Annotated in this window: 44 protein-coding genes and 6 pseudogenes; 19 read left to right on the forward strand and 31 right to left on the reverse strand. The window is 60.6% G+C overall.

Going from position 1 to position 57,671, the window contains the following annotated elements:
- Positions 1–314: pseudogene (locus AC0C6X_RS26585) on the forward strand (transposase); the annotation flags it as partial.
- Between the two features lie 389 nt (positions 315–703).
- Here the strand turns inward: AC0C6X_RS26585 and AC0C6X_RS26590 are convergent.
- The 5 genes from AC0C6X_RS26590 to AC0C6X_RS26610 form a co-directional block, all read right to left on the reverse strand.
- Positions 704–3,028, reverse strand: a complete 2,325-nt coding sequence (locus AC0C6X_RS26590; protein WP_472956064.1) for a DUF262 domain-containing protein — start codon at positions 3,026–3,028, stop codon at positions 704–706.
- Positions 3,025–4,737, reverse strand: coding sequence for a DUF262 domain-containing protein (locus AC0C6X_RS26595; RefSeq protein WP_472956066.1), 1,713 nt, complete (start codon positions 4,735–4,737; stop codon positions 3,025–3,027). Before AC0C6X_RS26595 ends, AC0C6X_RS26590 begins: the two co-directional genes overlap by 4 nt.
- Before the next feature lie 894 nt (positions 4,738–5,631).
- Positions 5,632–6,945, reverse strand: coding sequence for an McrC family protein (locus AC0C6X_RS26600; RefSeq protein ID WP_472956067.1), 1,314 nt, complete (start codon positions 6,943–6,945; stop codon positions 5,632–5,634).
- Positions 6,945–9,785 (reverse strand): AAA family ATPase, encoded by a 2,841-nt coding sequence (locus AC0C6X_RS26605; protein ID WP_472956069.1) that lies wholly within the window; start codon positions 9,783–9,785, stop codon positions 6,945–6,947. The genes AC0C6X_RS26600 and AC0C6X_RS26605 overlap by 1 nt, the downstream gene beginning before the upstream one ends.
- A 370-nt stretch (positions 9,786–10,155) precedes the next feature.
- A complete protein-coding gene (locus AC0C6X_RS26610; RefSeq protein WP_472956071.1) occupies positions 10,156–13,494 on the reverse strand; it encodes a TM0106 family RecB-like putative nuclease in 3,339 nt (1,112 codons plus the stop codon).
- Positions 13,495–13,601: 107 nt separating this feature from the next.
- Here AC0C6X_RS26610 and AC0C6X_RS26615 point away from each other — a divergent pair, with 107 nt between their 5' ends.
- The 6 genes and pseudogenes from AC0C6X_RS26615 to AC0C6X_RS26640 form a co-directional block, all read left to right on the forward strand.
- Positions 13,602–14,489, forward strand: coding sequence for a helix-turn-helix transcriptional regulator (locus AC0C6X_RS26615; RefSeq protein ID WP_472956074.1), 888 nt, complete (start codon positions 13,602–13,604; stop codon positions 14,487–14,489).
- A 235-nt stretch (positions 14,490–14,724) separates the two neighbouring features.
- Complete coding sequence (locus tag AC0C6X_RS26620; RefSeq protein WP_472956075.1) at positions 14,725–15,183, forward strand: hypothetical protein; 459 nt, start codon at positions 14,725–14,727, stop codon at positions 15,181–15,183.
- Positions 15,184–15,630: 447 nt separating this feature from the next.
- Positions 15,631–15,885, forward strand: coding sequence for a type II toxin-antitoxin system VapB family antitoxin (locus tag AC0C6X_RS26625; RefSeq protein ID WP_173519409.1), 255 nt, complete (start codon positions 15,631–15,633; stop codon positions 15,883–15,885).
- Complete coding sequence (locus AC0C6X_RS26630) at positions 15,885–16,271, forward strand: type II toxin-antitoxin system VapC family toxin (protein WP_173519410.1); 387 nt, start codon at positions 15,885–15,887, stop codon at positions 16,269–16,271. The genes AC0C6X_RS26625 and AC0C6X_RS26630 overlap by 1 nt, the downstream gene beginning before the upstream one ends.
- A 3-nt stretch (positions 16,272–16,274) precedes the next feature.
- A pseudogene (locus tag AC0C6X_RS26635) lies at positions 16,275–17,162 on the forward strand (site-specific integrase); the annotation flags it as partial.
- Positions 17,132–17,227: pseudogene (locus AC0C6X_RS26640) on the forward strand (recombinase family protein); the annotation flags it as partial. The pseudogenes AC0C6X_RS26635 and AC0C6X_RS26640, both read left to right, overlap by 31 nt.
- A 117-nt stretch (positions 17,228–17,344) precedes the next feature.
- On the opposite strand, the gene serA reads toward AC0C6X_RS26640, so the two are convergent.
- Positions 17,345–18,583, reverse strand: coding sequence for a phosphoglycerate dehydrogenase (serA, locus tag AC0C6X_RS26645; protein ID WP_472956078.1), 1,239 nt, complete (start codon positions 18,581–18,583; stop codon positions 17,345–17,347).
- A 169-nt stretch (positions 18,584–18,752) separates the two neighbouring features.
- On the opposite strand from serA, the pseudogene AC0C6X_RS26650 reads away from it, so the two are divergent.
- A pseudogene (locus AC0C6X_RS26650) lies at positions 18,753–19,468 on the forward strand (site-specific integrase); the annotation flags it as partial.
- Between the two features lie 204 nt (positions 19,469–19,672).
- Positions 19,673–19,879, forward strand: coding sequence for a KTSC domain-containing protein (locus tag AC0C6X_RS26655; protein ID WP_472956079.1), 207 nt, complete (start codon positions 19,673–19,675; stop codon positions 19,877–19,879).
- Between the two features lie 235 nt (positions 19,880–20,114).
- On the opposite strand, the gene AC0C6X_RS26660 is transcribed toward AC0C6X_RS26655, so the two are convergent.
- Positions 20,115–21,026, reverse strand: a complete 912-nt coding sequence (locus tag AC0C6X_RS26660) for a nucleotidyltransferase and HEPN domain-containing protein (protein WP_472956080.1) — start codon at positions 21,024–21,026, stop codon at positions 20,115–20,117.
- Between the two features lie 698 nt (positions 21,027–21,724).
- Here AC0C6X_RS26660 and AC0C6X_RS26665 point away from each other — a divergent pair.
- From AC0C6X_RS26665 to AC0C6X_RS26685, 5 genes are all read left to right on the forward strand, one after another.
- A complete protein-coding gene (locus AC0C6X_RS26665) occupies positions 21,725–22,702 on the forward strand; it encodes a tripartite tricarboxylate transporter substrate-binding protein (RefSeq protein WP_472956082.1) in 978 nt (325 codons plus the stop codon).
- 225 nt (positions 22,703–22,927) lie between these two features.
- On the forward strand, positions 22,928–23,389 hold the full coding sequence (locus tag AC0C6X_RS26670; protein ID WP_472956084.1) for a tripartite tricarboxylate transporter TctB family protein: 462 nt from the start codon (positions 22,928–22,930) through the stop codon (positions 23,387–23,389).
- Positions 23,390–23,399: 10 nt separating this feature from the next.
- Positions 23,400–24,905 carry a tripartite tricarboxylate transporter permease gene (locus AC0C6X_RS26675; protein WP_173519415.1) on the forward strand — a complete coding sequence of 502 codons (1,506 nt, stop codon included), beginning with the start codon at positions 23,400–23,402 and terminating at the stop codon, positions 24,903–24,905.
- Positions 24,906–25,456: 551 nt separating this feature from the next.
- Complete coding sequence (locus AC0C6X_RS26680) at positions 25,457–26,284, forward strand: Crp/Fnr family transcriptional regulator (RefSeq protein WP_472956087.1); 828 nt, start codon at positions 25,457–25,459, stop codon at positions 26,282–26,284.
- Between the two features lie 52 nt (positions 26,285–26,336).
- Positions 26,337–26,552 carry a hypothetical protein gene (locus tag AC0C6X_RS26685; protein WP_472956090.1) on the forward strand — a complete coding sequence of 72 codons (216 nt, stop codon included), beginning with the start codon at positions 26,337–26,339 and terminating at the stop codon, positions 26,550–26,552.
- Positions 26,553–26,608: 56 nt separating this feature from the next.
- On the opposite strand, the gene AC0C6X_RS26690 is transcribed toward AC0C6X_RS26685, so the two are convergent.
- The 4 genes from AC0C6X_RS26690 to repA form a co-directional block, all read right to left on the reverse strand.
- On the reverse strand, positions 26,609–27,766 hold the full coding sequence (locus AC0C6X_RS26690) for an RHE_PE00001 family protein (protein WP_472956093.1): 1,158 nt from the start codon (positions 27,764–27,766) through the stop codon (positions 26,609–26,611).
- 1,397 nt (positions 27,767–29,163) lie between these two features.
- Positions 29,164–30,459, reverse strand: coding sequence for a plasmid replication protein RepC (repC, locus tag AC0C6X_RS26695; protein ID WP_472956095.1), 1,296 nt, complete (start codon positions 30,457–30,459; stop codon positions 29,164–29,166).
- A 156-nt stretch (positions 30,460–30,615) separates the two neighbouring features.
- A complete protein-coding gene (gene repB / locus AC0C6X_RS26700; protein WP_173519421.1) occupies positions 30,616–31,629 on the reverse strand; it encodes a plasmid partitioning protein RepB in 1,014 nt (337 codons plus the stop codon).
- 3 nt (positions 31,630–31,632) lie between these two features.
- Complete coding sequence (repA, locus tag AC0C6X_RS26705) at positions 31,633–32,763, reverse strand: plasmid partitioning protein RepA (RefSeq protein ID WP_247959296.1); 1,131 nt, start codon at positions 32,761–32,763, stop codon at positions 31,633–31,635.
- A 389-nt stretch (positions 32,764–33,152) separates the two neighbouring features.
- Between repA and AC0C6X_RS26710 the strand changes: the two genes are divergently transcribed.
- Together AC0C6X_RS26710 and hutC are read left to right on the forward strand one after the other, a co-directional pair.
- Positions 33,153–33,329, forward strand: a complete 177-nt coding sequence (locus tag AC0C6X_RS26710; RefSeq protein ID WP_472956097.1) for a hypothetical protein — start codon at positions 33,153–33,155, stop codon at positions 33,327–33,329.
- A gap of 141 nt (positions 33,330–33,470) precedes the next feature.
- Positions 33,471–34,250, forward strand: coding sequence for a histidine utilization repressor (hutC, locus tag AC0C6X_RS26715; RefSeq protein ID WP_173520179.1), 780 nt, complete (start codon positions 33,471–33,473; stop codon positions 34,248–34,250).
- Positions 34,251–34,305: 55 nt separating this feature from the next.
- On the opposite strand, the gene AC0C6X_RS26720 is transcribed toward hutC, so the two are convergent.
- The 5 genes from AC0C6X_RS26720 to AC0C6X_RS26740 all read right to left on the reverse strand — a co-directional run bounded on the left by AC0C6X_RS26720 (position 34,306) and on the right by AC0C6X_RS26740 (position 39,039).
- Complete coding sequence (locus AC0C6X_RS26720) at positions 34,306–35,559, reverse strand: adenylate/guanylate cyclase domain-containing protein (protein WP_472956099.1); 1,254 nt, start codon at positions 35,557–35,559, stop codon at positions 34,306–34,308.
- Between the two features lie 245 nt (positions 35,560–35,804).
- Positions 35,805–37,274, reverse strand: a complete 1,470-nt coding sequence (locus tag AC0C6X_RS26725) for a sensor histidine kinase (protein WP_472956101.1) — start codon at positions 37,272–37,274, stop codon at positions 35,805–35,807.
- The gene (locus tag AC0C6X_RS26730) at positions 37,271–37,945 is read right to left on the reverse strand and encodes a response regulator transcription factor (protein ID WP_173519425.1); all 675 of its coding nucleotides are present in this window, start codon (positions 37,943–37,945) and stop codon (positions 37,271–37,273) included. The genes AC0C6X_RS26725 and AC0C6X_RS26730 overlap by 4 nt, the downstream gene beginning before the upstream one ends.
- Positions 37,946–38,056: 111 nt before the next feature.
- Positions 38,057–38,434, reverse strand: coding sequence for a hypothetical protein (locus tag AC0C6X_RS26735; RefSeq protein ID WP_173519426.1), 378 nt, complete (start codon positions 38,432–38,434; stop codon positions 38,057–38,059).
- A gap of 293 nt (positions 38,435–38,727) precedes the next feature.
- Entirely contained in the window at positions 38,728–39,039 is a 312-nt protein-coding gene (locus AC0C6X_RS26740; RefSeq protein ID WP_247959260.1) for a hypothetical protein, read from the reverse strand.
- A 641-nt stretch (positions 39,040–39,680) separates the two neighbouring features.
- Here AC0C6X_RS26740 and AC0C6X_RS26745 point away from each other — a divergent pair.
- Positions 39,681–40,760 carry a hypothetical protein gene (locus AC0C6X_RS26745; protein ID WP_472956105.1) on the forward strand — a complete coding sequence of 360 codons (1,080 nt, stop codon included), beginning with the start codon at positions 39,681–39,683 and terminating at the stop codon, positions 40,758–40,760.
- 10 nt (positions 40,761–40,770) lie between these two features.
- On the opposite strand, the gene AC0C6X_RS26750 is transcribed toward AC0C6X_RS26745, so the two are convergent.
- From AC0C6X_RS26750 to AC0C6X_RS26810, 13 genes and pseudogenes are all read right to left on the reverse strand, one after another.
- The gene (locus AC0C6X_RS26750; RefSeq protein ID WP_247959257.1) at positions 40,771–41,853 is read right to left on the reverse strand and encodes an ABC transporter ATP-binding protein; all 1,083 of its coding nucleotides are present in this window, start codon (positions 41,851–41,853) and stop codon (positions 40,771–40,773) included.
- Positions 41,854–41,856: 3 nt separating this feature from the next.
- Entirely contained in the window at positions 41,857–42,903 is a 1,047-nt protein-coding gene (locus AC0C6X_RS26755; RefSeq protein ID WP_472956108.1) for an NAD(P)-dependent alcohol dehydrogenase, read from the reverse strand.
- Positions 42,904–42,937: 34 nt separating this feature from the next.
- Positions 42,938–43,759 carry a carbohydrate ABC transporter permease gene (locus tag AC0C6X_RS26760; protein ID WP_247959256.1) on the reverse strand — a complete coding sequence of 274 codons (822 nt, stop codon included), beginning with the start codon at positions 43,757–43,759 and terminating at the stop codon, positions 42,938–42,940.
- The gene (locus AC0C6X_RS26765) at positions 43,759–44,619 is read right to left on the reverse strand and encodes a carbohydrate ABC transporter permease (protein ID WP_472956109.1); all 861 of its coding nucleotides are present in this window, start codon (positions 44,617–44,619) and stop codon (positions 43,759–43,761) included. The genes AC0C6X_RS26760 and AC0C6X_RS26765 overlap by 1 nt, the downstream gene beginning before the upstream one ends.
- 96 nt (positions 44,620–44,715) lie before the next feature.
- A complete protein-coding gene (locus AC0C6X_RS26770; RefSeq protein ID WP_472956112.1) occupies positions 44,716–45,993 on the reverse strand; it encodes an ABC transporter substrate-binding protein in 1,278 nt (425 codons plus the stop codon).
- A gap of 227 nt (positions 45,994–46,220) precedes the next feature.
- The gene (locus AC0C6X_RS26775) at positions 46,221–47,153 is read right to left on the reverse strand and encodes a helix-turn-helix domain-containing protein (RefSeq protein ID WP_247959253.1); all 933 of its coding nucleotides are present in this window, start codon (positions 47,151–47,153) and stop codon (positions 46,221–46,223) included.
- 57 nt (positions 47,154–47,210) lie between these two features.
- Positions 47,211–48,443, reverse strand: coding sequence for a peptidase T (pepT, locus tag AC0C6X_RS26780; protein ID WP_472956115.1), 1,233 nt, complete (start codon positions 48,441–48,443; stop codon positions 47,211–47,213).
- Positions 48,444–48,578: 135 nt separating this feature from the next.
- Positions 48,579–48,764 (reverse strand): annotated as a pseudogene (locus tag AC0C6X_RS26785) (2-keto-3-deoxy-L-rhamnonate aldolase); the annotation flags it as partial.
- A 131-nt stretch (positions 48,765–48,895) separates the two neighbouring features.
- Positions 48,896–50,314: a pyridoxal phosphate-dependent decarboxylase family protein gene (locus tag AC0C6X_RS26790; protein ID WP_472956117.1), complete on the reverse strand. Its 1,419-nt coding sequence runs from the start codon at positions 50,312–50,314 to the stop codon at positions 48,896–48,898.
- Between the two features lie 156 nt (positions 50,315–50,470).
- A pseudogene (locus AC0C6X_RS26795) lies at positions 50,471–50,829 on the reverse strand (cytosine deaminase); the annotation flags it as partial.
- A 146-nt stretch (positions 50,830–50,975) separates the two neighbouring features.
- Positions 50,976–51,737, reverse strand: coding sequence for a sulfite exporter TauE/SafE family protein (locus AC0C6X_RS26800; RefSeq protein WP_173520180.1), 762 nt, complete (start codon positions 51,735–51,737; stop codon positions 50,976–50,978).
- Between the two features lie 28 nt (positions 51,738–51,765).
- A complete protein-coding gene (locus tag AC0C6X_RS26805; protein ID WP_472956118.1) occupies positions 51,766–52,641 on the reverse strand; it encodes an MBL fold metallo-hydrolase in 876 nt (291 codons plus the stop codon).
- The gene (locus AC0C6X_RS26810) at positions 52,634–54,133 is read right to left on the reverse strand and encodes an aminotransferase class V-fold PLP-dependent enzyme (protein ID WP_173519438.1); all 1,500 of its coding nucleotides are present in this window, start codon (positions 54,131–54,133) and stop codon (positions 52,634–52,636) included. Before AC0C6X_RS26810 ends, AC0C6X_RS26805 begins: the two co-directional genes overlap by 8 nt.
- A 100-nt stretch (positions 54,134–54,233) precedes the next feature.
- Here AC0C6X_RS26810 and AC0C6X_RS26815 point away from each other — a divergent pair, with 100 nt between their 5' ends.
- Positions 54,234–54,716, forward strand: a complete 483-nt coding sequence (locus AC0C6X_RS26815; protein ID WP_472956121.1) for an Lrp/AsnC family transcriptional regulator — start codon at positions 54,234–54,236, stop codon at positions 54,714–54,716.
- A gap of 30 nt (positions 54,717–54,746) precedes the next feature.
- Here the strand turns inward: AC0C6X_RS26815 and AC0C6X_RS26820 are convergent, their stop codons facing one another.
- Entirely contained in the window at positions 54,747–55,439 is a 693-nt protein-coding gene (locus tag AC0C6X_RS26820; RefSeq protein ID WP_247959250.1) for an RraA family protein, read from the reverse strand.
- 8 nt (positions 55,440–55,447) lie between these two features.
- Positions 55,448–56,638: a mannonate dehydratase gene (uxuA, locus tag AC0C6X_RS26825; protein ID WP_173520181.1), complete on the reverse strand. Its 1,191-nt coding sequence runs from the start codon at positions 56,636–56,638 to the stop codon at positions 55,448–55,450.
- A 205-nt stretch (positions 56,639–56,843) separates the two neighbouring features.
- On the opposite strand from uxuA, the gene AC0C6X_RS26830 reads away from it, so the two are divergent.
- Entirely contained in the window at positions 56,844–57,578 is a 735-nt protein-coding gene (locus AC0C6X_RS26830; protein ID WP_173519441.1) for a FadR/GntR family transcriptional regulator, read from the forward strand.
- The last annotated feature ends 93 nt before the right edge of the window (positions 57,579–57,671 follow it).

Consider the following 57,671-nt stretch of genomic DNA (forward strand, 5'->3'; position numbering starts at 1 on the left):
CAGGGCTCTCGAGCGTTCGCCATAATGCGTGGCTTGGCCATGCGCTTCAACGGCATCTTGCGCAGCAGGAGCCCGGACGCGCTGGATGAATGGATCGACGATGCCATCGACACCGAGCTCACGGCAACATGCGTTTCGCCAGCGTTTTGCGCCGGGATATTGATGCCGTCAAAAATGCAATCGAACTCCCGTGGAGCAACGGTCAAGCCGAAGGGCAGATCAACCGCCTCAAGATGCTGAAGCGTGCAATGTACGGTCGCGCCGGCCCAGCACTGATGAGGGCGAGAAAGCTGCCGCTGAATCACAGAAATTGAGGATGAACCCTTTCAAGTGCCAAATGACACCGGCGAACATGTCGCCCAGTTCGGGTGTCGACTCCTATCCCTGGTCTTGATGGGAATCGAACCGAAACCCTCCGACGAAAATATCCCAACCTATTGAATTGAACCTCTTATAACGCGGCCGTTAGGCTGAGATAATTTACTTAGCCGCCCCAGATTGGTGAACTGGTGAACTCCTATTCACCGGCAAGCATCGCACCCGCGCTGTACGGTATCCGGCAGCCAAGCTGACCAAGCCGGAACTTAGGGCCTCGCCCAACGCTTCGGCCACGAGGAGTGGTAACTGCAGTCGATCCTGTGAACTCGTTTTGGTGCCCTCGGAAGAAGTTCCATCATCGTCCTTCGAGTTCCATAGTACTGCCTTAGTCTTCGCCTTTGATTATCTCTCTTACTAGGTCGGCCGCCATCGCGATGCGGTCCTTTCTGTCGAACACGGTGCCAGCGATGGTGGATTGAGGAACATTCAGCCTTCCATCGCCGTCAGCGCGGTGGTCGTCCAAGATCGCTTGAATCCTAGACTTACGGCCGGATTTGATGTGGAAGCCCTCTTGTGTAACCCGCATGAAGGGCCGATTGTTGGATAAGTAAAGACTCCAGCGACGATCGGCTTCGTATCCGGCATAACCGTAATGCCAGACTAAAAAGTATTTGTCTTGCGGCACTCCGGCCAGTTCTAGCACCGCGCGGACATAAGGGTCGGAGTAGTAACTGCTCAGCCGGGTTTGCTCCATCATGCAGAGGTCGAAGCCCATCTCGTAGCGCGACGAAATGAAGATGCCGCTCTTCCCCGAGCGCATGGCCGGGTATTTCGTCATGTAGTATCGCCAGTCGTATTTCTTCGAAGCCATAACCTCCCGCAGATAACCTTCCGAGATCTTGCGAAGGGCCGCTTCGATGTCAGCGAGGCCTTCGTCGTGAACTGCATCTAACAGCTTCGTCAGCGCGGCCTTGGTGTTATCGACCCGCTGTCTGCTCCGCGCGACGAAGAGGTCGCGCCAGACACTCGGAAGCGATGGACTTCCAAATTGAAAACGGTCGCCAGCGATCTTCTGCGAGTAGTCACCGCACGCCAGAAGCGCTTGCGATATCTCCTCGTACGACGTTTTTCCCGCGAAAAGAGCGTCGAACGCGCGGGCGCGTCGAATGAACACCCGCTCATCTACATTCAAGTCGAACATTGCGAGGTTGCCGCGAAGAAGATCGTGATCCTCGAGCCGGTACATCGCCTCGCCAAGTTCGACCGATCGACTCGCCGACAGGAAGGACGCTTTTGCGACTTCTTCCTCGACCTGTGCTCGGTTGAAGCTCTTGAGCGCCGCCAGATCTCCGCTGACGATGTAGGCCGAGACTTCGTCCAGAAGTGCGCGGAAAATCTCGACGCGGATTTCGTTTTGGGACGCGAAGATTACGTTCCGTAGGCAACGCATCCTCACGTTTATTTCGTCCCGCGAAGGGCTGGAATCGGCGACGATGTACTCAATGACCGCATGAAGCAGGAGAGTTCTCGGCAAGCTGAAGGCGCGGTTGCGCCCTTGGCTTAGCCCGTAGCTTCTGCAGCAATCGTCGAGCAGATTGACGTCGCCGAAGATGGTAACGCTGCCCGCCCTGTGTTCGTCGTTCGCGAACAGCGATCGAAACCACTTATCGATATCCGCCATCGTCGTTGCGGAAGCGAACACCGCATGGAGGCCGTCCAGCACCGAGAACAGGCAATTTTGGGCAGCAAGCGCGACTTCCGTTTCGGGACCTCCGTAGATCGCCTTGGCAGTGGCCTCCAGATCCTCGTCCGCGGGACGAGCATCAAGGCCATGACGCCAAATCGTGATGTCGGTTATGAACCTGAAAAGGCGCAGGAACTCTTCGTCGGCATTGTCGTTCGCCCCTCGAAAAGGCCAGATTAGATCCGCCCAGTCCTGATCGATCTTCCTCGTGAATTCCGCATAGCGGCCGCTTTGCTCGCCAGTCGCAGGTAACGCTTCCTCGAACTCTTTCAGGACCTGCTCAAATTGCGCCTTGAAGTGCTCGAATTCCGTGAGCGGCTTCCCGCGCGAGTTCATTTTGATGTAGAGCTCGTCGGTAAGTCCCATCTCTTCGAGCGAGAGGATTTCGAAAGTGATGCTGGGGCTGGCCTCGGACGTCAGGCGGTTCCATGCGACACGGCAGGCTTCGTCACCGACTTCGGCGAACATTGCCTGGATGTCGTCGAGTACCACCAGCATGGACTGAATCGTGGGATCCTTGCTCCACGAACCGGCGAACCAATGCTGGTCCCGAAGCCATTCAGAGATCGGCCGGTCGTTTAGTACGGGGCTGATCGTTCCGAGCTTCGCGCAAAAGTCGCGTGACGAAAAGCGTGTGTGATAGGTAAATCGCTTGATGAAATCCCGCTCTTCATCGGAAACACGACAGCGGACTGCCAAATACCAATGCAGCAGGTACAGCGACGTCAGCCGCTGTTGCCCGTCGAGCGGAATGAAGCGACCATCCTTGGTGTCTCCGTACACGAAGTCCAAGCTGATTTCTTCATCACCCGTCAGCGCCCGCTTGAGGACATCAAGGAAGGATCGTCGTATCCGCTTGACCTCAATGTTCTGCCGCCCCTGAGCGAAGTCTCGCTGGATTATAGGGATTTCGATCGTCGCGATATCCGAAGAACGAAGCATATTGCGGAACGAGGTTTTGGTCATTGTGCACCAATCAGATACCGTCCTACGCCCCGATCCTGCGAGATCAATGCCTCCAGGTAACTTTGCCGATCGTCCCGGCTCCACAAGTGCATTTGTTCGCTTCCCGCGTCGACGTAATACTTCAGAAAAACCTGCCTTGTGCAGATGGGTATGAACGCGCCCTTGCGGTCATGATCGACAACTTTCAATCTTTTCACGGCGAATGCTCGGTTGCCGAGACTGCTGTTGATAGATCTGGAAAGAAGAGCGAGGTTGGCGATTCCGTGAATCGAGTCGTCATCACCCTCCGGGCTGAGCAGAGCGGTCACCCTTCGCGAAAGCCTCGTGAACCTGCTTTCGGTTAGTTGAGTGGACAGAGCTTTCTCCACTTCCGAGATTGCGTCTTTTCTTTCGGAATCCAGAACCAGTTCGTCAAGGCGCACCTTCTCCAGCGCCGCCTTGCCATCCACTAGCCAATGACGCCATTCCTCGGCGGTAGTCAGCAATTCGGCATTCTGAGCGTGAATGTGTTCCAGAGACCACTTCTCGCTCTTATGGGCGTGGAAAGGATATCGCTCGGTCGAATGCTTGAGCCGCCTTACGGTCTCGACGTTGAACAGGAGCAGCACGTTCTCGCATTTCCGGGAACCGGTTTCATAGTTCAGCTCCATCATGCCTGCCGGGGTCAGCCCGATCGAACGGGTTATCAACTGATCGACGGCGCGGCCGAAGGCCGACTTCGTCTTCTCCAATTCCGAAAGATCCAGCAGCTGGCGCAGGGAAGTCCCGGTCGTTATCAGATAGCCCAGCTTGTGATAGAGATCGCGGTCCTCGTACCATTCTCGAAGGACTTGGTAGCACTGGACGATCGCCGCCCACACGCTCGACGAACTCGCCTTGGCTCGCCCGTCCAATGCGTTCTTGAAATGCAGGAACGTAAAGAAGCGGTCTTTTTCATCTGGCCGGCGTTTCGCCATGAGATCGAACAGGAGTTCGATACGAGTCGGATAGTCCGCACCATCGCTATTGCTAAGAAAAGCCCAGAACTCCGGCTGCTGAAGGTCCTGTTCGATAGCGTCCCATTGCGACCCGATTTCTACACGCCGCTGAAAATTGTGGGCGTCAAGATCCTTCGAAAGCAGCAGCGCCTTAACCAGTTCTGCATTGGTAAGGGGAATACGTCCGACGTTCAGGCGTATGAAGAGAGTGGTAGCATCGATGTTATCGGGTTCGTACCAGATGACGTAAACCAAGTTTTCGAGATAATCTAGGACCTTGAACGCTATGAGTTTAGAAGGCGTACCCAGGCGAGCCGCCGTCTCCGCGAACCAACTCCTGACGCACTCGAAGGCTTCGTGCATATGGTAGAAATCGATGTTGTCGTTCATGCGCTCCGCATCGAGACGCCGCAGATACTCCTGACTGGCAGGCCGCGTTTCGTACATGAGGGAAAACCGGTGACCGCACTCCACCCCGACTTCGGTGTTGAGATAGCGGTAGATCAGATAAAGCGTCGTGAGGCGTTGCTGGCCGTCGATCAGCTCGTAGGCTCTTTCGCCAGCACGTCGTTTCACCACTACGGGCTGCAGGCAGTAGTTGTCGGTCGGCGCGCGGCTGCCGTCAGCGTAAATGTCGCTCAGCAGAGCTTCAACTTCGTGCTCCCCCCAGCGGTAACCTCGTTGATAGGCAGGAACGAAAAATTCGCCTGCGATCCCGTCTTTTCCTCCCACCTTCTGAAGCCGTGGGCTTCTTACGATGGCCTGAGTAACTTCGTATGAGTCGGCTGGCACTGAAAACCTCGGGCGGCATGAGCTCGATTCGAGCGACCGCGTAACCATACCGGTCCGAAGACTTTTTTCAATCTTAGGTTAAACAAGTTCGCACGACCGAAAAGCGTCAGCGATGCGCGCATTTGCCAGGATTGAAAGTTCAAGTGGTTCCAGCCACCAACCGCTTCGACCCGAGCGTTGTGCAAAGGCAAGAATGAGGTGATTGTCGAATATGCTCTTCGAGATTCAACAAAGCCGATGGGCGTCGCGGAATACAGGCTCTCTGCAGTCCTCCCCTAGCCATTGCAGACAGAGCTGCCCACAGAGGCGGGTGCACGCGAATTCCCATTTGATGTCGCTCGTGAAGCTGCGCATAGAGGTTGAGCGTGAGATCCGCCTGCCGATGGCCGGCTAGGTCGGGGGCGAAACCGGCGGCTCTTGGGACTTTGCTGACAGAGTCCAGCGACTCGGGCTAGCCCCAAACAGTCGAGCGGTTCCGAAATGCCCTTCACGCGATGAACCGCGCAGCGCACAGAATGGACGTGGCGACCGCGGAAGCACTGCGGCGACCTGCTAACCCAACAAAGTCGGTGTTGGGCCGGCCCCGAGGCGAACGGTCTTACGGAAACCGTAGACGTCCTAAAGCCCCACGTCCCGTCGCTTAAGGTTCGAAGGACCGCCCTTACCCTCACCTGCGCGGCGCGCCGCAACTCCACGCCGTGTTCCCGTTGATACATTATCTAGCCGGGTGCTGGAGTTCAAACGTCTCGATGAAGATTTCTTCTCGGAGGACTGACGCCGTGGGAGGGGATATCAATTCGGATGGTAGATTGACGGCAGTTGCCTGCCAATCGGCTACCCCATAGCGTCAACCACGGCCTCGTCGCCGATGAGCAGCCGTCGGAGCCTAGTAAGTACATTTTCGCCGTTCGCCACATCGATGCTTGCGGTCTCGAGGATGGTTTCACGGCCAGTTATCCGGTGTCGAGCATGAACGAACTCTTCGCAGCCGAGCCCCGGATGATGCGGATATAGAAGCGTAAGGCGTGGCGCGCGGTAGAGGTGTGCGTACGCCATCATCTGGTAGACGTCGGCTTGTGAGACCCCTTGTTTCGGATCATCGATCCGGGGTGAGATCCGCTTCCATTTCGTGTCAATTACATGGGTGACAATGTCTGCGCGACGGATGAGGATGTCTGGCTTTGTCTGGAAGAGGCCTCGCTCAGTCGTTTCCGCGGACAGACAGAAAAGACGTCCGCCTTGCAAGGACACGGAAAGATCCGTCCCGGCCAAAGCCCGGGAAATCAGGCGGCCGACATATTCCTCGAACAATGTGTTCATCTCAAAAAGTAGTGCGGTGCCCTGACCTGCGCCGCCCGTCGTCGTCTGGTAGCGGCCCTGCAGGAAAAGCCGTGCCATGCCTAACAACTCCTGCCACCGGCGATTGGTACGGTCGATCACCACGTCATTCCATCTCAATGCAGTGGGCGGAGTTTCCGCGATGTCGGCATAGACGAAAGCCAGTTCGCGCAGCCGTTGCTGATTTGCAGAGCTCCTGGACGTTCGAGACAGATGCGCAACGGCGGCCTTCATGATCCGATTTAATGCCGTGTCCTCCGAGAGCTCATGAAAACGGCATGCAAGACGGGAAGGATTGACTGCGTGACGAGTGAACTGGCGTGCAACATCAAGCCCGCCGCGCAAGGCGCGCAGATCGTCTTCCTGCTCATTATAGCGGCGAGGTATTCCTTTCCGGACCGCCTCGGTCAGCTTGTCGCAGAAGATGCGGATCAGGATTTCGAGCAACGTTTCTCGCTGCCACGCCAAGTCCGTTACCGATCCGAGATCGACCTTCAAATTGAGCGCCACGGCCAGCATGTGGATCAGACGTTTCCGGATCGCCGCATTCTGATGATTGACGCTCTCGCCGGGCGCGACGTCGATTTTTGGCAGGATCTCCAGACTGCAGCCCCTCGCGGCCAAGATCCCAACGACGCCCCGCGCGCGCAAGCTGTGGCGACCGTGTTCGAGTACGCCGCTGCCTCCTCTGCCAGAAAAAGGTGAGCGTTGCGCCAAAGCTGCGAGCCGATCCGCGAAGTGCTCGTGGATCTGTCCGTCGCCATCACCGTAGACGAGTTTGTCCCATTCGCGGACCGTGTAGGATTGCATCAGGGTGAGAACTCCGAAAAATCGAACTCCGCCTTCACACTCCAGCGCAGCTTTTCGCCGCCGAGTTCATCGTCAGCAAACCCGGCCGGTGGCGACAGCTTCTTTGCTTCAAGAAAGTGTGCTTTCGCCGTCCCGGGTCCATCGCCAAGCACCGCCGCGACCTTCGACCAGTCCTCATAAAAGTACTCTGCCAGCAGCGGGATGACCTTGTGGCGCATCACTTCGTCCAAATCTGCCCGATTACGGCATCCGGTAAAATAGGCATGGCCGATCTGATGTTCGCGATCGAACAGATACTCGATCCGCTCGTTAATCGTGGTAAGCAGCTTGCTCAGATTGACACCGTCGAGGTTTTCCACGTCCAACTTTCTAGCACCCATCGCCTTCCGAAGTTCTGTGACGTCTGGCATCAATTCACGAAAGGCAAACCGGCGGCGAAGCGCGGTGTCGAGCAGCGCAATTGAGCGGTCGGCCGTGTTCATAGTGCCGATAACATGAAGGTTCGACGGGACGCCAAAGCTTGCCCCAGAGTAAGGAAGCCGAACCCTTACTTCATTTTCGCATCCTAGACGCTTGTCGACCTCGAGCAGAGTGATCAACTCGCCGAAGACCTTGGAGATATTTGCCCGGTTGATCTCATCGATGATTAGGACATGTGGCCTCGCACCTTCAACCGGGCGCTGCGCATTCGGATCAACAACAACGGTTTCCAGCGCATCCCAATCAACTAGGTTGGGATCCAGTTGGTATGCTGACTGCCGCCTGAAATTCTTGGGATAGAAAGCGGCCCGTTCTGCTCCGTTGTCATCGCGCCAAATCCATTCGACGCTTCGCCTGTGAGGGTGGAAGCTCGCAGTCGGGTCGAACTCATACTCACCCGTCACCCTCCCGAAGGCACGGTAGCTGTCTCTACCATCCGAAATAACGACATAATCGCCGATCTGAAGACCCGACCTGAACGCGAAGGTCATCTCGATATTGGGATCCTTGCCGGAGGCCTTGGGATCCTTCTTCGCATTCCACTCTTTTCTGATCTCTTCGAAGTCATCGAACCGATCGTCGGACCAATCAATGTCATCTCCCCAACCGATATGGATCAGCGACTGGTCAAGGCCCTCACGTATCCGGTCTTCCTGGCTCCCGCGCTGCCCTAGGGCGATTTTATAAATGGGCCGCGAACGATCGAGCCTCTTAGCGGCGGCATTTCCGGTGTCGAGCCGGGCTCTTTCGCTGATCACCTTGAAGACGCCGCCGTGCGCCTTGAGGCTGAAACCGCCCGAAGCCACGGTGTCGCCCTGATCGTCGTCGGCCAGCTCAGTCTCGGTCGTTGGGCGGAGACCCTCAACGAAATCTTCGTACGAGAACGACTGGTGGAAGGTCACGAACTCAATTCGACCCTCACCGGCGAGACGTCGGTATTCTGACATCAGCGCGTCACGGTCATCTCGTAGCGGGACCGCCGCATCATTTCCGATACAAAGCCGCACGGCTTCCCAAGCTGTTGCATAGGTTTTGCCGGTTCCTGGCGGGCCATAGAGGATCAGATTGGTGGCTGAGGGCATTTTGACCGATGGTTCTGATGTCATGCCTTGATGCCCTTCTTCCGTGACAAGCTGATACGTGAAAACTGTGGAGCTGCTAGGATTTGGCTCGGTATGGGTGGGCGTCGGGACGTTGGCGAGCTGCTGTAGCTTCCCGCCGCCTAAAGCGCTGCAGATGGCGGGAAATGCGTTCTGGAGGTCCATGTCTTTTGCCAAGTTCCCTGCTCGGACCGAAACTTCTCGCGCACCGCTCTCACGGGCTGGTTCGATGTAGTAGTTCAAGGCGCAGAGTCGAATCCGGTCCGCGTCACGGATCAAGTGATCATACTGCTCAGGTGGCGCGACGGGCGTGTCGTCGCTGTCGACAATTATGAAGCCAGAATTGTGGAGCTGGGCGGCAGCGTCTTTTGGCTGCCCCCATCCACCGTTCAACTCGGACTTGCCGCGCACAAAGCCGATGAGGGGTTTGGTCGGATAGACCCGCTCTTGCCGCTGTCGTGTCGAGCGAACCCAATAGTCGCGTGGCTCGCCAAAGCCGTCGAATACTTCACTGTGCTCGCCGGATTTACGATACGCGTCATAGGCATCCATCGCGGCCTCAATTGCCTTGCGAGTAAGCGAAGGCGTTGGAGCCCTGTCATCCTCCTCCTTGTAGCTGTGGACTACCCAGAGCGCACTCTGAACATCTATCATGTCACGCGGTGCAAGGCCGCGTTCGTCAAACGCTTGCCGCACCGCTCGCATGAACCGTTGTTCTTCGGCGTACGTTTCAGCCATGGACACGTGAGCAGGAAACTTGCTCCCGACCGCCTCAAGCCAAAGGTCCTGTCGGACGGTATGACGGATGTAGACGCCTTCATCCGGAGCAATGTGCAAAAACAAGAACTCGGCGATCTGTCGGGCCGCGTCGGTCGAACCCTTTGGTACAGCATCCATCCATGCGGCGACAAAGGCTTCAAGCGCCGCGGCGTGGTCCTCGGGTGCGCCGAGCGCCGTGCGGGCGAGATCTGAAAGCGCAGGCCAGAGCTTCTCCCGATTGGCATCGCCCTTGGGCGACATTGGCCAGTAGGCCCGCCACGGCAGAAGGTTACTCTTAACCAGAGCCGAGTGGATCGCATCTACGCACTGCTGTTCGGTGCCGGCTCTGGCAAGCGCCGAGCGCAACTCCGTAGCGACCTCCAGCTTGTAGTCGCGTTCCCCGGCATCGAAGTTTGGGTCGGGTTTGTCGAACCGGTCGAGACCGGGAAAGAACAGGCGAAGGCGTTCGATCCAGCGGGTCACTGCGGCCGGGTCGAGCATAATCTCCTTCGCGACGGGTTTCGCTCCTGGCGCTCCAGGATTACTGCCAGGAGGACCTAAGAAGAAGGCCAAGGTTCCGTCTGCTCGCTTCCGGGATTTAAACGCGACTTTTCCCTTTCGGTACGCTTCGGTAGCAGCATTTCGCTGAGGTCCTCCACAAACAGCCGTGACTTCCATCTGAGTTGCACCCTCAGGACGCCGGCAATACATGGTCCAAGCAAGTCCAACCTTGGTTCCCGCGTTCGCGCCAAGTTCCAGAGCCTGCTTGACCTCGGCAGCACTGGGCATCGGCCCGGCCCCTATCGGCCAGCCTCTATTGATGATCTTCGCCCACGGTGCGAGGTGCCCGGGCACGAGGGAGGGTATGTTCTCAGGATCGTCTGGCATCGGAACCTCCCTTGGCAGCCTGCTGGCTGTGGCCTCGGATCGTGCCCTGCCAGATCGGCAGCGAACACAGCGTATTCACCAGCCGCATCTGTTCGACCGTGTCGCACTTTGCCTCGCGCAGACGCGGCGCGCCGAAGACCAGCGCCAGCCCTTTGGCGCGCGAGACCGCCACGTTGATACGGTTGAGTGAGAACAGGAACTCCATGCCCCGCGAGGTTTCCTCGGCCGATGAGGCTGTCATCGACACAAGGCAGACCGGCGCCTCCTGGCCTTGGAACTTGTCGACGGTGCCGACGCGGATCGCCTCCGGCAGCGCCTCGCGCAGAGCATTGACCTGCGCGTTGTAAGGCGCCACGACAATGATGTCGGAGGGACGGATCGGACGGGGCGTGCCGTCCTTGTCGGTCCAATGACCGCGCATCAATTCCGCCGCGGCGAAGCGAATAGCCTCCACCTCCTCGGGCGAGGCCTGAGCGTTACCCTCATGCGCGACCGGCACCCAGAAGGCGCCGGCTTGCGGGAAGGTCGTGCCGGTCATGGCCTGGCGAGCAGTGTCGGGGTGGCTTGCCAGGCGCCCCTCGTAGACCTGCTCCGAAATAAAGCGGCAGACCTCGGGATGCATGCGGCGTGAAACGGGCAGGAAGATGCCGCGGTCCGGCGGCACGGTGGCGTGATCCCCCAGCAGCCAGTCGAGACAGGAGAGGTTTGCCGGGCGCGGATGCGCCCCTTGAATCACCTGCGGCAACTGGCGAGGGTCGCCAACAAGCACGATGTTGCGCGCGCACCGGCCCATGGCAACCATGTTGGCAAGGCCAACTTGCCCTGCTTCGTCTACGAACAGCCAGTCGAAGGACTCTACATTCGCATCTCGGGCAAAGAACCATGCGGTTCCCCCCACAATATGCGCGCCGGCTTCGGCCTCGGCATTGTCGGTTGTGCGGCGCACGCTGCAGCCGTCCGTGTAAATGTCCTCGCCCTGGCCGATCTTGTGCACCAGATCCAGCGTGACTGGCAGGTCCTCATCCTCAGGGGCGCTGAGGCAGCCCATCAACACATTGCGAATGGCCTCATGGCTATTCGAGGTGACGCCAACGCGCGCGCCGCGCCGAACGAGGGACAGGATTGCTCGCGCGGTGACATAGGTCTTGCCCGTTCCCGGCGGTCCCTGGATCGGCAGAACCGTACCGTCCATGGCCGCCACCGCCGCAATCGTGCCCGCGACCAGATCGGCGCCACCGAGCAAGTCGGCGCTAGGGCCGGTGGTCAGTCGCGGGCCCGCGCGGGACAGGAGGTCATCGACAGCCCGGTAGGCGCGCGGACCGCATTGGTCGGCGATCACATCGCGCAAAGCGCTCGCAATCACGGCCGTGTCCAGCGGCCAATCCGGGTGCAGTGTCAGCCGGTCGGTTAGTAGATGATCCTTGCCCGGCCCCGCCTTGACCGTTATCTGCCGCGCGCTCCGGTCCAGTTCCTCGATGCTGACCGTGGCAGGCGGCCCGTTGAAGACCGGCACCGTAGCCTTCTTTCCACCCCGCAGTTTCGTCTCCTGCGGCGGAAACCGATAGCTTCGCGCGAAGGAGCGCTTGACCGGTTCCACAGGGCCGATCGCCTTGAGCCCCGCTAGCGCGTCCAGGTCGTCGATCAGGTCATCTTCATCCTTGGCCGCGCTGTCGAACACCGCCCACTGCGCGGGCTTGACCTCGCGCTTGTGGAACAGGCCGAGATTGAACAGCATCTCTTGCCGATCCTCTGGCAAACTCGAGGCGGCCAGCGCCGCCCGCAGAGCCTGCGTGTCGGCGTCCTCTTCAACTTCCTTGGTGCCCGCATCAGCGGCAAGTTGCGGCCAAGGCGCTGCGGGCCGGATTCCCACCAGCCAATTACGCAACTCCTCAGTCGAGATGCAGTCGATGCGGTTATAATCCTCGATCTCGTCGAGGATCTGCTGGTCGCCCGTTTCGCGCCAGCGCTCGTAAGCGACGACGGATCCGCCCGCAGTCTTGACTTCTCCCTCGCGCTTGCGGCCGTAGAAGGCCTCCATCGACTTGATGGAATAGTTTGCCTCCGATCCGATCAGCGACCCGCGTACAACGGCGAACAGATCGACGAAGCGGCGTTCGCGCAGAAGGCGGTCGAGGAACGCCTCGCCGATCCCGTATTTCGTGGTCAGCCGCCGCAATGCGGTGATTTCATAGGCGGCGTAGTGATAGATGTGCGCCGCAGGATACTCTGCCAGGCGCGCGCGGAAGAACTCCAGCAATTCGGCCAGCGCCTTCGTCTCGGCCGCATGATCATGTCCCCAGAAGGCACGGAACTGACCGTCGCACCAGACCCCATGCAAGTATTCGAGGCCGCCCTCGTAATGGGGGTCGCCCTCTATGTCGTAGAAGATGTCACCCGGCTGCGGCTCGGGCAGCAGGTCGAAGCCTTTGCCGGGTTCCGGCGCACGCAGCTCGAAACTCGGCGCTCCTGTCTTGCGGGCATGTTGCAGCCGGGCCTGGATGACGAGCCGGTTGCGGGTGTTTTCCGCCATGCTGCGGATTGGATGGTCGAGGCCGGCCAAGGCTTCCATCGTCCGGATGCCGGCGGCCTCGAGCTTCTTCACCTGCCCCTTGGCGATATTCGCCACATTGAACAGGCTGTCCTCGGCGGCCCAGATGCTTTCGCAGTGATCTGCCCAGCGGCAGAGGCTGCAATCTGCAGTGGGGACCGGTCGCGTCGGCTTCGGATCGGCGACGAAGCCTTCAAGCCGTGCCCGCGCCATGCGGGCATAGGCGGCGTACTCGGACAATCGCAGGGTCGCGCGGGTGCCGTCACCTAGTTCGACATGGGCAAATTCGGGTGCCACGCCCTGAATCTCGGTAAGGAGGTCCGAGTACAGGACCAACTGCAGCACATGTTTGGGATGTGGCCGACGTTTCAATTTGGTGTCGGTAACCTCATAGCTGAACGGTCCCAATGCGGAGGGTTTCTCGACCCGCTCCAGAAAATCGGACCAGCCACCCCAGTTGCCCGAGTGGAATGCCGCCTGGAACACCACGTCCGCCCCATCGGTCAACACCGCGCGGGTGGCGGCTGCATCGCGGGCCAGGTCACCGCAGTCGATCTCTGCTACGGCCTTGCCGGCTGCCTTCAGCCCTTGCAGATGTGCCGCCTCATGCGCATCACCCTGTTTCTGCAAAAGCTCGGCATCTTCGCTGTCCTCACGCGGCTCGGGACCATTGCCCCGCATATAAGCCAAGTCCAGTGCCGTCGCATGGGGACAGCCCATGAACCGCATTAGGTCCGAGGCGGAAAATAGGATCTGGCCGTCGATGTCCCTCATCAATGCTCTCCAAATGAACATTGCTGCAACCTACAAGAGAATCGCCTCGACAGATTGCTAGATCATTAATAGCTTGCATGGATGTCAATCTCTGACATGGAGTGTCCATGTCCTTCTCGAAGGCCCAAGATCTGCTCCGGCTTGCCCGGATGGCGGCTACCCGTCGTGCCGGAATCTGCCTTGATGAGATTTGCGAGGAATTCGGCGTCTCGCACAGGACGGCGCAACGCATGACCGACGCCCTGGAGGAGACGGCGGTCGAGGCCCTGGAGATCGCGGCCCGCACGGCCGGCGAACAGGGTCGCTTGCGCCATGCCCAGGCGCTCGCGGATCTGCGGGACGGATTGCTCGCGCGTCTTGCGCCCAAGGATGCGCTCCGGACCGAGGCGGATGTCGAAGCGGTGCTGACCGCGCTCGGCCAAGTCACGCGCCCCGGCCCCAAGGTTAATCTTGCACCTGAAGTGCTCGATGCTGTAATCGAGGCCTTGCGCGGCCCGTTCCGGCTCCGGGTGAGTTACGGCGAAGCAGAAGCCCCTGAACGCGTGATCGAGCCCCATGGATTACTTCTGGGGCACCGCAGCTATCTCGTCGCGCGTCAGCCCTCGCGAGGGAACGCGCTGCTAAACTTCCGGATGGACCGTGTCCGCGCGGCTGAGTGCCTCGATGAGAGCTTTGCGCTGAAATCGGGATTCTCGCTCGAGGACTACGCCGCGCAAGCCTTCGGCGTCTATCAGGATCCCGCGCAGTATGGCGAAGTGATCTGGCGTTTCGCGCCCGCGGCCGCCGCGCGCGCCGCCGAGTTCCGCTTTCACCCGACGCAGGTGCTGGAGCCACAGGACGACGGGTGTCTGATCGTCCGGTTTCATGCAGCCGGATGGCTCGAGATGGCCTGGCACCTCTACCAATGGGGCGACCAGGTGGAGGTCATCGCGCCCGCCGGACTGCGCAAGCTGGTGGAGGGCCACCAGCGCTCGGATTTTGAAGCTTTGCCGTGACCGGATTTTGATTTGAGAAAGGATTATTGATGAAGGACGTCATTGACCATGCAACGCTCAAGGCCAAGCAGCGTGCTGTTCGAGAAGGATTTCCCGGAACGATGGGACTGCGCGTCCACCGGGCGATTAGCTGGATCGGGCGCGCCGAAGCCTCCGGCGATGACGACGACGCCGCTTCATCTTCCTCTGGCTTGCCTTTAACGCAGCCTATGCCGACGAGTGCGAATTCCATGCCGTGGCGCAGGGCGAGCGGGCAGCTTTCGTCGACTATTTCGGGAGGCTCATCGCGCTCGACGATAAGAAGCGCATCTACAAGGCGCTCTGGCAGCGGTTCTCCGGGCCCGTCAGGTTGCTCATGGAAAACCGCTACGTGTTCAACCCATTCTGGCAACATCACAACGGGATCGAGGGGTTCGAAGAATGGGAGGACCGCCTGAAGGCATCGCAGCGGGCCTTTGCGCAGGCGTTTCAGGGCGGTGACACCGCCCGAGTGCTGAGTTTCGTCTTTGACCGTCTCTACGTTCTGCGCAATCAGATTGTGCATGGCGGATCGACCTGGAATAGCGGCGTTAACCGGACGCAGGTTCGTGACGGCGCGGCGATCCTTGGTTTTTTGATGCCGGTCTTCGTCGATCTGATGATGGACAATCCCGGCCAGGATTGGGGAAAGCCGTTCTACCCGGTTGTGGCGTAATACGCAGGCACCCAACCGAAAACGATATAGTGCCGATGCGCCGAGAAAATCTGAGACCCGTCGTATGGGAGGATGGTGAACGTGCCGAGCCGCACCGACAACATCGAGCCGCTCGCGCGCTCTGCGAGGATCAGGTTCACTGGGATTGCAATAACGAGCGCCTTGCGGTTCACGTGTGCAGGCGCCGCCCCTCTGAAGGAATTAATGAACAATCAACTATATGTATTAACATAGAAAATCTCGCAAGCGGAAGCTAATTACGGTTATCCTTCCGTCAGCCTGACGCTGATTTGCTCGCAGCATCACTATCGATAGTTATCAGGTATCGATATTGATGAGTATGGAAGCAGTCGCGCTGATAAGCAGGCCCAATCCCTCGCATTGCCCGCGGCCCGCGACTATGTTACAAAGGTATAATCTAGACAATTAGGAACCTTGGACGACAGTATGGCGCTGAGCATCAAAGACCACGACACCGAACAGCTGGCCCGCACTCTTGCCGAACGGACCGGCGAAAGCATTACACTGGCAACTAAGCGCGCGCTCGAAGAGCGCCTGCGACGCCTTGGCTCTGACATGCGCAAAGCCGCTCTTCTCGAGGATCTCGAAGCGATTCAGCGACGCTGGAACGACCGACCTGTACTCGACGGCCGAACCGCCGACGAGATTCTCGGCTACGACGAGAACGGACTGCCATCCTGATGGTCATCGATACATCCGTTCTTGCCGCCATCGCCTTCAATGAGCCGGAAGCGGCCACTTTCCGCGAGCGCATCGCAGACGACCCCGTAAGGCTCATCTCCGCAGCGACCGTTCTTGAGGCAGCCTTGGTGATCGAAACTCGACTTGGGGAAGCCGCAGGCGCCGACCTCGACCTCTGGCTTTACAAGGCAGAAGTCGAAATCGTGCCGGTTACAGCCGAACATGCCGATCGTGCGCGGCGCGCTTGGCGGCGCTATGGCAAGGGCCGTCATCCGGCCAGCCTCAACTACGGCGATTGTTTTTCCTATGCTCTTGCCGCGCTGTCCGGAGAACCGCTCCTCTACAAGGGTAACGATTTTTCGCAAACCGACATCGATGCGGCGTGAGGAATTGTTCATGGCAGCTCGAACCGACCCAGCAAAAGCGCCCGCGGATGTTTCGGCGCTGAAGAACTCGGCGCTCTGGACGCCATCCTGCCCTTCGATCGGCGCGACCGGCTTCAGCCCTTCTCACCGATGAAGACGTCGCTACGCTTAAGCATCTCGCCGGCGAGGGCATGGGAGGCAATACGCTGCGGGCGCTTGCGTCAGACCTTGGCTATCTCGAAGGGTGCAACCTCGCTACTGGGTTTCCCCTCCCCTGGCCGGCCCCGGAAAGTCTACTGCTGAAGTTCGTCGCCCATCATCTCTGGGACCCGGTCAAGCGCGCGAGGATCCGGACCACAGCATGCCGCCCGCGGACGTGGAGGCCGGGTTGCGCGATCGTCGCCTGCTGGGAGCAAAAAGCCCCCATGCTCCCAACACGATGCGCCGACGGCTGACGAGCTGGTCGATCCCCCTCGCTCAAATCCGCGTTGCGGCTCGCAGTGCGCGCGAGCGCGCGACCACGACAACGAGAAAGCAAGAAGGCCGTCACGGCCGACATTCTGGCCAAAGCTGCTGCAGGCTTGCGGTGGCGAGCGGCTGGTCGATCTGCGCGACCGGGCCCTGCTTCTGGCCGCTTTCGCGTCTGGCGGGCGGCGGCAATCCGAAGTCGCGGCATTGCGGGTCGAGGATCTCGTCGGCGAAGATCCCGTTCGTGCCGATCCGAACGATATGGCCTCCCCTCCCCTTCCCTGCCTTTCGAGCCGCCTCGGCCGCACAAAGACGACGACAAGCGACGAGGACGGGCGTCTGATCCTGATCGGCCGGCCGGTATCGGCACTGAGATACTGGCTCGACGAGGCTCAGATCAAGGAAGGTCCCGCGTTCCCGCGCAACTGGACCAGATGGGAGAACGACCCGTGCGCGGCGGCAAGAAATGGCAGCCCTCCTCCGTCCGGGACCTTGTGGACGAAGCCCACCCATGCAGGAACGGCGGGGCAGTTCCGACCGCACACGGCTCCACCAAGCCTACGAGCTCAGCGATGGCATCAAACCAAAGGTGCTCATTCGCTGGTGCGCTGAGCTCCGGTCAGCTGTCAGTAGAGTAATCGCGTTCGTATCGTTCCAGGAATTTCGCGTAGGGACTGAAGAATCTCCTCGGCATTTGCGGAAATTCCTTCGGCCTCGACCACCACATAGCCCGTGTCGCCATGCGTCTGAAGGAACTCAGCCATGATGTTTAGCCCGCGCGACGAGAAGATCTCGTTGAGTTGGATGAGCATGCCGGGGCGGTTTTCATGCACGTGAATGAAACGCGTGCCGTTCGGTCGTTCGGGCAGCTGTACCTGCGGAAAGTTGACGGCGCCCATCGTTGAGCCGATGTCGGAATACTCGACCAGCTTCCTTGAAACCTCGCCGCCGATGCGCTCTTGGGCTTCCTCAGTGGAGCCGCCGATATGCGGCGTCAGAATGACATTGTTCAAGCCTTGCAACGGCGTCTCAAAACGCTCGTTGTTCGATGCTGGCTCCTTGGGGAAGACGTCGACGGCCGCACCCGCTAGATGCCCGTCTTTCAGGACTTTCGCAAGCGCATCGAGATCGACCACCGTGCCGCGAGAATTATTGATGAAGATGGCGCCCCTCTTCATGCGGCGCAATTCGGTCTCGGTGATCATGTTATGAGTCGAGGGTGTTTCGGGAACGTGCATTGTCACATAGTCAGAAATTTCGAGAAGGTCGCCGAGCGAAGCCATCGACTCCGAATTGCCCCGGCGCAGCCGATCGGAAAGATCGAAGTAACGCACGACCATGCCCATGCTTTCGGCAAGCGCGCTGAGCTGCGATCCGATATTGCCGTAGCCGACAATGCCGAGCGTTTTGCCGCGGACCTCCCGGCTGCCGACAGCGGACTTCTCCCACCCACCTTGATGCGCGGAAGCCGAGCGCGGAAAGATCTGCCTTGTCAGCATGATAATCTCGCCGATCACAAGCTCGGCCACCGATCGCGTATTTGAATAAGGTGCATTGAACACCGGAATGCCGCGCCGCCGCGCCGCATCCAGATCGACTTGGTTCGTACCCACGGAAAAACAGCCAACGGCGATCAGTTTCTTGGCGGATTCGAAGATCTCGTCCGTCAGCTGCGTGCGGGAACGAATGCCGATGATATGAGCGTCGGCGATGTGGCGCCTAAGATCGTTGTCGTCGAGCGCCTTCGGCAAATGAATGAGGTTGGTGTAGCCGGACGACGAAAAGTAGTCCACCGCGGTCTGGCTAATGCCTTCCAGCAGAAGCACGGAAATTCGGTCGCGTGGGAGAGAAAGTTGGCGGCTCATAAATATTGCTCCGATTTCCGAAAGGCCGATGTGGCTTCGTCGCCTATGAAGGTTTAAGCGGCCGGACAGGCTAACATCAACACCTTGATACCGCGAATGGTCTCAACGTACCGCGGTTTTCCATGCTCCCTACCCAAACGTTGGCAAGAAAGGATGACCTAGGCTTCGCCAACTCGCCACTGGCACTCCCCTCTCTTGGCCCGCGCCCGATCCTGCTGCTCAAATTCGTCGCCTACCAACTCTGGGATCCGGTGAAGCGCGCCGAGGATCCGACCCACGGCATGCCGGCGGAGGTAGAAAAGGGCCTGCGCGCTCGTCGGTTGCTTCGGGCTGCTCAAGTCCGCCCTGCGCCTTGCCGTTCGCGCCAGCGCGCGACCACGACAGCGCAAGAGCAAAGTCGGTTACAGCCGACGTTCTGGCTCAATTGTTGCTGGCCTGACTGGCGAGCGCCTGGTGGACGTGCGCGATCGGGCTCTGCTTCTGGTCGCATTCGCCTCCGGCGGCGTCGACTGTCCGAACTGGCAGCACTGCGCATCGAGGACCTCACCGACGAAGAGCCCGTCCGTCCCGCCGATCAAGACTCCCCTCTCCTCCCCAGCCTCTCCATCCGCCTGGGCCGAACGAAGACGACCGCCAGCGACGACGACGAACATGCGCTCCTGGGACAACATCGACCGGCGGGCGCTGACGCCGCAATCGGTCAATCTGATCCTGAAACGCCGCCGCAAACAGGCTGTCTCGATCCGGCATTGTTTTCGGCGCATGGATTGCGGCGGGCTATCTGACTGAGGCCGGCATCCGCGGCATTCCCATTCCCCTCCCGAGGCCATGCAGTGGTCACGGCATAAGCGTGTCGCGCAGGCGGCACGCTATACAAGGACGTAGAACCAGCGGGGTAGAGCGTCACGGTTGCACACCTAGATCGCCTCAAGCCCAGCATTTGGAAGAAGACCGTCAGTCCGGCAGCTTCCGAACTGGGCGGCATTGGTGAACACCCTATCGCAAAGTTGTGGGGGCCCAACATCGAAAGCTTACGACTCCAAACTAGATATCAAACGAGAACCACTTGCTTTTTCACGGAGGTTCCTAATGCCTTCCAATCTCATCAGGCGGGCCGACTACGATCCGCAGACGCGAAAACTTTCAATCTGGCTAGTAACGACACAGAACCGATACGACTATGAAAACGTCCCGCCAGAGACATACGAGGCTTTCCGACGCGTCTTCTCTAAAGGCCGGTTCTTCAACCGTCATATTCGCGATCGTTTTCGCTATCACGTGACGCCGCTCGGATAAGCAGTCCAGTCGGCTCAGTCCTGCAAGAGCAAAACCGACAACAAAAGAACGTACGAGCAGCCCGGATAATCGGCTAACAACACCGTTTCCAATGAGAGGGCATGGTGCTGGCCTCCCACCGCGATGCACCTCAAATGACGAAGAACTCCATGGCCCGGCAATCGCGCCGGCAGTATGCGAGGCTGTCGCACCATTGCGGACACGAAGCGCTGACTTGCGCAAGCGAGGCGAGGAGTTAGGTCGTGGCCGCTGCTCGAGCCAGTTCGGTCAGCCGCTCCGTACAAATCGTCTCCACAAGTCGGTGGAGATGCTCTGTCCGTTCGAGAAGCCAGGCAAGCGCTTCTTCGGTGACCTCGAAGTGCTTCGAATAGCGTGCCTTCACATAGGCTTCGTTGAGAATGTTGTACCAGGCGCTGAAGCGATGCTGATCCCGCGGCCAGGCCTCGATGAGCCGCTGATCACGGTCCTCGGCGAGACCGCGGAGAAATTTGAGATTGTGTGACGGTGGGCTGTAATTGGTGAGCGTCAGGAGTAGGCGAGAATAGGCGGTCTCGACTGCCTGATATAATAAAAAGGCGGCATGGTTTGCCCAACGATTGGATGTCGCGACGCGCGCCAAGTCGAGGAAGCGCTTCGCATTTTCATCCTGTCTTTCGGAATGCTCCCTAGCCACCCGAAGCGCATCGGTAGGCGAGAGCCGTTTCGGCTCGGCCAGAGGCCGATCGTCGAGTTCGTAGAGCACGATGCCATCGCGCAGAATATCGACGAAGAAATATTGGCCGTCGGCCAGGAAGTTGTTCACCTCGCGGGCGCCATGGACAATCAGCCCAACCGGCGTCGAGACGCCCTTGTCCCAAATCAGACGGTCGGTCGCCTTGTCCCATATGTGCGGTTCTGCGAGCTTCTTCGAATTGACGATGACGAGGATATCGTAATCCGAGCGATAGCCCTTCATCGTATGCGGTTCGTCAACAAAGGTGCCGCGGGCGTAGGAGCCGAACAGGATGATCTTCAGGATCCGCCCGCGCTTCTTGAAGTCGGCCGAGCCACCCTCGAGCGCATCGGCAAACTCCTCGTGGACGATCTCCACGACGCGGGCAAGCTCGCGCTGCTTCTTCTCGGGAAGATGTTCGAGGCTCGTTCTCATACTCAACCGATAGGATAAAGACGACTCGTCGTCTACTACAGGAATTATGAGTAAGACACGCTTCTGACCTTGCGCACTTCCATCCTGCGCCGATCGCGTCGGCAAGGTCGGCGATCTGACCCAAGTCCCTTCATGTCCGAGCATCTGGAGTGGCAGCTCGCAACCGACCGTGAGCCACTTTTCCGCTCATGAGCAGATGACGTCCGTCCGTCGGCTGGCTCATTGCGCCTCCCTCCCCAACATCCCACGGCTTCCGGTCTGTCGTGGGTGCTGGCGATTACAACACGCACTCAACCGCGCGTTTGATTGCACGCAGTAACCAGCTTGAAGCGCAATTCAGGTTGGCTGAGTTTTGTCGCGGCGGCAGGTCGTCGATCTCCGGATCGTCGGGTGGCTGCGGCAGTTTGGAGAAGACGTAGCGCAACCAGCAAAGGTTCGACATGGCAGGTGAAGCTGTCAAAACTCGACACAGGATCTCTGCTTGAATTGCAATGGGGCTGTAATGGGTGGAAATCCACCCATGCGATCGGCCGCATGTTTCCAAATCCACCCAAATCAAAGCCTGGGCCCGACAAATACGTGCCGTCGCCCCGCTAAGCCGTTGTCTATGCTATGATTGCGTTTGCAAATTGGGGTACCCAGATCCGGCGCGGGAGGAAACCTTGCCGGCTGGCCGATATTTCATCCGGGAGGAAGAGATGAAGACCCTGAATGCCCTGCTCGGCGCTGTCGCCGCCCTTTCACTTTTCGCCGTTTCCGCCAACGCGCAGACCTACCCCGAACGTTCGATCACCATGGTCGTGCCTTTCTCTGCCGGTGGCCCGACGGATACCGTCGCGCGTCTCGTGGCCGAATCCATGTCCAAGGATCTCGGCCAGCAGATCATCGTCGAGAACGTCGGCGGCGCCGGCGGCACGCTCGGCGCCGGGCGTGTCGCGCAAGCCGATCCCGATGGCTACACGGTGCTGCTGCACCATATCGGCATGGCGACCAGCGCCACGCTCTATCGCAAGCTTGCCTACGACACGCTGAATTCCTTTGAGTATGTCGGCCTCGTCACCGAAGTGCCGATGACCATCGTCGCGCGCAAGGATCTCGAGCCGACCGACCTCAAGGGTCTCGTCGACTACGTCAAGGCGAACAAGGATACGGTGACGGTCGCCAATGCCGGTATCGGCGCTGCCTCGCATCTTTGCGGCATGATGTTCATGAGCGCCATCGAGACACAGCTGACCACCGTGCCTTACAAGGGAACGGGCCCGGCGATGACCGATCTTCTCGGCGGTCAGGTCGACATCATGTGCGACCAGACGACCAACACCACGAAGCAGATTCAGGGCGGCACGATCAAGGCCTATGCGGTCACCTCGCCGCAGCGCCTCAAGGTCTTCCCCGATCTGCCGACGACGACGGAAGCCGGCCTGCCGAACCTTCAGGTCGGCATCTGGCACGGCATCTACGCCCCGAAGGGCACGCCAGCGGAAGTGACCGAACGCCTGTCGAAGTCGCTGCAGGTCGCGCTCAAGGATCCGAACGTTGTCGCCCGCTTCGGCGAGCTCGGCACAGAACCCTCATCGGACGTTGATGCGACCCCAGCCGCGCTGAAGGCGAAGCTCGAGAGCGAGATCGCCCGCTGGAAGCCGGTGATCGAAGCTGCCGGCCAATACGCCGACTGACCGCCGCTCGTCGCGCCGCGCGCCGGTTCGCACGGAAGCGCGGTGCTTCTGACATTGGGATGCCGCGACGGTGCCCGGAGAGGTCAAACGCCGTCAACTGCCGTTGACAGCTGTCAACCTTCCGCCGCCAATTGCGCGAACCCGGCATTACGCCGGTAATGCCAATGCGGGAGGCCGTAACAAAAGCCTCGGCCGGCTGCCCCGCTCGAACAAAATGGGGACACGATGAAATCACTCTCCTTCGATACCACCAATGCGCTCTGCGGCGGGATACTGACGGCGGTCGGGCTGTTCTTCGCCTGGCAGGCCTTCAACCTCGAGCTTGGCACCGCCTTCCGCATGGGTCCTGGCTACTTCCCGCTGATGCTCGCGGCTATTCTGACGCTGCTCGGCATCGTGATCCTCGTTCAGTCCACCCGCGTCCAAGGCGAGCCCATGGGCCCGATCGCGCTGCGCGGCATGGCCTTCATCCTGCCCGCCCCCATCTTCTTCGGCCTGACGGTCCGGGGCCTCGGCTTCGTGCCGGCGCTGTTCTTCACGGCGTTGATCGCCTGCTTCGCTTCGAGCCGGATGAGGCCGCTTATAGCACTGGCGCTTTCCCTGGCGCTGACGGCCTTCTCCGTGGCGGTGTTCAGCTATGGCCTCGGCCTGCCTTTCCAGCGCTTCGGCCCCTGGGTCCAGTTCTAGGAGACGTGCGATGGAACTCTTCAGCAATCTTGCGCTCGGCTTCGCAACCGCCGCCTCGCCTGCCAATCTACTTTTCTGCCTGATCGGCGTTTTGCTCGGCACCTTGATTGGCGTACTTCCCGGCATCGGGGCCACGGCGACCATCGCCATGCTGCTGCCGATTACCTTCCAACTCGAGCCGGTCTCGTCGCTAATCATGCTCGCCGGCATCTACTACGGCGCCCAATATGGCGGCTCGACCACCGCCATCCTGATCAATATGCCCGGCGAATCCTCTTCTGCGGTCACGGCTATCGACGGCTACCAGATGGCCCGCAAGGGGCGCGCCGGCGCAGCGCTTGCAATTGCCGCTCTCGGCTCGTTCTTCGCCGGCACCGTCTCGACCTTCCTCGTTGCGGTCTTCGCACCGCCGCTAACCGAAATCGCGCTGCAATTCGGCGCTGCCGAGTATTTCTCGCTGATGATCGTCGGCCTCGTTTCCTCGGTCGCGCTTGCCCACGGGTCGATCGTCAAGGCCTTGGCGATGGTGGCGCTCGGCCTGCTGCTCGGGCTGGTCGGCACCGACATCTATTCCGGCACGCCGCGCTTCACCCTCGGCATCCGCGAATACGCCGATGGCCTGAATTTCGTGGCGCTTGCGGTCGGCGTCTTCGGCATTGCCGAGATCCTGCGCAACCTGGAGAATGAACGTACCCGTGAAGTGCTGATGGCCAAGGTCACGGACCTGATGCCGACGCGGGATGATTTCAAACGCATGTTTGCACCAGTCGTGCGTGGCACGATCATTGGCTCGGCGCTCGGCATTCTGCCGGGCGGCGGCGCGATCCTTGCGGCCTTCGCCTCCTATACGGTGGAAAAGCGCGTCTCGGACCGACCCGAGGAATTCGGGCATGGGGCCATCGCCGGTGTCGCCGGTCCGGAAAGCGCCAACAATGCCGGCGCACAGACCTCGTTCATCCCGCTCCTGACCCTCGGTATTCCCGCCAACCCGGTCATGGCGCTGATGATCGGCGCGATGATCATCCAGGGCATCGTGCCCGGCCCGAACGTCGCCACCGAGCAGCCCGCACTGTTCTGGGGCATCATCGCCTCGATGTGGATCGGCAATCTGATGCTGGTGGTCCTGAACCTGCCGCTGATCGGGCTTTGGGTGAAGCTGCTCAAGATCCCCTATTACGTCCTGTTTCCGATCATCATGGCGTTCTGCTCGATCGGGGTCTACAGCGTCAACTCCAACGTCTACGACCTCTATGCCGTCGCCTTCTTCGGCCTGGTCGGCTACTTGCTGTTGAAGCTGCGCTGCGAACCGGCACCGCTGTTGCTCGGCTTCGTGCTCGGACCGCTGCTCGAGGAGAACCTTCGCCGCGCCATGATCCTGTCGCGTGGTGATCCCACGACCTTCGTGACCCGCCCGATCAGCGCCATCCTGCTCCTGATCGCAGCACTCGTGCTTGTCGTCGTGTTCCTTCCGAGCGTAAAGGCCAAGCGCCAGGAGGTTTTTGTCGAGGAGGACTGATCACTGCCAGCCGTTTTTATGGCATTATCGATATTAATCAACGACTTAAGATACCGCGCCTCCACTCGGTGGCGCGGTATTTTGCTGCCATGCGGCATTCTGCCCCTGCGCGGTTTGCCACATTGAGCTTTGTCAAACCCCTCGCCTATTTCTGACTCATCGAGAGACGCGAGGACGAGCCTGAGCGATGACATGTCGCACGAAATCAAGATGGGACAGAGCCTTGCGCATCTTGTGCGCCATGGCCCTTTGCCTGCTCGGATTCGCTCATCTCGGCCCGACCCTCGCCACTCCGCTGCCCGCGGTCGAATATGCGCGTTACACCCTTCCTGACGGCTCGTTGCCGGACTTCTGCCAAACCGGCATTGATGAGAACGGGAAGGAAAAGCCGGCCCCCAAACATGTCTGCAGCGCCTGCCGGTTCTTTTGGGCCTTGTTGGCGCCGCTAGGCGGTTCTGTCGGGGAGCGCCTGCAAGGAAGCCTCTCGCCCGCCGTTACGGTGACCGCCGCGCCGCCAGCGACCCGCGTTCATTTTCCGAACTCCAGCCCACGTGGACCACCCGGAGCCGTTACCCGGCTTTGAAACTGCGTTGACAGCTGTCAACCCTCCTCCTTCGATGTCGGATGGCAGCGAGGCGCCGTGCCTCCTTGCATCCGCAATGCGGACGTCTCCCATGCCCGAAGCCCAATCCGCTGCCGCCTCTGCTGCGGCTCCTCCCCTCGCGTCCTTGACGAGGCAGGCGCGTTTGCCCGCCCGCAGCCGTGTGGTCGGTGAAAACTTCACGCTGCTTTTCGAGGGGGGGCGCAACCGCTCGCTCTTTCGCGTGCTCGACGGTTGCATCGTTCTCTCTCAACTGCTCGACGACGGTCGCAGACAGATCACCGATGTACTCGGCCCCGGTCGACTCTTCGGCTTCACCGTCGATGGACGCAACATTGCCACGGCCGAGACGCTGAGCATCGCACGCATCGAAGCCCTGGGAGATGCCGAACTGCTCGCGAACAATTCGGCGATCGCCAGCGAGTTGAAGATGACACTGCATCGAATGCAGGCACATGCCACCCTGCTTGGTCGCAAGACCGCAAGCGAGAAGGTGGCAAGTGCATTGATCGAACTGTCTCGTATCTTCAGTCACAGCGGTCGCAATGGCAATCCTGCCCGACTGAGCTTTCCTCTGCACCTCACGCGGGCGGACCTTGCCGACTGGCTCGGCCTTACGGTCGAGACTGTCAGTCGCTGTCTCAATCGCTTCAAGCGGGAAGGGCTGATCGATTTCAGCCATCCAAAAACGATGCGTTTGCTCGCCCCCGAACGCCTCGAAGCCAACGCCGGCTTTACGCGCCAGCGGTTGGCAGGAAGCGGACATCCCCGGACCTGAACGCCTCTCAACAGTGCACCCCCACCCGGACTGCCCCAGGAAAGGAAGAAGAATGATTGCAAGACTAGTTTACAACGTGCCGATATTTGGTTGGATGCTGAAGGAAGCAGTGCAGGGATCGCAGGCGGCAAGAGTGCTGTTTCTGATCAACTGCGCTCTGATCTGGTTGCTCGCGATCGTCGCCTTCGGCTACCCGGCGATTATCATTCCGGCGCTGGTTCTCGTGCCCGCGGTCTTCGTGGTGTTGATCCTGATCACCATGGGCTGACATCAAGGCACCTCACCTTAACGATCCCCCTTGACGACGCGAGCGCCGCCCTGAAGCTAAAGCACCCCCCAGCCGCGGTAGCGTCCGCGGCCGGTCATTTCACGTATGCCGAGTTCCCGTATGAGGTTCAACGCACCACGAGGCGTCACCCCGGCATGTTGGGCGACGAGCGCAGCAGAAACGATCGGACGGGACAGCAGGAGCTCGATCAACGCGGGCAGGCTGCTGTTGGAACGGCGATCGCGGATACGCATCTCCATCTGGGTCTTGGCGAGCGACAATCGGTCGAGCTCTTTCAGGCCCAGATCTGCGGTTGCCGTCATCACTTCGAGGAATGCGCTCCACCGTGTCACGGGATCGTGCGCGCGCCGCCGCTCATAGCGAACCGCTTTCTGCCCGGTGTTGAAGGTGAGAAGATGCGAGGTAACCTTGCCGCGCGATCTGAGATAGGCGCTAACGAGCAGCGAGCCCAACCAGTGTTGGCGACGCAGCGGCTCGATACGTTCCCAGGCGTCGAAGACAAGAGCAGCGCCGAGCGTGGCCGGTAGCTGATCCGCCGTCGCGACGGCATGGCGCCATTCCTCGATACGTGCATCCTCGTCCCATTCCTCATCAAAGAGCAGGCCCAACTGCCCGAGAGGCTCCTGCGTGGTCGTACGGGTCGCCCGTTCGGCGATTTCAAGGGTGTCCTTGTCGTGCGCTTCGAGCAGTTGCTGCGAACGGGCGATGGCCGCATCGATGGCCGCAAACTCGGCGGCCATGGGATTTGCCTCCTCTTCCTCCTCAAGCTGAGCGCTATCATCATCTAAAGTCGGCGGCGGCTCGGGCCGCGTGGTTGCGAGCCCATCGCCTGCATTGGAGACGTTCCCCTGCTCCCCTCGAAGGGCAGCGAGGCCCGGCGGCGAAAGTGCCCAGGCCGGCTCGGCCAGCCAGATACGCCGCCGCGCCCGAAGGATCGAATGCGCGATCGTCAGTTCATGCGTCGGAGCACGCGCATCCATATGGGCATCGTGCAACACCAGGTCTTCGACATGGACGAGTTCGCCGGCCACCCAAAGCGCTGCCGCTGCGTCGAAGAAGTGACCGCGCTCACGAAAGCCGTCTTCGACCACATGACGGTTTGCACGTTCGTCCAGTCGCGCCAAGGCGTCTTCCGCCGAAATCAGGAGTGGAAGCAGCGCCGGATGATATGGATCGGGGATCTGGTATCGCATTTCAAACTAAGAATGTTGCCGTCGAAACGGAACGTAACATGATAATCATTTCCGTCACAGACGCGACGCCTTCGGGGCCAGGTCGTCAAAACGCGGGCACAGCCAAAGGTGCCAGTGAAGGGAATGGTATCCGACAAACTCGCAGGGCAAATCTTCGGTTCTCGAGTTCATCAGCCTGAGATTTCGATGCGTATCGATTGTTGACAGCTGTCAACGCATGTCATCACGAGCGAGCCGCGCCACTTTGAGACGCGCCACGAACACATCAGGCGGGCCGGTCTCCAGACAAGTTAGTTTTCCTGGCCGGACGCGGCCAGATATTTGCAGGATTGGCAATTGCTTCGCTGATCGTCTGGGCGGTCAATTCCTGCGTCTCAGTATTTGGAACGACCTGCCCGAGCAGATGCAGGTTGCGTTCGATCGCCTGGCATGTCCGCAACACCATATCCCCAATCGCTCGCGCCCAATGCGGCTTGCTTCCCGATCAATGACTCGATCGCTCGGTGCCCAAAGCGTGAAAACAGAGACGGGTGCCTTATCGGGCAATCCGCTGCAGAACAGATCAAGCTTTTCGGCATACGTCGAAAACGTATTCGAAGAGAACCTTGGAAGCTCCCATCGTCAGATAGGCAGTGGTGAGTGCCGCGCCGGCCCGGTAGGTGGAACCAGGTCCCAAGGAGGATCGAACGTCTTCAGGGGAAAATGGCGCAAAGCGTCGCCGGCGATGTTGATCGCACCGGGATGGCGCCTTGCAAGAATCCGGCTCACCGTTGTCTTCCCGACCCCGGCCGGTCCGTTGATAACAATGACATGTGACATCGACTGCTTCAACACGATAGCCGGAAGCTCTCAGTGTTGCTGGCATGCACGTTTCGCCAAGAGGGAAGGGCAGGGCTTAAAGTTGGTTCCGGACAAGTACATTTGTTGGCCGGACTTGGGTCCTAGCCGTATGGCGCAGAACAAAACCTATCGCCTCATGCGGTTGACAGCTGTCAACATCGGAGCCACCTTCAACCCAAAACCAAACCATCTGCTTGTTCCCGGCTTCGACGAGCGCGCGAAACCTGGGCAATGGAACTGATCTTACGCTCGGCCGCTCCGCTTCGGCTGAGAGCCATCCGTTCTCACATTCTCAGGCGTCCAATATGGACTACCGCATGGTCGTCCGCGCGACGGAAGAAACTAGCCATTTCGCTTCCGTATGACCGAAAACATCAATCTTTTCTTGGAGATGGCAGGAGCCAGAATTGAATCCCGAGCATTAGAATATCCCAGAGATATCAACGAATCCCTTCGCGCCAGTTTCCCGCATTTGCTCGCCTTACACAAGATCGTGCCGCCGACTATCGAAGGAGTACCGGCTGCCGACCGATCAGGTTCAGTTCCGAGCGCGGCAATCATCCATCCAATGCAACAACCGACGTCTGGGCGCGTAGCCGTGCCGCCAACATTGCGGAGACAGCGAACGACTGGGTCTTCGCCCGGCGCGTCAGATCCCGCAGATAGGCACCCGCTGAATGAATGTGCTCCGCCCGTTCAAGAAGGCAGGCAAGCACCGTGGCGGTCGTTTCTGGGCCGAGTGTAGCGCAGGCTTCGTCGTAGGCATCAGGGCTGATCGCAAGCATGTTTTTGACCACAGTTGCGGCCGTCAGAAGATCGCGCCAATTGTCGATACGACCGGATGGGCCGTAGTCGCGGATCTGCGGGCAGGCTCTCAAAACGAGCGGCAGGGGTACTGCGCGGTTCAGCAAAGGGGTTTCCCCGCGATGCTGATGGGGCTTTTCCACCGCCGATGTTTCGATCTTTTCGAGTTTACCCATATCGTGGCTGAGTTGCGGCACATCTGCTGAAGGCTTGCACGACAATTTCACCCCAAGTCTTTCATCAGCCGGTTCAGATTCAGAAAGATAATCGGATTCTGAATTCTGTATGTGCCGCTCATTTTGGCGTTCATTGGCAGCCGTATTTTGTGTTTTTAGTAGGTTCTCCAGACGATTAGTCAGCTCGTCCTGCAGTTGGGCGAGAACGGGAAGGACGCGTTCGATTTCAGCGATGGAGGGCTTGCGCGAGAGAGACATATAGATGGCCTGGCAGCGGATCTCCGCCTGCTCTGCATAGGCGAGGTCAGAGGAGCGCAGTAGATCGACCAGCTTCGCAACGTCGCGGCGGCTGAGGCTCACGCGTTCACGCATCACCTGAAGATACCGCCGATCGGCTTCGAGACGCGCAGCCTCCGCTTCGAACTCGGCCATACGGGCGAGCAACGGAGCAAGGTCGAACCCGAATGCCTGGCCGATTGCGCCTTGACGGTCGCGTCGAGCGTAGCGTTTGCCGTTGGGGCTGTCGCGCCGGAGAATAAGGCCGGCCTCGATCAGGGTGGCGAGATGCCGCCTGAGCGTCGTCTCGGCCATGCCGTGCGTTCTCAGCGAAAGCTGAGCGTTGGACGGAAAGACGACGAGGCCGTCGGCCGCCGCAAGTTCCGTCTTCGGGTAGAACGACAGCAAGGCGTTCAAGACGGCAAGAGAACGATCGGAAACCCCAAGGCTCGACTTGGCGGCGCAGACCGTTCGAAACAATTTCCATTTGTCGACCTTGCCTTCGTTAACGGCCGAAGCGCTGGAAAGCTGGTGTGCCAACATTCCAAGCGACATCGCCCGCCGCCCGAAGGGCGTCGTGACAATCCCACAATCCATTCGTCTTCACCTTTTTCAAGGCAAAAGAAATCCGTTCGCCGAAACGACGTTGAAAACTCTTGACACCGATTCGCGGAAATGGGATTCTCCAGTTGCTACACGAGAGAAGGGTTTCCGCAGCGCTAGTCGTTCGGAAGCCTTTTTCTTTTGCTCTGTTTAGTCTCCTGTTTCCTCTTGGTATTCGAGGTACAGAGATTTGAGCCTCTGCCTCACGAAATCAGCAAAGCCCGGCGCCTGTCTCCTGTTGAAAGACAGCGTGGTTTCGCCGTCTGTTTCACGGATCCGGACCGGGGTTGTATCGTCGGGCGCCACCCACGAGATGGCTCTGGCGCGCGCCTTGGAGGTGTTCAGGAAGGCACAAAGCGCATCAAAACGCTGATCACTTCCTGCCGCCTGGAATTGTTTGTCCTTCACGAAGACGTTCGCAGCCTCGCTCTTCCCATCTTGGGCCAGCAGCTCGGCGAGATCGAACCAACGACGTCGGCCGATCGCCGGTGCCGGCCCGACAGCCTCGATCAGCGAGATCGGTAGCCGACGAATGATGGAAATCATCTTCGACAGTGCCGCCTTGTCGACACCAAGCGAAGACATGATGATCTCGCGGGAGAAACCGCGATCCTCAAGCCGCGTGGCAAACAGCGCCCGTTCGATGAAGGACAGATCCGTGCGAGTGTTGTTCTCCTGCCCTTGAGAGACGACCAGCTGTTCGTCGCTGAGATCGCGGACAACCGCGCGAACCTTTTTACCGAGCTCGCGAGCCGCTGCCAGCCGGCGATGGCCATAGGCAACCTGGTATCGCCCATCGGCGTCAGGGTGCGGCCGCACGAGGATCGGAACCTGTTGTCCGTGTTCGCGGATTTGCTCCGCGAGCGCGGATTGTGCATCCGCAGTGATCTCAAGGCGGTCAACGATGAAAGAGGCGTCGATGAGCGCGGGGTCCAGATCGACGACGACAAGTCCTTCGGCAAGTTGGCGCTCCAACTCCTGGGCGCGCTCAACTTTCTGAGTGATGTTCGACAGCGACCGGGTGATGCCGCCGACAGCGCTTGTAGGCCGGACGCCGACGCTCAGGCCGGCGATAGGTCGCGCTGCGACCAGGCGTTCCAGAGCCGCGTCGGCATCGTTTTCGGCTTGGTCAGCGGTAATTCCGATCAGATTTTTGCGGGCCATCGATTACTTCCTCCCCCAAACCTGGCGGATCAGCTCTTCGATCTCGCCATTGACTTGGTTCAGCGAATCCATGGCGCGATCGTAGGTGCCACGGACGAATTGCGAGCGCTCGACTTCGTAAAGTGTCTGCTTCGTCACGCCGGCATCGGAAATGGCCGTCGATTTCACCATAGCGTTCTGCAGCATGCGATTGCCGAAAATGGCGCGCATGAAACCGGTCATCTGGCTTTGTGGACCGTCATTCGGCTCGAAACGTGTGCCGAGATAGCGCATCCAGTCGTAACTGGTGCGACCACCGGCCTTCTCGACGACGCTCATCAACTCGCTCGTCATCGACAGGAACTGCGACATGGACATGACGTCGAGCATCTGTGGATGCACCGTTATCAGTACGGATGTCGCGGCGCAGAGAGCCGACATGGTCAAAAAGCCGAGCTGCGGCGGGCAATCGATGACGACGATATCGTAGAAACTCTCGATTTCCGACAATACGTCGCCGATGCGCGCGAAGAAAAGAGTCTCGGCAGCACCCCCCATCATCATTGCCTTCGGGGTCTCGTGCTCGAATTCCATGAGCTCGAGATTGCCGGGAATGAGGTGAAGGTTGGTGGTGTAGGTCGAACGCACGATGTCGGCAATCGGCCGCGGCTCGTCGTAGCGGATCGCGCCGTAAAGCGTTTCTCCTTCGCCAACGTCCAGTTCCGGCTGGTGGCCGAAGAGGGCGGAGAGCGAGGCCTGTGGATCGAGGTCGATCGCAAGCGTCCGATAGCCGCGCAGCGCCAGATATTGGGCAAGGTGGGCAGATGTCGTCGTCTTCGCCGACCCACCCTTGAAATTCATGACCGAAAGCACCTGCAGCTTCTCGTCGCCGCGGCGGTGTGGGATATATTTCCCGGATTTTCCGCCTTCGTCGAGAACGCGGCGGATGCGTTCGATGTCCTCAACGGCGTACATGCGCCGACCGTTTGACAAGGGAGCAGGCCCGTGGCCCTCTGAGGCGACCTGCCTTAGATAGCCTTCACCGATTCCAATGAAGGCGGCTGCTTCGGCAGGACTAAAGAGGCGCATGGCCTTTTGAGCTTGCGGAGGGAAGATCTTCTTTTGATGCTGCTGCAGCTGATGCGCCAGTTCCAAAGCGTCGGCAGCCAGAAGCGTCGGCAGATGCTCCTGTACGTCGTGACCTTGAATTTTCTGTTGCAACATTGAGTTCCCCAAAAACTGCGCAAAAATCGTCATATCGCAACAATCTGCGCAGCTGCACTATGCTCCGATTCGGTTCGGTTTTACAAATGCATAGCGAATTATACCCAACGCCCTATTTTGCCGGCAAATGAACGCCCGTTTCTGGGTCAGTTGTCCGCGGACAACTGGCGTTTTCATGTTGCGAGGTGTCAGGGCTGGCGGCGCCATTTCTCGGCCGGCGCGAGAAGATCTAAAAGAGTATAGAATTTATAGACTATTGACAGATGAGCTGATTGTGTCACCATTGCTTTCATCGGAGACGAGACGCGAGAAGGTTCGCTATGTTCTATCTTGGTGGAATGACCCTTGGTTATCTGGCACCGCCGCCACCGAAGGCGACCCGGCAGTCGACAGTCGAAGTTGGGCCGGCACCGGTCGAGAAAGCTGACTGCGAAGAGTCTGATCGCAATCAGGAATGGGCGCGTGCATTTTTGAACCCCTGGCATCTCCTCTATTGACCATCCGGTGTTGGCGCTTGCCTCCTCGGGATGTTGACAGCTGTCAACAGTGCGCCGGGGATATCCGTCGCTATGGTGAAAAAGCACGAAACAGCTAGAGAAGGGCTGTTTCGCCGCCTGGAAATGATTAAGTTCGGTCTCATGGACACCAAGCAAGACCGAACCGTTTCGAACGATCAGCCCGACGATGCCGTCGACACTCAAGGGCAACCCTTGTCTTTGCATCAGCGTATCCTCGGGGACGTGGAAGGACGCATCCTCTCCGGCGAATGGCCGCCGGGCCATCGCATCCCATTCGAACACGAGCTGACGGAACAATATGATTGCTCGCGGATGACTGTGAATAAGGCGCTGACCGAACTGGTCAAGCGCGGCTTGATCGAGCGGCGTCGCAAGTCGGGCAGTTACGTCACCTTTCCCCAGGTGCAGTCGGCGGTCATGGAAATCCACGACGTCAAGCTCGAGGTCCAATCGCTGGGTCTCGATTACAGTTTTCGACTGGACGAGCGAAAGATCCGCAAGGTGGAAGGCCGGGACGTCGAACGCCTGGATCTTCCGGCATCGGCGCGACTGCTGGAGGTAACGTGCCGGCACTTTGCTGGCGGTCGTCCTTTTTGTTTCGAAGAACGCCTGATCAGCCTTGCGGCGGTGCCGGAGGCGGAGGCGGAGTTGTTTCAGGCCGCAGCCCCCGGTTCATGGCTGCTTGGCAAGGTGCCGTGGAGCACGGCCGAACACCGCATTCGCGCCGTCGCGGCGAACAAAATGGCAGCGCAAGCGCTCGACATTTCGACCGGCACTGCCTGCCTGGTCATCGAGCGCCGCACCTGGAGCGGACGTGCGCCGGTCACGCATGTGCGGTTGACTTATCCTGGCGACCGCCACGAACTCGTTGCCCAGTTCGCGCCGAGCCAAATCGGATAGCCGGCTAACGCTCTTCTATCCGGCTGGCGTCCCGCCAGTTGTCCGCGGACAACCACTATTCTCCGACCGCGCGCAGAACCGGTGCCGGGCCATTGCCGGAAAAGGCGAAGACCTCGATCGGTTCGCCAATCCCTCTGACCGGATAGGAACCCAGATGCTCCATGCTGGACGCGCAGCCTGCCAGTTCCACGAACGCCCGCGACAGAAGCACGGGCCGCTTTGTTTCCTTGGTCAGGCTCTCCAGCCGCGAGGCGATGTTGACGGCGGGGCCGATCACCGTGAAGTCCAGCCTGTGGCGCGAACCGATATTGCCGTACATGACATCCCCGACATGGACGCCGATCCCGTAGCCAAGGGGTTCACGGCCCTTTTCGAGGTTGTCCTTGTTGAGAAGGGCGATTGCTGCTTCCGCCTCACGGATTGCCTGCAGCAGATTTTCGGCGGCATTGGCATTGCTGAGCGGAAAGATTGCCAACAGGCCATCGCCCATGAATTTGAGGATCTCGCCCCCGTGCCGCTCGATCGGTTCCGACATCGCATCGAAATAGGCATTGAGCAGATCGATCACGTCGTCACGCGGCCACAGATCGGAGAGTTTCGTGAAATTGCGCAAGTCGCAAATCAGGATCGCGGCGCCGACCGTGACACCGCTACCGCGCGTCGTGGCGCCGGCGAGAATCTGCTCGCTGGCATGCGGGCCGACATAGGTTTCGAGCAGCGTGCGCACGAACCGGTTCTTCAGCCGGATTTCGCTGACCAGCGCCAAGGCGGGCAGAAGATCCGAGAGAAAAGCGACGTGTTCATCCTCGAAGCCGCCCTTTCGGTCGGTGGTGAAGGTCACGACGTGGCGTTTGCCGAGCGTGTGTTCGAGCGGCCAGGCAATATACTCCGTCAGCCCTTCGGCCTTCAGGTCGACATAAAGCGAGTTCTGAGCGTGCTCTTCCGGCAGGGCTTGAAGGTTCGTGCGAACCTCGGCGCCGCCGTTGTTGATCACATAGAGCGGACTGTTGAGATAGAGCGCGGTGTTTTGGGTCCCATAGTCGTAGAGGTCGATCTCAGCCTCCGCCAGGCCCTTGCGCCAAAGAATGCGGGCACCGAGCCACTGCGGATGATTGATCCGGAAATGCAGGGTCGCTCGCGCAACCGGGACACCTGCCGCCTGGAGCCGCTCGCACATTTCAACGAGGATGTTGTCGATAAACCGTTCGTTGCGCGTTTCGATGATCAGCCAGTCGAGCACGCTTCGGCGTCGAGTCGGCCAGTTTCCGTCCTCAAGCGAAGGGGAGGGAACCTGCGAAGACATCTGCATTGGCAATTCTCCATTCTGGTCGAACGCTCAGCCGCTCTTCCGGCGAACGTTTGCGATGTATCGCTGCAAATGTGGAGCATCAGTGGCGCCTTGATAAGGGGGAGGCGGAAAGCTTTTGAGGAGAGGCGATTGCTACCGCATGCTTCCTTTGAGCGTCGCTGATTAAAGAAGAAAGGCATGCTGCAATTCAAAGCTCTACGGCGACCTTTGTGCGTGTGATGGACGCGCGGCGCGTAGGGCCGTCATCACACGGATGCCGGTGCCGATTGCTGCACCGGGCGGCCTCCGTCGAGAAGCGGCAGTTGCAGCCGTACGCGGGCGCCCCGCGACGGGCCGGCAAGAATATCGATGCGGCCACCATGCAGGCGGGCGATCTCCCGTGCCAGATTGAGCCCCAGGCCGGCACCGGTGGACCGTGGACGCAAGCGATAGAAAGGTTCGAAAACGCGTTCGCGCTCCTCGACAGGAATTCCAGGCCCCTCGTCCTGGATTTCAAGGCCGCCCTCGGCATTGACCAGCACGGTGATCGTGCCGGTGCCGCCGCCATGTTCGATGGCGTTGCGCAGGAGATTGGTGACAGCCTGTTCGATCTGGCGTGGCCGGGCGCTGACCCGCGCCGTCGGCACCTCGGTTTCGAACGCCAGTTCATAGCCGGCTTCGAACGCTAGAGGCGCGAAGTCTGCAGCGATGGTTCTTGCGAGTGCAACGAGGTCCACCACCTCGAGCGCGCCACCGGCATGCTCGAGCACCTGTCGGTCGAGGAGCTGTTGGGCGAGGTGGGACAGACGTTCGATATCCAGCCGCAGACGGGTGTTTTCCGGAGCCTCCTGGAGAAGTTCGGCTCGGGTCCTGAGAATCGCAATCGGGGTGCGCAATTCGTGTGCCGCATCGGTGAGGAAACGGTTGCGCTGCTCGTATCCCTCGCCCAGCCGTGCCAGTGCCTTGTTGAAGGCGTGCACCAAAGGTGCGATCTCGGTCGGTACCTGTTCGGTCTCGAGCTGGACCGCTCGATTGTCGATGTCGATGCGGCCGGCCTGATCAGCCGTCAGTATGAGGCTCGCCAAGGAACGCCGAACGACCGCCGGCGCCGTGACCAGCGTGGTCACGCCCATGACCAGAACGATCGGCAGCAGAAAGCACAGAATAAGCAGTGCGATCATCGGAACGACCTCGGTCCAGGTCGTCGTGCCGTCGAGGTCGCGCGCCATGTCGACATCGATGCTGATCTGCACGTCCAGCGGTCCATTGTCGCGTCGCGAGGAAACGGTCGAGGCGATGATCTGGACGCGGCCGGCGTCGGTGTCGGCGTTGTGGAGGACCGCGTCCGGCAGCGTTCCGCCCTCATCGAAAAGCAGCTTCGCGCCCTCCACGCGTCGCAGCAGGTCGCCACCGCTTTCGTCATAGGGAGGAGGAACGTTTCCCTGTCGCAGAACCTGACCGGCATCGTCGCGGATGATGAACCATAGATTGGGGTGGGACTGCCGCAGCTGACGAAGGTCTTCGGTCTCACGGACGATCAAGGCGCCGCTCGCATCGCGCCCGACCGCGCGCTCGAGAACATCCACCGCCGCTTCGTTGTCGACGAGAAGGCGCGGCTGGGCGATGAACATGGCCAGAGAAAGCAGTCCGATAAAGACAAACAAAGTCGCGGCCTGCAGCAGGATGAGGCGGCGCACGAGCACCCATTGCAGCGAGCGGGGCCGAGCCTTGGTCATGTCGTTGCGCGCAAGAGATAGCCGAGGTTGCGGATGGCTCTGATCTCGACCCCGGCACCGACATCATCGAGCTTTCGGCGCAGGCGCGACAGATGCGAATCGAGCGCATTGGATCCGATCTCGTCTTCCATGGCGTAGACCGATTCTTCGAGCGTCGCCCTGAGCACCGTGCGACCCGGCCGACGCATCAAGGCCTCGAGCGCAAGGCGCTCTCTGCGCAAGAGATCGAGCGGCTTGTCGTCGACGGCCGCTTCGCGGTGGTGGAAGTCGTAGATCAGGCGTCCAACCTTGGTTTGCTCAGCATTCAGTGAGACCGGGCGGCGGGCGAGCGCCCGCAAGCGCGCCATGAGTTCTTCAACGGCAAATGGCTTGGAAAGATAGTCGTCGGCGCCGGCATCGAGCCCGGCGACCCGATCGTTGATCGACCCCAATGCGGTCAGCATCAATATGGGCGCCGCTACCCCGAGGCTGCGCAGCTTCGGAATGAGGTCCAGCCCCTCGCCATCCGGCAACCGGCGATCGAGCACGACAACGTCATAAGGCCAGAGCTCGGCGACGGCTTCGGCATCGGCCAGCGTCGAGACGTGATCGACGATCACCTGACGCCGCTCCAGCGCCGCCTTCAGGGCCGAGGCCATTTCCGGCTCGTCTTCCAGCAGCAGGATGCGCATGCAATTTCTCCCGATTACAGGTATTCCTGAGCAGACAAATCAATAAAAACATGCATAAATTCAAATAGTTACAGCTAGTCCCGTGCAGCTTGCCGAAAGGGGCCGAAGCCGTCACTCGCATTCCAGCTTCGGCTGGCGGAAATTGGTAATGTACCAACGGCCCTGCTGCATCCGGGCATAGAACGTGTAGAAGCATTCCTGTTCCTCGACATAGCCCGGCGTCGTGTACTCCTCGTAGCGCATTCCACGCCGGGTGTCTCTGATTTCACCGCTCGACGTGCCGGAGACGACATTCGTCGAGATCTTGCGCCACTGATAGGCTCGCTCGTTCCAGCCGAGATTGAGAATGTTCGTCGGCGGGCCGTAGTCGATGATGACGGATTCGACCGGCTGGCCGATGTAGGTTTTCATCGTGTCGGAAGCGCAACCGGCCAGGAAAATGGCGGCGGCGAGGCATGCGAGGGCGCGACGCCCATTGGCGAAGAACATGACGGATCCCGGTTTACCCGTGGCATCAGGCGCCACCCGGACGCACAAGGCCTGCGGTCGTTCATTGACTTGCCGCTGCCTCTGATCGGTCGCGAGTCCGCAGTGGTGCAGCGAGAGACCGGGTGCTAAGGCCGCAAGATTACAGGGACATTGCGTGGCTTGGCGGGGCCATCGAAGTTCGCCGCCAGGAGAGCGGTGCCATATTCGGCTCTGCGAGACGAAAATCGCTGAGACATTGAGCTAATCGACGCCTTGGATCGTGCGGCTATGGACCGTAAGCCGGTAGGCCGCTGTCAGGCGGCGCGGTCCGCTTCGTTCGGCGTGGCACTCTCTTTCGCATCCGCCGCGTAGACGAGACCGGGCAACACGATCCATTCGCCGGAGCGAAGGGCCAGCACGTCGAAACCGCCGCCAGGCAGACGCGGCGCAACGCCGACGAAACGGTAGCGTAGGCCGTCGCGATCGCTCACGGCTTCGCGGATGGGGCGGCCGGCGAGGTAACCGATGACGGCGCCTTCGAACGCGACATCTGCCAGGACGAAGTATTCCGTCGGCAAGCGTCGGTTCGCCTTGGAGGTGAGTTTGAACCCATCCCTGAATTTCATTGTCTTGCTCGTTGTGAGGCGCCTCGCGAGACCGGGGGGGAGAGGCCGGTGGTGGCGGAGGCTGCGCTCTCTTCTGCTTTCGCGGCCCGGCGCTACGACGGATACCCGCCAACCAAAACCAGGCCGATTTCTGTAAAGGTGGAACGTGCCGAGGGCTCCGATGGTTCCGGGCGGCACGGCGCGTCTGAAGCCATCGAAAAGCGGCGCCATGAAGGCGAAGCCATCCATGACACTATGCGGCATTTGCTCGCGATCTCCTGTTAGCGCGAACGCAGGTAGGAAATCGTTTGGGGAGATCGGCCAGGCGAATAAGGGAAACATAAGGGCTGGTGCACCGGACGACGCTTGGGGCTGCAAGATCGCTGGCATTGCTGAGGGCGCGCCTTGGGCCAACCGCGTCAGAAAAAATTCTGTTCCCACCGTTGGATCGTTTCCCTCGGCCATATTCTCGACACCGAGATTGTTGACCTCTCCGGCAGGCTGGGGCCACCCGGCGTTCACCGAGCGCCCGCTCCCGCTTCCTATCGGGGAAGCGGGAGCGGGCGTTTTGCGCCTATTGAAAGATCATCCACTTGTCATTCGACAGACCCTCCGGGCACGTCACGAAACGAATTGTGCTGCACTTTCCAGGCTTTGAGCCCTTGGACGCCGTCAAACATCAAGCGCGCTACAAGCGATCGGCGGTGAAGACTGCCACCATTCACGATTTCGAGGTCCAGGTGGGACCGGTGCAGATCGAAGGGCCGAGCCGCTACTTCGATGTGGACAGTCAAGGCGCCGATTGGCGAACGATGAGCCGCGTCTACGTCTTCGATCACGACGAAATCGTCAAACGCCTGAACGGCCGGCCGACGCTGCACAGAATGGTTTCGGGGTATTTGAGTGCTGCGCGGATCGTCTGGGAAGGTGGCGCCTTGTCCTACTTCAAACATGCGTGGCGCTTCGGTCTGTTCTTCCTCTTTCCATTCCTGCTAGTGGCAATCGGTCTCGCTCTGAGCGTGCTGATCGGCACCGCGCCCTACTGGCTCGGACTTGACACATCGCTTCTGATCTTAAGCGCAATCGTCGCATATGTGGTCTTCTTCCGGCTCTTTCTTCCCTGGTCCGACAGATGGCACACGCTGCACCTCTTTTCCGATTGGGAGCTGGCGGTCGCCGTCGCCAGTCTGGAGAAACCCTATTTCAAGCAATGGGCCGAAGATAGCTTGGCGTCCGTACGGGCTGCTCTTGCCGAGCCCGCCGACGAATATGTCATCAGCTCCCACAGCATGGGGTCCAGCATCGCCACCCAGGTCATCGGCATTTTGGTGGAACGAGAGCCCAGCCTGTTTGCGGGAAAACGCATCACCTTCGTCACCCTAGGCGGCGCGATTCTGCAATGTGCGCTGCTTCGCTCGGCCGAGGTCTTGCGGGCACGCGTCGGCGCCATCGCCCGTATGAAGGAGATCTTCTGGTTCGACGTTCAATGCCTGACCGATGCGATCAATTTTTACAGATGCCAGGTCGTGGCACTCGCCGGACACCATGATGCACCCCAGCCGCCGATCGTCTTCATCCGGTTAAAGCACATGCTTTCACCGGAGCGCTATCGCAGGATCAAGCGCGATTTCCTTCGGGTTCACCGGCAATATGTGCTCGATGCCGACGTCCGAACGCCCTTCGATTTCACGCTGATGACGGCCGGACCGCGCCCGGCCGCCTCGTTCGTCAATCCGAGCTGATAGAGACATCTCAGGATTTCAACAGGGAGATGCCGCTTTCCCGGTCAAAGAGATGCAGCCCTTCGGGTTCGACCGCGAAAGCGACGGCGTCGCCCGGCTTTGGGCAGGCGCTGGCCCTGACCAGCGCGCCGATTTCCTTGCCAGCAAAGAGGAAGGTCACCAGCGCGTCGTTGCCGTGAAATTCGACGAGATCGGCGATGCCCGAGATGAGATTGGGCCCTGTCTGCGCGATCGTCAGATCGGCCGGCCGGATGCCGAGCACCAGCGACTGGCCATGGCGCAGGGCGAATTTTCCATCCGAAATCGAGAAGCTGCCACCGGCGCTGCGCAGCAACCACCCGCCTTCGGTCCTCTCGGCGGTGACGTCGATGAAGTTCATGTTCGGCGTACCGATGAAGCCGGCGACGAAAAGGGTGCGAGGCCGCTCGTAGATTTCGGCGGGCGTGCCGACCTGTTCGATCGCGCCGCCTTTCATCAGCACGATCCGGTCGGCAAGCGTCATCGCTTCCAGTTGGTCGTGCGTCACGTAGATCGTCGTGGTCTTCAGCTTCTGGTGCAGCCGCGCGATCTCGACGCGCATATGGTTGCGGAGCTTGGCATCGAGATTGGAAAGCGGCTCGTCGAAGAGGAAGACCCGCGGCGTCTTGATCATGGCACGAGCGATCGCCACCCGTTGCTGTTGACCGCCCGACAACTCGGTCGGCTTGCGCGCAAGATAGGGCTCGAGCCCCAGCGTTGCGGATACGGCGCGAATGCGCGTGTCGATCTCCGCCTTCGGCACCTTCATGCGTTTCAGCCCGAAGGCGATATTGTCGTAGATCGTCATATGCGGATAGAGCGCATAGTTCTGGAAGACCATGGCGACGCCGCGGTCGCGCGGCGGCAGGTCGTTGACCGTCCGACCGCCGATCGACACGGTGCCGCCGGAGATGTCCTCAAGGCCGGCGATCATGCGCAGCAACGTGGATTTGCCACAGCCGGAAGGCCCGAGAAACACGATGAATTCGTGATCGGCCACATCGAGGTTGAAGCCCTTGATGACGTCGACGGCACCGTATTGCTTGTCGACATTGGAGCAGACGATATTCGCCATGGCTCAATCCTTCCCGCTGTCCATGAGGATCTGCAGCTTGATATCGGTCGGCCGCGCCGAGGCGGCGCGTTCGAAGGCCTTGATGCTGTCTTCGAACCGGAATGTGTCTGTGATCAGCGGTTTCAGGTCGACCTTGCCGGAGGCGATCAGTTGCAGAGCCCGATCGAAGATGTTGGCGTAGCGAAACACCGTCTCGATGCGGACTTCCTTCGAGATCGCCCCCGGCACGTCGAATTGCACGGCTTCCACCGGCAAGCCGACCAGTACGATGGCGCCGCCCGGTCGGACCAGATCGAAGATCCCTGAGAACGCCTTCGCGCTGCCGCTCGCTTCGAAGACGACATCGGCCCCCCAGCCGCCGGTCTCGGCGGCAATCACATCGGCAAAGGAGCCCTCGGCGATGTTGACCGGCGTGATGCCAGGATATTGCGCGGCAATCGCCAGTTTCTCGGCGCTGAAATCGGAGATGAAGACGCGGCTGCAGCCACCGGCAAGGGCAGCGAGCGCCACCATGATGCCGATCGGACCGCAACCGATGACGGCGGCGACGTCGCCGGGCGCAATGCGCGCGCGGGTGGCTGCCTGCATGCCGATCGCGAAGGGTTCGACCATGGCGCCTTCGGCAAAGGAGACGTTGTCAGGGAGCTTGTAGGTGAAGGCGGCGGGGTGCACGGCGAAAGGGGCGAGTACGCCATGGACCGGCGGTGTCGCCCAGAAGCGCACCTTCGGGTCGACATTGTAGATGCCGAGCTTGGCGGCGCGTGACGCCAGATCGGGAATGCCCGGTTCCATGCAGACCCGATCGCCGACTTCGAGCGTTTCGACATTGCTGCCGACGGCGACGACGGTGCCGGCCGCCTCATGGCCGAGCACCATCGGCTCGCGCACCACATAAGGGCCGATGGCACCATGGGTGTAATAATGCACGTCGCTGCCGCAGACGCCGACCGTGTGGATGGCGATCTTGACGTCATCGGGGCCGAGCTCCAGAGGGAGATCGATCTCCCTGATCGCGAGCTTGCCTTTTTGCTCGAGGACCAATGCTTGCATGTGGGATTTCCTTGTTTTCACCGTGTCTCGGTTTTCATTGGGTCTTGCGCTTGAAGGCGCTGTTGAGCATGCCGCTTAAGACCCCGATGAAGAGCAGGGGCGGGATGGACAGCAGCACGACGGAAGCATTGAGGATGCCCCAGGGCACGTCACGGCCGAGCTGCGTCAGTTCCGAGGCGACGATCGGCAGCGTCTTGGCGTCGGACGTCGTCAGCATCAGTGCGATCAGGAATTCGTTCCAGACGAGCACGAAGGCAAAGGCGACGGCACCGAGCAGCGAGCGGAGCGCGATCGGCAGCGCGACCAGGAAGAAGACCGCATACGGGCCATAGCCATCGACACGCGCGGCCTCCTCGACCTCCTTTGGCACGCGGGCAAAGGCCGGGACGCTCAGCCAGATGATGGTCGCGAGCGTCAGCAGCGAATAGGTGACGATCATCGACAGACGCGTGTCGTAAAGCCCGAAGTCGAGCCAGATCACCATCAGGGGAATGGCGATCGCCACCGGCGGCAGGAAGCGCAGCGACAGAACGAAGAACTGGATGTCGCGCGACCAGCGGTTCGGATAGCGCGCGATCGCATAGGCCGCCGGAAGCCCGAGGATCGCGCCGATCAGCACCGAAGTGCCCGATATCAGCAGCGAATTGACGAGACCGGCAAAGACGCTTTCGCGGCCGAGCACGTAGGCGAAATTGTCGAGTGTCGGCTCGAAGATGAAGAGCGGCGTCGGCGTGACGATGTCGACGCGGTTCTTGAAAGCGTTGAGCGTCGTCCAGAACATTGGAAACACGGCAGAGAAGGCGGCAAGGCCGAGGATCAGCCGGCCAATGAAGCGGCCAAGGGTGTGGGCGGTCATCACTGAACCCTCTTCCAGATGAAGGTGAACGCGATCGAGGTAGCGATCATCATCAGAACAGCCATGCTGGAGGCATAGGAGATGCGGCCGGACTCGATGAAACCTTGCGAGAAGGCGTACATGTCGAGCGTCTCGGTCGCGATGCCGGGTCCGCCGCGAGTCATCACATAGATCAGATCGAAGGCGCGCAACGACTCGATCATCTTGACGAAGGCGAGCGAGATCAGCGGCGCCTTCAGCATCGGCAGCGCGATGAAGGCGTAGATTTCGAAGGTGCGGGCATGGTCGAGCCGCGCTGCCTCGAAAGGCTGCGGCGGCAGGGTTTCCAGGAGCTTCACTACGATGACGGCGAAGAACAGGCCCCATTGCCACACGTCCACCAGCGCCACGGTGGCAAGCGCCGTCGCCGGATTGGAGAGCAGGTCGAGCGGCTCGCCGGTTATCGCCTTGTAGGGATAGGTGGCGATGCCGTAGAGCGGATGGAAGGCAAACTTCCAGACGAAGGCGGCGGAAACGCGCGGCAGGATCACCGGCACCAGAAACAACAGCGCCAGCAGGTTGCGCATGCGCGGCGAGACGCATTCGAACAGCAGGATGCCGAGGCCGACGGCGATGAGGAGGGTCATGCCGACTGTTACCGCCTCCCAGGTCAGCGAGACGCCGATCGCATTGATGAAGCGCCGATCCGAGAAGAGGTCGACGTAGTTGGCGAAGCCGACGAAGCCGCCATCGGGACGGCTGAGCTCCCGGTTCTGGAAGGATATGTAGATCGCATAGGCCGTCGGCACGAGAGCCAGAACGGCAAGGATCCCCATGGCCGGTGTGAGGAACACCGCCGGCAGGCTGTTTTTCTGCTTCATGTGATAGGTCCTACGGTTAAGCGCGACGCGCTCCCGATGGTGCGGGGCCACCGGCGCGACTTGCGCCGGCCGGTGGCCCCCTTGGGAGGAAGCGGCTTATTGGCTGCGGGCGACCAGGTCCCTGGCAAAGCCGTCGAGTTCGTCGAGACCTTCCTTGATGTCGGTGCGCGTGCCGGTGATCAGCTCTTCGAGGATGATGCCCCAGCGGTCGCCGAGATCAGGCCATTGAGGGCTCTGCCAGAAGTTGACGGCGGTGACCTTGCCGGTGTCGGCAAGCGCCTGGCCGAGATCGGGACCATAGAGCTCGGCAAATTTCGGGGCGGTCATGATGCTGGTGCGGTTGAGTTCGCTAAACTGGTTGGCTTCGAGCCGGCGCGTCTCGTTTTCCTTGGAGGTCGCCCAGGCGATGAAGAGACCGGCGCAAGCCTTGGAGGCCTCATCCTTGTTGGCCTTGGTACCGATTGCCAGGCCATGGCCATAGCCGCCGCCCGTCAGCGGTGCCGGGGGCGGCAGGTAGCCGACCTTGCCGGCGACCTTCGAGGACTTCGGGTCGATCGCCATGCCGACGAGCGGGGTGGATTCGATCAGCATCGCCACCTGTCCCGAAGTGAAGGCGCCGACCGCCTCATCCCAGCCGCCGGTCTGGCTGCCCGGTGCCGAATACTTGAACAGTTCGAGATAGGTTTCGGTCGCCTTGACCGCCTGCTCGCCATCGAAGACGGGCGTCTTGCCGTCGAACCAGTTGCCGCCAAACCCTTTGAAGAGCGGCATCCAGCGCCAGACATTGGCGCCCGAGCCACGCTGACCGCGAAGTGCGGTGCCATAGATGCCCTGGTCGGGCTGGTTGAGCTTCTTTACGGCCGCGATATATTCGTCGAGCGTCTTCGGCGGCGCGATGCCGGCTGCTTCGAGCAGGTCCTTGCGATAGACCATGAGGTCGCCGCCGCCGGTGATTGGCGCAAACCAGACCTTGCCGTCATAGGTCGCGACCTTTTGGCGGCCGGGATCAAAATCGGCGTAGTCGTACTCTGCAGGATAGTAGTCCATCAGCGGCGCGACCCAGCCGGCGGACGCAAAGAGCGCCACATTGGCTTCGTCGATGTAATAGACGTTATATTTGCCGATGGTCGAGGCGTCGGCTTTGGTCTTGGCGCGCCGGTCATTTTCGTTGAGATAATCGATCTCGAAGGAAGCGCCGCCGGAGAGCTTCTCGAATTCGGACTTGTAGTCTTCGAGCAGCGTCAGGCCGTCACGCGGCTGGGCGAGCACCTTGATCGTGCCGGAGCATTCGGCAGCGACCGCCAGCGTCGTGAGCCCGGTGGAAAGAAGGCATGCGAAGGCGATGCTCGAAACGAGCGTCTTGGCTTTTGTCATGTGAAGGACCTCCCCAAGGTCTGCGATGCGCGCTGGAAACTCCTCAGATCCGACGCGTTTTCCCGATAGCGAACCGTTTCGCTGGTCCCGATGATAGGCGCAATGACGTGTCGAACTAGCGTGCGCGATGCGCCGATTCTATACTTTCATGCGCTATTTTGGCTCGATCGATCTATTTGCGGTGGAGCAAATGCAAGGATTCATCGTTTCGCTGTCGCGGACGGGATCTAGAGGCGTGCCGGCCGGCGTTGTCCCGTGAGCCGCCGATAGGCCGACGGCGTCATCTTGTGCTGACGCAGGAAGGTGCGGTTGAAGTTGGAGATGTTGAGGTAGCCGACCTCGAAGCAGATGTCGGTGACCGGCATGTCGGTTTCGGCAAGCAGCTTGCAGGCCCGCCAGATGCGCAGCTTGTTGACGTGGTCGGTAAAGGTGTTGCCGGTGTTCTTCTTGAAGAAGCGGGAAAAGGCCGTCTCGCTCATTCCGGCACGCTTGGCGAGGTCGGCAAGGTGGATGTCGGTGGCGATGTTTTCGTAGATGAAGGCGAGTGCACCGCGCAATACGTCGAGCGATTGCGCCTCCAACTCCGGTGCGAATTCCGGCGAAGAGAGCAGCTCGAACTCGTCGGTGTTGACGAGAAGATCGAGGAGCTGGATGAACAGCGAGAAGCGTGAGAGCCCCTTGAGATCGCCCATGCGCTCGATCAGCTCGGCGCCATTTGCACGGGTCTCTCCATGAAAAACCAGACCGCGTTCAGCGCGGGAGAAGAAGGCCTCGAGTTCGGCAAACTCCGGCAGGGCATCGGTGATCGCGCGCATGCGATCCGGATGAAACTGGATGACGATGTCGCGCCCTTCGATGATCTCGTCGGGTTCGGTGGCCGTTACCCAGTCATGCGGCAGGTTGCTGCCGATGACCGTGAGATAACCCGGCCCGAACTGGCCGATGTGATCGCCGACGAAGGCGAGGCCCGAGGCCTTCCGGATGAGATGGATCTCGATCTCCGGATGGAAATTCCAGACGTTTCGCTCCCAGGGGTAGTCATCGAGACGCCAGAGAAACGTCTCGTTGACGTTGGTGACGATGTGCTCGAACGTCGGCGGATTGGCTGCGAGCGAAGCGGGCCTGGCCGGCGCGCGCCTGGTGCGTCGCGTCGTGCTCATTGCCCAGCCCCTGTTCGTGCCGTGCCGATCGCTCGTCTCCCTCGCAGAATATTTGCCTTAAGCGCGCTCCGCCCAGATCTTTGCCAGTTCAACGAGCGTCTTGACGCTCCTCTCCATGTCCTGCCGGCTGACCCACTCGAGCGGCGAGTGGAAGGCATGGCCGCCTGCAAAGAGGTTGGCCGAAGGCAGCCCCATGAAGGAGAGCCGCGAACCATCGGTGCCACCGCGGATGCTGCCGCGTACAGGCTGCATGCCGGCGCGCCGGATTGCCTCGATCGCGTTCTCGACGATTTCCGGATGGCGGTCGAGAACAGCCTTCATGTTGCGATACTGCTCCTCGACCTCGAAGCTGTAGCTGGAGCCGGGATAGGCGCTCATCACGTCCTTGACGATTGCTTCGAGCATCGCTTCTTTTTGGGCAAGTCCGGCTTCATCGAAATCGCGTACGATGAAACCGAGCCGGGCCTTGTCCATGGAGCCTGTGACGCTCGTCGGGTGCACGAACCCATCGCGGCCTTCCGTGCCTTCCGGCGACACGTCATGCGGTAGCCGGCTAATGATCGCGCCGGCGATCTTGATGGCATTCTCCATCCTGTCCTTGGCAAAGCCCGGATGAATGGCGACGCCGTGAATGACGATCTCGACGCCATCGGCGGAGAAGGTTTCATCCTCGATATGGCCGGCCGTTTCGCCATCGACCGTATAGCAGAACTCAGCGCCGAGCTTCTTCAGGTCGACCTTGTCGACGCCGCGACCGATCTCCTCATCGGTGGTGAAGAGCAGCTTGATCGTGCCGTGCTTGATATCGGGATTGTCGACGAGGATCTGCGCGGCCGTGACGATTTCGGCAAGGCCGGCCTTGTCGTCGGCACCGAGCAGCGTCGTACCATCTGTCGTGATGATGTCATTGCCGATCTGATTGTTCAGGACCGGATGGTCGCTAACGCGGATCACCTGTTGCGGGTCGCCCTTGAGCTGGATATCGCCACCCTGGTAGTTGCTGATGATCTGCGGCTTGACGTTCGTGCCGGTGAAATCGGGCGCGGTGTCCATGTGCGAGCACCAGCAGATGACCGGTACCGGCTTGTCCACATTCGAAGGGATCGTGGCGTAGACATAGCCGTTTTCGTCGAGATGGGCATCGGCAAGCCCGATTGCCAGCAGTTCCTCGACAAGCACGCGACCGAGGTTCTTCTGCTTCTCCGTGGAAGGCTGGGTCTTCGACCTGGCGTCGGACTGGGTGTCAATGACGACGTAACGAAGGAAGCGGTCGAGAACGGTATCGGTCATGGCGGGATCCAATGAAGGTGGGCGTCAGACCGCTATACCCCCAGACCGAGACGAGGGAAAGTCCGGGACCGCCCAACGTATGCGGGCGGTCGTGGCCCGATCGGCCCCATCGGGCCACGACGCAGGCATTACCGGTCAGTAGGTCTCGCCGGCCGTCGTATCGGTCTCGTCTCTGGCTCCCTTGAACGCTGCAGGCAGACGGGCGGTTGCACCGACCAGCAGACTGACGTCGCTGGCGAGCGCCTGATCAGAGGTCAGGACTCCGGCCGCCTTTCCGTGCGACTGGATCCGAAGCAAGGCCGCTTCGACCGCTTTTCGCACTTAGCGGAGACATCGAGAGAAAGGTCGGCGACCATTCCGCTTGCGTCATCGGCAATACGGGCAAAAGCACCCGTCTCGATCGCCGGCCGAGAAATGCACAAAACGGGGATGGTTCATCGGTTGGCTTCCGTCTACTTCTGATGCTTGCTCAGCGCAGCGGCGACTTCGATGATGCCTTCGAAAGCGGTCTCGGCATCCTCCTCCGTCATGTCGAACTGACCCGCCTGGAAGCGGATCGCGACGCGACCGTCGACACGGGTCTGGGTCAGGTAGATGCGGCCGTCGTCGTTGATCGCGTTGACGAGCGCGATGTTGTGGGCGTCCGGATCCCCTTCATTGCGGTGGCGGAACGAAAACAGCGACAATATCGGCTGTGTCACGATCTCGAAATCCTTGTGTCCCGCAAGCCGCTCCGCCAGCTGTTCAGACCAGCGCACATGGTTACGGATCATCGTCTGCAGCCCTTCAAGGCCGTGGAAGCGCAACAGGAACCACAGTTTTAGTGCGCGGAAGCGCCGGCCGAGCGGGATCGTCCATTCGGAATAGTTGATGATGCCGTCGTAGCCGTGGGTTTTCAGGAATTCCGGCTGGATCGCCAGCGTCTTGACCAGGTCGTCCGGGCTGCGAATGAAATGCGCCGAGCAATCGAACTGGGCGCCGAGCCATTTGTGCGGGTTGAAGACGATCGAATCCGCCTTATCGACGCCGGCCCAAAGCTGTCGGAATTCCTCGCAGATCATCGCGGCACCGGCCCAGGCGGCGTCGACATGGACGTAGAGACCATGGGCGTGCGCGACCCGTACCACCTCGGCGATATCATCGCAGGCGCCCGTGCTGGTGCCACCGGTGCAGGCGATCACGCCGGCCGGCAGCAGTCCCGCCGCCTTGTCCCGAAGAATGGCAGCTTCGAGCGCCTGGCAGTCCATGGCCCGCCTTGGACCCTTGGCTGGGATGCGCACCAGGTTTTCCTCGCCAATGCCAGAGACCCAGATCGCCCGGTCTATCGAGGTATGCACCTGATCGGAGGAATAGATGCGAAGCTGCGGCTGGCTTGCCAGCCCCTTCTTGTTGCCCTGCCAGCCAAGCGCGCGCTCGCGCATCACGAGCACGGCCGAAAGTGTCGCCGAGGAGGCAGAGTCCTGGATCACGCCGGAGAAGCCTTCCGGTAGGCCGATTGCCTGGCGCAGCCAGTCGAGCACTTTTGTCTCAAGTTCGGTCGCTGCCGGTGAGGTCTGCCAGAGCATGCACTGCGCCGCCATGGCCGTCACGAGATATTCGGCAACGACGGAAACCGGCGCCGCATTCGCCGGGAAATAGGCGAAGAAACGCGGATGCTGCCAGTGGGTCATGCCCGGCAGGATGATCTTCTCGAAATCCTCGAAGATCGCCTGCATGTCCTCGCCCGTTTGCGGCGGCCGCGATGGTATCTGCGCGGCAATCGCACCGGGTGCCGTCCTTGCGCGCACCGGCCGGTCGCGCAGCGATGCACGATAGTCTGCACCCCATTTCGCGGCCTTTAGTGACCACTCACTGAAACTCTTCTGGTCCATTTGCTACCTCCCGTTCGCCCGTCTGCCCTATGCCTTCGATTCGGTCGGCATCCTCTACAATCGGATACTGCTCGGCAAGGACGTCACAGGCTGGCGCGGCCTGATCGAAACAGTGAAGGCAAAGGGGCTGAAGTTCACGCTGCTCGACGACATGCGCGAAGTGTCCACGTGACTGCGAATTTGGAGAAGGCCCTGGCTGACGGCGAGGTCGCAATAGCGCAGCGCCCCTTGCGACCAGCAGCCGCCTTCGTCAGGCGGGGCGCAGTTCGCCCCAAAGCGCGAAGCCTTCGAGCAGCGTGCCGGAGACGTTCATTCGCGGAAGGCCGAGCGACAGCGTCGCATCGTGAAAATGCGGATCGCAGTACGCGGGCTGAGCAAGCGGCCGCTTGCGTCGATCTCTCGCCGTCGGTGGCGGTAAGGGTCTTCTCGATCGCGGTCTTTCCGTTGCTGACGCTCAGATCGAAGTCCTGGCGTCCGTCCGCAAGGTTGGCGTTGCGGATGATCAGATCGAACATGGTCAGCCCCTCCATTTCAGGCTCGGTTGACCGTCGCGATGCTCTTACCGAAAGAGGAACGCAATTCCGATCCCAAGCGTCCTCAGTGATAGCATCCAAGCGCGCGTTGCTGTCAAGGGTCGCCGGCTAAAGACCGAGGGATGGGGTCACGGCGCTATGTAGCTGCGCCAGAGAACGTAGAGGCTGACGGAAAAAATGATGCCGCGGAAGATCTGGGTCAGGACATCGCGGTGGGTCGAAAGCCGGGTGGAGACGATCGTGCCGAAAATCCCGCCCGCAATGCCGCCGGCGATGAAATAGCCGGCGATGCGCCAATCCACCAGGCCTGAGGATGCATAGTTGATCGCCGTCGTCAGGCCGAAGGTGCCGACGGCGAGAAGCGAGGTGCCGACCGCGTTTATGAGCGGCATGCCGGTCGCAAGCAGCAGTCCGGGAACGATGAGGAAGCCGCCGCCGATGCCGAAGAAGCCGGAACAGGTGCCGGTCAGCAGGGCGGTCAGGCCGGTCTTGCCATGGGTGAGCGCCGAGAGCGATTGCGGCGTGCTGGCCGCCTGGCTCTTCGCCCTTCGCATGGCGAAGCTGACGAACATCATCACGAGGCCGAAGAGAAATAGCAGTCGCTGTCCATCGACCAACTTGCCGAGGCTGGAGCCGAGATAGGCGCCGAGCGAGCCGGCGACGGTGAAGATCAAAGCACAGCGCCACCAGAGATGGCCGCGAAGCGCATGGCTGATAAGGTTGAGGTAGGCGTTGGCGGAAACGGCGAGCGCACCGGTGCCGAGCGCCGTATGCACGTCGCGGATGCCGACGACATAGATCAGCAGCGGAGTCGCAAGGATCGAGCCGCCGCCGCCGATCAGGCCGAGCGTGAAGCCGGTGAGCGAACCGGAGCCGATCGCAAGCAACATTTGCTGGAAGGGGTCCGCCACGATGCCGCTACCCCCACACCGCACCGGGAAGGGCGTCGAGCGGTATCTTCAGGTAGCGCCGGCCGTTGTCTTCGGCGGCCGGCAGTTCGCCGCCACGAACGTTCACCTGGAGCGCATGCAGAATGAGCTTCGGCATCGGCAAGGTCCCGTCGCGCGCCTCGCGCAGGCTGATGTAGTCCGCCTCAGTCTTGCCGGTGACATGCGGGTTTGTGGCCTTCTGCTCCGCCACCGTGCTTTCCCAGCGTGCCTCGCGGCCGCCGTGGCAATAGTCGTGGCCGGTGAATAGGCGTGTCTCGTCCGGCAACGCCAGGATCGCCTGGATCGAACGCCAGAGGTCCCTCGCACTGCCGCCGGGAAAATCGGCGCGGGCCGAGCCGCTGTCGGGCATGAACAGCGTGTCATGGATGAAGGCTGCGTCGCCGATTACATAGCTGATCGATGCCAGCGTATGGCCGGGCGAATGCATGACACGGGCCTTGAGTTCGCCGATCCGGAATGTCTCGCCGTCGACAAACAGCCGGTCCCATTGCGAGCCGTCGCAAGCAAAATCCGGCCAGTTGTAGATCTCCTTCCAGATCAGCTGCACGCCTTTGACGTGTTCGCCGATCGCCGTCGGTGCGCCGGTCCGGCTCTTCAGGTAGCGCGCTGCCGAAAAATGGTCCGCATGGGGATGGGTGTCGAGGATCCACTCGACCGTCAGGCCCTTGGCGGCGATCTGGTCGAGGATCGCGTCGGCATTCCGCGTGGCGGTCGAGCCCGACTTCTCGTCGAAATCGAGCACTGGATCGATGATCGCGCATTTACCGGTCGCCGGATCGGCGACGACATACTGTATGCTGCCGGTGCGGGAATCGTAGAAGCCGGTAACATCGGGCTTATGCATAGGCGAGGGCCTCTTCAGCCGTGGCGCACGGGAAGAAGATCGCGCGGGCGGGGTCGAAATCGTAGTCGGCTTCGAAGGCGGGTGCGTCCGCCGCGAGTTGCGTTACGCAGTCGAGGATGTACTTCACCTTTTCGTCCGACAGCAGGACGCTGAAGTTCAGGCGCGTGAAGCCGGGCTTCTCGATCTCCTCGCCGGCGAGGATCGCCTGGCGGATTTGCTCGGAATGCGCCGCATCGATCGACAGCAGCCGGTGAACGTAAGGCCCGGCACAGGCACAGCCGCCGCGCGCCTGAATGCCGAAGCGGTCGCTGAGCATGCGGGTGACGAGCTGCTGGTGGACATAGCCGCCCTTGCCGTTCCTGATGCGGAAGGAAAAGATCGGCAGGCGATCCGGCTCTTGAAGACCGAGCAGCTCCAGTTGCGGTACGGCCTTCCAGGCGGCAAACGCCCGCCTGGTCAGCGCGCGGTTGCGCCTCTCGATCTCCTCAAGCCCGATCGCATGTTTGACGATGAAGGCGAGTGCGGCGCGGATGTCGCCGACGACGTTCGGCGTTCCGGCTTCTTCGCGTGCCTCGAGGCTGGCGCTGTAGTCGTGCGTATCGGGCGAAACGAACTTGACCGTGCCGCCGCCCGGCCAGGTCGGATTGTTCGTGGCGACGCCGTCGCGGCGGACAATCAGAATGCCGGAGGCACCCGGGCCGCCGATGAACTTGTGCGGCGAGATGACGACGGCGTCGATCTCGGCACCGGCGGCTGGCGACATCGAGACCGGAATGTAAGGGCCGGCGCCGGCATAGTCCCAGATCATCTTCGCGCCGGCAGCCTTGACCATCCGGGTGATCGTGACGACATCGCTGGTGATCCCGGTGATGTTCGATCCGGCCGAGAGGGTGCAGACCGTCAGCTCAGGCGAACCGGCGTTGAGCGCTTCGGCAAGTTCAGCAAGCTCCGGCCCCCCCGCCGAGCATTCGGCCAGTTCGATGATCTCGGCACCGCTTTCGCGCCAGGGCAGGATGTTGGAGTGATGCTCGTAGGGGCCGATGATAACCCGAACATTTTTCCCGGCCGCAACAGCTTCGGTGACGCCGAACAGCTTGACCAGGCGGTTGATGCCCGAGGTCGCGCCGGACCCGGTGAAGATGACCGCGTGTTCCGCCGTCGCACCGCAGAATTCGCCGATCAGCGTGCGCGCTTCCCGGCGCATCCGGGTCATGAAGCCTCCGCAATAGGAGGCCTCCGTGTGGCTGTTGGCGTAATAGGGCAGCACCTCTTCGAGCACGAAGTCTTCGATCACACGCAAGGCGCGGCCCGAGGCGACATAGTCCGCATAGACCAGGTCCTTCATGCCGTAGGGACCGGCAATCTTCGTCTTGGCACCGACGAGACCGTCGCGGAGGTCGGCAACCACGTCCGGGCCATTCAAAGCCTGGCGGAAACGGGTAAGGGGCGTAAGTGCCTCTGAGGGCTGGCGGTGGACGGCAGGTACGATCATCTCGCTGACTCCTCGGAGCGAACATTGACAGCAATTGTAATCTCGTCCACGGTCGAAAAGTTCACCTATTTTCTGCAATTTTGGCCATAGATTGTGTCAGATGATCGAATCTTCATTCAAAATCGATAGCTTCGATCTGAACATCCTTGCCGCATTGCAAAAAGATTCGTCGCTCTCTCAGCGCGACTTGGCTGAAAAGGTCGGCTTGTCACAGAATGCGTGCTGGCGGCGCCTTCAGCGTCTGCAGTCGATCGGACTGATCCGCGGCTCGCACGCAGACATAGATCTGAGTGCGCTAGGGTTGGATCTCACCGTGTTCGTGATGATCCGCACCCGTCATCACTCCAAGGAGTGGAGCGACGGTTTCCGGCAACATGTCGAGAAGCTGCCGGAGGTGATCGACTTCTATCGGATCGGGGGTGATTGGGACTATCTGATCAAGGTGGTGACCAGGGGCATGCGCGGCTACGACAGCTTTTACCAGAAGCTGATCACCAATTTCGACCTCGCAACCGTCACTGGCTTCTTCTCGATGGAAGCGATCATCAACAATCGCCCCGTGGACCTCAGCCGGTTAAAATGAGGCGCCGGCTCTCCCGGCGCCCCACACACATTACATGACGCCGAAACGTTCGAACGCCTCGACGGTGCTCATGCCGGCCTCGATCGCGAGGCGAACCTTGTTTTCGGTTTCGGCCTTTTCCAGGGCTAGCGCGATTGCCTCCCGTTCCGCCTCGCGCGGAATGACGAGCACGCCATCGCGGTCGCCGAAGAGAATGTCGCCCGGCCGGATACGGATGCCGCCGATCTCGATCGGAATGCCGTAGTCGACGACCTTGCCACGCGGGCCCTGGTCCTGTGCATAGGATCCGTAGCAGAAGGTCGGGAAATCAAGCGCAAGAATGCCGGCGCTGTCGCGGCAATAGCCGTCGCAGATCGCACCCGCTGCCTTCAGCTTCAGCGCCCGCGTCGACATCAACTCGCCCCAGACGGCATAACGCGGTGAGGAGCCGGAGCAGACATAGATCTCGTTGGGCTTCAGGCTATCGAGCGCGTGGAACATCAGGCCGAACGGCTTGGCGCTGAACGCCGAGTTTCCGCTCGCCTCGGCGGCCGCGAAGAAATCGGCCTCGAGCACCGGCATCGCCCGCCCGATGGCAACCATGTCATCACGCAATGCCCGGATCTGCGGCGGCAGGAACTGGTGCTGCAGGCCCATCGTATCGAGAATGTCGCCGACCACAGCGGTAAACAGCCGGCTGCGCATGGCGGCAAACAGTTCGGCATCGTCTTCAAAATGGTTCATTTCTTCCCTCAAGCCTTGTGCGCCATGGCGGTCGCGATGCCCTGCATGACGCCTCTGATTTCCGCGAGGCCCTTCAGTCGACCGATCAGCGAATAGCCGGGATTGATCCGCTCCTTGCCGATATCGTCGGCCAGCAGATGTCCGTGGTCTGGCCGAAGCGGGATCTGCCAGTCGGCGCTGCCATCGCGCGCACGACGTTCCTGTTCCTGCATCAGCGCGAAGATCACCGCCGGCATATCGCTCGATCCGCCGAGATGGTCCGCCTCGTAGAACGAGCCGTCCTCCTCGCGTTGGACGTTGCGCAGATGGGCGAAATGAATGCGCGGGCCGAATTCGCGCACCATGGCCGGCAGGTCGTTGTCGGCGCGGGTGCCGTAGGAGCCGGTGCAGAAAGTGATGCCGTTGGCCGGGCTGTCGACAGCGGCGAGGATGCGCCTGACATCGGCTGCCGTCGAGACGATGCGCGGCAGGCCGTAGAGCGAAAAGGCCGGATCATCGGGGTGAATGCAAAGCCGGATACCGACGTCCTCGGCGACCGGTACGATCTCCCCGAGGAAGCGCGCCAGGTTCGCATGCAGATCGTCGGCCGTCACGCCGTCATATTCGGCAAGGGCGGCCAGAAAGCTTGCCCGGTTGAACTGGCGCTCGGTTGCCGGCAGGCCGGCAATGAGATTGCGCTCGATCCGGTCGATCTTTGCCTGGTCCATCTCATCGAGCCGCTGGCGCGCGAGGAAAATCTGCCTCTCGGAGTAGCTGTCTTCGACATGTGGGCGCTTCAACACGAAGAGGTCATAGGCGGCAAAGTCGACCGCATCGAAGCGAAGCGCAAAGCCGCCATTCGCCAAGGGCTGCATCAGCTCGGTGCGCGTCCAGTCGACCACCGGCATGAAGTTGTAGCAGACGATGCTTATGCCCGCCCGCGCCAGGGCGCGAAGCGTGTCCTTGTACCAGCCGATGTAGCGAGCGCTGTCGGCGGTCGCGAGCTTGATCGAATTGTGCACCGGAATGCTCTCGACGACGCTCCAGCGCATGCCCGCGGCTTCGATCAGCGCCTTTTGCGCCAGGATCGCTTCGTCGGGCCACGGCGAGCCGTCGTAGATGTGGTGCAGCGCCGAGACGATCCCTGTCGCGCCTGCCTGCCGGATATGGCTGAGCGGCACCGGATCGTTTGGCCCATACCAGCGAAAGCACTCTTCCATCAGTCTCATGCAAATTCTCCTGCCCGTTTCCGGTCGCCTATTGTTGGACCACGCCAGTCAATAATGTCCGATTGGTCCAACAATTCAAGCCTGAATACGGGCATTTAGCATGAAAATCATGGTATGCGACACGGAATTTTCGAGTTTGCGCTTGACTGCCGGCGCAATCTGGACCAACAAATAAAGCATCGCAGGGAGGATGGTGGTGAGCAGTTCGGTACGGGAAGATGCATTGTCGGGCGTAGAGGCCGTGGAGCCGGGTAGGACTTCGGCCGTCGATCGCCTCGTCGAGCAGATCCGCGACATGATCTCCGAGCGCGGCCTCGGCATCGGCGATGCGCTGCCGACCGAGCGCGACCTCGGTGAGCAGTTCCAGGCCGGACGCAATACCGTGCGCGAGGCGCTGCAGGTGTTGCGCGCCTATGGCATGGTCGAGACCCGGCCGAAGGTCGGCGCCGTCATCAGCGGCGGACACGGCGAGGCCATCCGCCGGCTTTTCGCCTTCCACAACGGAATTTCACCGGACTCTTTTCGCGACCTGCAGGGTTTCCGGCGCATCATCGAGACCGGTGTCGGCGAGCATATCATCCTGACGGCTGGGGATGACGACTTAGAGCGGCTGGACGCGATCAATGCGCGGATCCTGGAGGCTGAGACCGTCGAGGATGCGGCGCGCTGCGATTACGAGTTTCATTCGGCGATCGTCGAGCTCTCAGGCAACCGCACGACGCTGGCCGCCTACCACATGCTGCGCTCGGTGATCGAGGAGGTCATGCGGCTCGGCAAGGCAGAGCGCACGGTGCATGCGGAAACCTTCGAGGCGCACGCCGAAATCATCCGGGCGCTGAAGGCTCGTGATCGCATCGCCTACGTCTACCTGATGAGCCGCCATTTGGAGTTCGGCATCCGGTTCGTCGATGCCGCGCCAGGCGGCCAGTAACCGCGATGAGCATATGGGAGTTTTGAGCCACACCGCCTTGGCGGTGCGGGCAGCCGTTTGCCGGATCCACTCGCCCGTTGGTCCGGCGGCACG

The sequence above is a fragment of the Ensifer sp. VA4 genome (assembly GCF_055710065.1).

What these genes read in the sequence shown, in the direction of transcription:
- AC0C6X_RS26590 (WP_472956064.1), bottom strand. Translation starts at nt 3,028, where the DNA reads ATGACCAAAACCTCGTTCCGCAATATGCTTCGTTCTTCGGATATCGCG.
- AC0C6X_RS26600 (WP_472956067.1), bottom strand. Translation starts at nt 6,945, where the DNA reads ATGCAATCCTACACGGTCCGCGAATGGGACAAACTCGTCTACGGTGAT.
- AC0C6X_RS26605 (WP_472956069.1), bottom strand. Translation starts at nt 9,785, where the DNA reads ATGCTCGACCCGGCCGCAGTGACCCGCTGGATCGAACGCCTTCGCCTG.
- AC0C6X_RS26610 (WP_472956071.1), bottom strand. Translation starts at nt 13,494, where the DNA reads ATGAGGGACATCGACGGCCAGATCCTATTTTCCGCCTCGGACCTAATG.
- AC0C6X_RS26615 (WP_472956074.1), top strand. Translation starts at nt 13,602, where the DNA reads ATGTCCTTCTCGAAGGCCCAAGATCTGCTCCGGCTTGCCCGGATGGCG.
- AC0C6X_RS26625 (WP_173519409.1), top strand. Translation starts at nt 15,631, where the DNA reads ATGGCGCTGAGCATCAAAGACCACGACACCGAACAGCTGGCCCGCACT.
- AC0C6X_RS26630 (WP_173519410.1), top strand. Translation starts at nt 15,885, where the DNA reads ATGGTCATCGATACATCCGTTCTTGCCGCCATCGCCTTCAATGAGCCG.
- serA (WP_472956078.1), bottom strand. Translation starts at nt 18,583, where the DNA reads ATGAGCCGCCAACTTTCTCTCCCACGCGACCGAATTTCCGTGCTTCTG.
- AC0C6X_RS26655 (WP_472956079.1), top strand. Translation starts at nt 19,673, where the DNA reads ATGCCTTCCAATCTCATCAGGCGGGCCGACTACGATCCGCAGACGCGA.
- AC0C6X_RS26660 (WP_472956080.1), bottom strand. Translation starts at nt 21,026, where the DNA reads ATGAGAACGAGCCTCGAACATCTTCCCGAGAAGAAGCAGCGCGAGCTT.
- AC0C6X_RS26665 (WP_472956082.1), top strand. Translation starts at nt 21,725, where the DNA reads ATGAAGACCCTGAATGCCCTGCTCGGCGCTGTCGCCGCCCTTTCACTT.
- AC0C6X_RS26670 (WP_472956084.1), top strand. Translation starts at nt 22,928, where the DNA reads ATGAAATCACTCTCCTTCGATACCACCAATGCGCTCTGCGGCGGGATA.
- AC0C6X_RS26675 (WP_173519415.1), top strand. Translation starts at nt 23,400, where the DNA reads ATGGAACTCTTCAGCAATCTTGCGCTCGGCTTCGCAACCGCCGCCTCG.
- AC0C6X_RS26685 (WP_472956090.1), top strand. Translation starts at nt 26,337, where the DNA reads ATGATTGCAAGACTAGTTTACAACGTGCCGATATTTGGTTGGATGCTG.
- AC0C6X_RS26690 (WP_472956093.1), bottom strand. Translation starts at nt 27,766, where the DNA reads ATGCGATACCAGATCCCCGATCCATATCATCCGGCGCTGCTTCCACTC.
- repC (WP_472956095.1), bottom strand. Translation starts at nt 30,459, where the DNA reads ATGGATTGTGGGATTGTCACGACGCCCTTCGGGCGGCGGGCGATGTCG.
- repB (WP_173519421.1), bottom strand. Translation starts at nt 31,629, where the DNA reads ATGGCCCGCAAAAATCTGATCGGAATTACCGCTGACCAAGCCGAAAAC.
- AC0C6X_RS26710 (WP_472956097.1), top strand. Translation starts at nt 33,153, where the DNA reads ATGTTCTATCTTGGTGGAATGACCCTTGGTTATCTGGCACCGCCGCCA.
- hutC (WP_173520179.1), top strand. Translation starts at nt 33,471, where the DNA reads ATGGACACCAAGCAAGACCGAACCGTTTCGAACGATCAGCCCGACGAT.
- AC0C6X_RS26720 (WP_472956099.1), bottom strand. Translation starts at nt 35,559, where the DNA reads ATGCAGATGTCTTCGCAGGTTCCCTCCCCTTCGCTTGAGGACGGAAAC.
- AC0C6X_RS26725 (WP_472956101.1), bottom strand. Translation starts at nt 37,274, where the DNA reads ATGACCAAGGCTCGGCCCCGCTCGCTGCAATGGGTGCTCGTGCGCCGC.
- AC0C6X_RS26730 (WP_173519425.1), bottom strand. Translation starts at nt 37,945, where the DNA reads ATGCGCATCCTGCTGCTGGAAGACGAGCCGGAAATGGCCTCGGCCCTG.
- AC0C6X_RS26735 (WP_173519426.1), bottom strand. Translation starts at nt 38,434, where the DNA reads ATGTTCTTCGCCAATGGGCGTCGCGCCCTCGCATGCCTCGCCGCCGCC.
- AC0C6X_RS26740 (WP_247959260.1), bottom strand. Translation starts at nt 39,039, where the DNA reads ATGAAATTCAGGGATGGGTTCAAACTCACCTCCAAGGCGAACCGACGC.
- AC0C6X_RS26750 (WP_247959257.1), bottom strand. Translation starts at nt 41,853, where the DNA reads ATGGCGAATATCGTCTGCTCCAATGTCGACAAGCAATACGGTGCCGTC.
- AC0C6X_RS26755 (WP_472956108.1), bottom strand. Translation starts at nt 42,903, where the DNA reads ATGCAAGCATTGGTCCTCGAGCAAAAAGGCAAGCTCGCGATCAGGGAG.
- AC0C6X_RS26760 (WP_247959256.1), bottom strand. Translation starts at nt 43,759, where the DNA reads ATGACCGCCCACACCCTTGGCCGCTTCATTGGCCGGCTGATCCTCGGC.
- AC0C6X_RS26765 (WP_472956109.1), bottom strand. Translation starts at nt 44,619, where the DNA reads ATGAAGCAGAAAAACAGCCTGCCGGCGGTGTTCCTCACACCGGCCATG.
- AC0C6X_RS26770 (WP_472956112.1), bottom strand. Translation starts at nt 45,993, where the DNA reads ATGACAAAAGCCAAGACGCTCGTTTCGAGCATCGCCTTCGCATGCCTT.
- AC0C6X_RS26775 (WP_247959253.1), bottom strand. Translation starts at nt 47,153, where the DNA reads ATGAGCACGACGCGACGCACCAGGCGCGCGCCGGCCAGGCCCGCTTCG.
- pepT (WP_472956115.1), bottom strand. Translation starts at nt 48,443, where the DNA reads ATGACCGATACCGTTCTCGACCGCTTCCTTCGTTACGTCGTCATTGAC.
- AC0C6X_RS26790 (WP_472956117.1), bottom strand. Translation starts at nt 50,314, where the DNA reads ATGGACCAGAAGAGTTTCAGTGAGTGGTCACTAAAGGCCGCGAAATGG.
- AC0C6X_RS26800 (WP_173520180.1), bottom strand. Translation starts at nt 51,737, where the DNA reads ATGTTGCTTGCGATCGGCTCCGGTTCGCTCACCGGCTTCACGCTCGGC.
- AC0C6X_RS26805 (WP_472956118.1), bottom strand. Translation starts at nt 52,641, where the DNA reads ATGCATAAGCCCGATGTTACCGGCTTCTACGATTCCCGCACCGGCAGC.
- AC0C6X_RS26810 (WP_173519438.1), bottom strand. Translation starts at nt 54,133, where the DNA reads ATGATCGTACCTGCCGTCCACCGCCAGCCCTCAGAGGCACTTACGCCC.
- AC0C6X_RS26815 (WP_472956121.1), top strand. Translation starts at nt 54,234, where the DNA reads ATGATCGAATCTTCATTCAAAATCGATAGCTTCGATCTGAACATCCTT.
- AC0C6X_RS26820 (WP_247959250.1), bottom strand. Translation starts at nt 55,439, where the DNA reads ATGAACCATTTTGAAGACGATGCCGAACTGTTTGCCGCCATGCGCAGC.
- uxuA (WP_173520181.1), bottom strand. Translation starts at nt 56,638, where the DNA reads ATGGAAGAGTGCTTTCGCTGGTATGGGCCAAACGATCCGGTGCCGCTC.